Origin of the sequence: Thiosocius teredinicola (assembly GCF_002009425.1) — a bacterium.
GTDB lineage: Bacteria > Pseudomonadota > Gammaproteobacteria > Chromatiales > Chromatiaceae > Thiosocius > Thiosocius teredinicola.
This window is the reverse complement of sequence record NZ_CP019936.1, coordinates 2,205,996-2,261,439: the sequence shown is the minus strand read 5'-3', so window position 1 is coordinate 2,261,439 and position 55,444 is coordinate 2,205,996. Positions and strand designations below refer to the sequence as shown.

The following is a 55,444-nucleotide window of genomic DNA, read 5'->3' as shown; positions in this document are numbered from 1 at the left end:
GATCGGTCATTTCTTGAAAATCACGTATATCGCGTGAATGATGCCCGGCACGTAACCCAGCAGGGTCAACAGCAGGTTCAACCAAAAGTGCCCTTTTAATCCGACTTCGAAGAACACGCCGAGCGGTGGCAGCAGAATGGCAACAATGATCTTGATCGGGTCGCTAGCTGTAAAAGCCATTTCGTTTACTCCTGAACAACTCAAAACAGAAAGACATCAAAAATTCGTTCATCTCGGACGCAGCCGAAGCCGTCAACGCGTGCGCCAATGGCGCAGCAGGAACGCAGCGACGCCCACGGCATTCCACCCCAGCAGATGGCGCAGCCGGTTCAATGGGCGAAACACCCTCGCAGCCCTGGGCGTATGCAGGCGCTGGCCGACGAACCCCGCGGCAAACGCGCCAAAGATGTTTTTTTTGCTACGTGCCGCCTCAGTCGCAGCGACGGCGACGTCCTCGCGGTGCAGCGCGTGCAGTGCCTTGAGTCGGCGTGCGCGGCTTGCACAGAACAGACGCTGCTGGCGGATCGAAGCCATACGCCTACTCTCCCCGCTCCACGCTGTCCGGCCCGCGCGATGCGGAACGCTGCGCGGGATCGTCGCAAGGCGTCGGTTCGGCGAACAACACGTCGCGCGTGGCGCGGAATTCCAGGTTGCGACTGGCGACGCGAATCAGCATCCAGCAGAGACCACCGCCCGCGATACTGACGACACCGACACCAAGTGCGGCGGCCGGCAGATAGGCAGGGGCATCGAACAACCAAAGAAATGCCGCGGAAGCAAAGGCAATCCATGCGGACATACCGACCAACGCGAGGGCCAGCGCCAACCCGACGATCGAGGCCAGGCTCAGACCGGCGAGTCGCGCTTCGACGGCCGCCAGGTCGACAATCCCCGAAGCCAGATCGATGCCCGAGCTACCCCACTGTCGAATCGACTCCGCGACCGACGGGGTTGGCCCGAGTCGGTCTTGCTCGGCGTCTGCTACTGAACCGGCTCTCATCGACGCATCAGGCTCGACAGCAGCACGCCGGCGCCAAAGGCGATAGCCAACGTCGCAAAGGGATGTTCGTGCGCGTACGACCGCGCCGTCTCAACGGCTTCTTGCCCCATCTCCTGTGCCCGGTCGCGACCATCGGTCGACTTGCGCCGCACCTCACCAGCCTTGTCTTTGAGACGGCGTTCCATATCGGCGGCCTGTTCGCCGACGCGATCGATGGTCTCGTGAGCCGCCTGGGTGAGGCGTTCTGAATAAGTGGAGCCGTTGCTGCCTGCTGTGTTAGCCATGACATTCACCTCGCTTCAGTCTGTGTCCAAAACATTCAGTGACTGTTGAGCAAGGCGCATGCCACGGCGAATGGCAGAGCACGAAGCACGACACGGTCAGGCAGACAGCGGCGTGCGATGCGGGTAGCGGGCTACGGGCCCGCCAAAGATTGGCTGATTTACACCGATTCGGGTGGATTTGAATCCGCCATGCGTAACGGCAAAGCCGAAACGCATGGACTAGCTACAACAGCTGTCGAGATAAACGTGAGATCCGGTCGGACACCATGCGGTTCTTGGCCGACGCCCGCAGCCGCTCGATTGCTAGCGTTTGCTTTTGTGCACGCGGTCGACGATTACATTTCTTTGGGATTGCTCGCATCGAGCAGGTTTTCTTCGCCGCGCATGGCCTCTTCCTCCTCGACCTTTTCTTCGATCGTGCGGTCTGCGGATACGTCCTGCACTTCGGCAACATTCTGACGATCCGGGGCGACCGGTTCCGGTGCCTGGTGCGTAGTTTCGGACAGGGTTGCGTTGGCACTACTGCCGGCGGCGGTTGGTAAGCCGTCGGTGAACCGTAACTTATAGATAGGCTCGGGCATCACGATGCCGGCGTCGTCGAACGCCGTTTTGACAGCGCGTATGGCCTCGCTGCGCACCTTCGCGAAACTGAACTTACGTTGATCGACCCAGGCAAAGATGCGCAGCAACACGTTCGAATCGCCGAGCGCCTCGACGATGGCCATCGGCTTGGGATCGGCCTCGACACCGGTGATGGTCGACAGCGTCTTGAGCGCCAGTGCCTGGGCTACCAATAGATCCTGATCGGTATCCACGCCGACATCGAACGAGAAACGCCGCTCCGGGTGACGGGTGAAGTTGGTGATCACCGCTTTGAACACTGCGGCATTCGGAATGCGAATGTGGTTGCCGTCCGGCGAAAGCAGGATGGTCGCACGTGACGTCAGCCGTACCACGTTGCCCTCGTGTCCGTCGATGTTGACGAAATCGTTGACCTCGAACGGATTGCGCAGGCTGAGCAGGATACTGGCGATGTAGTTCTCGACGGTATCGCGAACAGCAAAGCCAACCGCCAGGCCGATGATCCCTGCCGCGCCGAGGATCGTGCCGATCAGCGCCGTCGCATCGAGCAGCACCAGGGCGACCACCAGGCCCAGCAGGAAGAAGAGCATCTGGGTGAACTGGCCAAGCAGGTGTGCAATGAAAAGGTTCGGACTGATGCGTCGGTAAAGGCTCTGTCGACGCGACAGCCAACCGCCCGCCCACGAGAACAGTACGACGATGAAGATTGCAAACAATAGCAATGGCGCGCTGACAGCGATCGATTCCCCGAATGCAACGATCTTTTGCCAGGTGTTGCGCAAGCGGGTAGCGAGATCACGACTGACGGTGAGCTGGTTCTTCACCTCGACAACGCCTTCGACTTGGCGTGCAAACGCGATCGCGCGCTCCTCGACCGCCGCCGAACCAATTTCTCCGGTCAAGGTAACGACCCCGCCATTCACTTTGATCCCGACGTCTTTCAACGTATCCAGTTCGGCGAAGATCTCTCCCAGGCGCTGGCGGATCTTGCGGTCTTGTTGTGCCGACGCGCCAGTGGAGATGACGCGGTCGATTGGCGGCTGAGATTCGGACACCTTGCCGGTAAGCAGGTCGGTAATCTCATCGGCGGCCGCAGACCCGCATACCGCTAACCAACAGAAAAGCACCATCAATGCTCGACCTGAATGCCGCACGGGCAGTGATGTATCGCTTGTCACGCTGACGTATTGCTCCTGTGTTGTCGATAACTCGTGAATCGAAACGCTATGCTAGCGTCTCCGCAGCATCCGCGGCACCTCGCCGCACCGAACCAATCAGCGTGCGGTGAAAAATGCGACTAACTTAATCCAAATCAAATTGCGAATCATTCTCACGAGGATATACTGACCGTGTCTTCGTTGTAGCCGGGTCGCCTGACAGCGACCGAACTGAAGCGAGCGATTTCATTCGTTGGATGACGCAAGCCTGTTTGCCCCGCCCGACATCTTGACCGCTCTCAACATTTCGGCAGAACACACTTGACCGAGGTTCTGCAGAAGACTGCAATGAAACGGTAATTTTCGAACCAAGTTACGACGCCAGCCAAGTCGGCAACAGCCTGTTCGCGTTGTTGTCCACCCGCCAGCCAAAGCCGTAATCGTTCCCACGCATTAACGGGACAACGGACATGCTGGCTCTGCCACTGCATCAACCCAACACGATACACGACCCGCTTGTGCTCATCGCACAGTCGGTCGGCGTACTGATCGGTCGGACTGCCCATGTCTGACGCAAGCAATCAAGACAAGGCCCCATTCCCCCTGGCAATGGCCGGCGAAGGCGACCGCGTGTCGATCTTTCTGCTGCGCGGCGGCAAAGGCCTGGAGATGCGCCTGACCTCGCTCGGCCTGAACGTCGGCAGCGAACTGCTGGTATCGCAGCGCCAGGGCGGCAGCCTCGTGGTGATCCGCGGCGAGACGCGTATCGCGCTGGGCGCCGGCATGGCACACAAGATCATGGTCGTCAGGTGTTGATGCCCAAGCGCATCGAGGAGAAGCAATGATGACGAACAGTTTGAAAGACCTTTCAGTGGGTGACTCGGGTCGCGTCGTCGGATTCGGCGAAGGCAGCAAGGCCTACCGCAAGAAGCTGCTGTCGATGGGATTGACGCCCGGCGTCTCGTTCAGCGTGACCCGCTACGCGCCCATGGGGGACCCGGTGGAGATCCGGGTTCGCGGTTTCAGCCTGAGCCTGCGCAAAGACGAAGCGGCCAGCCTGATTGTCGAGAGGCATGCATCGTGAAGAAGAAAATCATCGTCGGGGTCGTCGGCAACCCCAATTGCGGCAAAACCACCCTGTTCAATGCGCTCACCGGCTCGAAACAACGCGTCGGCAATTGGCCCGGCGTTACCGTCGAGCGCAAGATCGGCCGTTTTCGCTTTCACGACATCGAATTCGAACTGGTCGACCTGCCCGGTACCTATTCGCTCGACGTCACCGAGGATCACGTCTCGCTCGATGAGAAGATCGCGCGTGACTTCGTCGCCTCGCGCGAAGCCGATGTGATCGTCAATATCGTCGATGCCGCCAATCTCGAACGCAACCTGTACCTGACTTCGCAGATCCTCGAGATGCAGGTACCGATGGTGGTTGCCGTCAACATGATGGACGTCGCCGCCGAGAGCGGTCTGGAGATCGACGTCCCGGCTTTGGCCAAGGGCCTGGGCTGCAAGGTGATCCCGTTGACCGCCTCGACCGGGCGCGGTGTGACCGAGCTCAAGTCGGCGATCCTCGACACCGCCGAGAAAGGCAACATCCCGAGCGCAAGCTACGCGTATGCCGCGCCGATCGAACAGGCCATCGGCGCACTGCTCGACAAGATCGGCGAGACGGCCACGCGGCGCAACGTCGATGCCCGCTGGCTGGCGGTGCGCCTGCTCGAAAACGATTCGCTGGCACGCAAGCTGGTCGACGCTCCCCTGCGCAGCGAGATCGAAGCACTGCAACGCACCACCGAAGAGGCACTCGGCGACGACATCGACATCAACCTCGCCGATGCACGCTACGGTTTCGTCAGCCAGGTCACGGCAACCGCGGTCAATCGCAAACACCAGGTCAGGCGCAGTGCGTCCGACAAGATCGACCGCGTGGTGCTCAATCGTGCCCTCGGCATCCCGATCTTTCTGTTGGTGATGTACCTGATGTTCATGTTCACCATCAACATCGGCGGATCGTTCATTGATTTCTTCGACATCTTCACCGGCACCCTGCTGGTCGACGGCATGGCCCATTGGTTGGAAGGTATCGGTACACCGGCCTGGCTGACCTTGCTGCTGGCCAACGGTATCGGCGGCGGTATCCAGGTGGTGGCGACCTTCATCCCGATCATCGCGTTTCTCTACCTGTTTCTTTCTGCGCTGGAAGACTCGGGCTACATGGCGCGTGCGGCGTTCGTGATGGACCGCGCGATGCGCGCCATCGGCCTGCCGGGCAAGGCATTCGTTCCGTTGATCGTCGGCTTCGGTTGCAACGTGCCGGCCATCATGGCGACGCGCACCATGGAGCATCATCGCGACCGGATCATGACGATCGTCATGACGCCGTTCATGTCGTGCGGTGCGCGCCTGCCGGTGTATGCATTGTTCGCCGCGGCGTTCTTCCCGATCGGCGGACAGAACGTGGTGTTCGGCCTGTACCTGATCGGCATCGCGGTCGCCGTGATCACCGGCCTGGTGCTGAAGAACACAATCCTCAAGGGGCATACGGCGCCGTTCGTCATGGAACTGCCGCCGTACCATATCCCGACCGCCAAGGGCGTGTTGCTGCGTACCTGGGACCGCACCAAGAGCTTCATCTTCCGCGCCGGCAAGATCATCGTACCGATGGTGCTGGTACTCAACGTGCTCAATGCCATCGGCACCGACGGCTCCTACGGCAACGAAGACAGCGACCGTTCGGTACTCAGCGAGATCGGTCGCAGTATCACCCCGGTGTTCGAACCGATGGGCATGCATGAAGACAACTGGCCGGCCGCAGTCGGCATCTTCACCGGTGTGCTCGCCAAAGAGGCGGTCGTCGGCACGCTCGATTCACTGTACGGCGAGTTGGCGCGCAGCGATGCCGCCGACGCGGGTGAAGCAACGCAGGAAGCACCGTTCGATCTTGCCGCCGGGCTGAACGAGGCGTTTGCCAGTATCCCGGTCAATCTCGGCGACGCCATGGGTATGTGGGGCGATCCGCTCGGCACCGACGTCGGCGACCTCAGCAGTATCGACTCGGCCGCCGCGGAACAAGGCGTGTCCACCGGCACCTTCGGTGCAATGGCCGCGCGCTTCGACGGCGCAGCCGGCGCGTTCGCCTACCTGCTGCTGATCCTGCTGTACTTCCCGTGCACTGCCGCGCTGGCCGCGGTCTATCGCGAGACCAATATGGGCTGGACCATGTTCGTCGCCGGTTGGACGACCGGCATCGCCTACATCGCGGCGACCATCTACTACCAGGCCGCCATCTTTGCCCAGCAACCGCTGGTGTCGGCCGGCTGGATCGGGGCGATGCTGGCGGTGTTCTTCGGTTGCGTGCTGTTCCTCGGCCAGTGGGGCAAGACCCACCTCACCCGGCTGCAGGGCCAGGCGCCGCAGGGTGCCTGAGCGCCATCCGCAACGGGGAGACACGCCATGATCCTGTCAGAGCTACGCGATTACCTGCAGATGCATCGGCGTGTCGCCCTCAAGGACATGGCCTACAGATTCGACACCGACCAGGATGCACTGCGCGGCATGCTGCAGAAATGGATCAGCAAAGGTCGTGTGAAGAAGCTGCCGACCGGCACGGCCTGCAGCAGCGGCTGCTGCAAATGCGACAGCGCATCACTCGAAATGTACGAGTGGGTGGATTGATACAGCCAGCCATGCTTTAACCTCATCAGGAAGCCTAGCGAGCAATGCACGAGATCAGCGATTGGCAACACGAACACGACTTTCGCAGTCGTGATCAACGACACTACGAACAGCGCACCCATTGGGTGATCGCGCTGACCAGCGTCACCATGCTCGTCGAACTGGTCGGCGGCAGCCTGACCGGCTCGATGGCACTGCTCGCCGACGGCTGGCATATGGCCACCCATGTGGGTGCGCTGGGGATCGCCGCCTACGCCTACCGCGTGTCTCGACGGCATGCCGCCAACCCGGCCTTCACCTTCGGCACCGGCAAGGTCGCGACACTCGGCGGCTTCACCAGCGCCATCGTGCTGGGGGTCGTCGCACTGCTGATGGCGGTCGAGTCGGTACGCCTGTTGTTCGAGCCACGCAGCGTGCATTTCGAAGAGGCAATGGCCGTCGCGCTGATCGGGCTGGTCGTCAATCTGCTCAGTGCCTGGCTGCTGCGTGATGCGCCGCACGAACACCACCACCATCATGGCCACCACGAGCACGATGCACATCACGCGCATCACCACGACCACAATGTACGTGCCGCCTACCTGCACGTGATAGCCGACGCCATGACTTCGGTACTGGCGATCTTTGCGCTATGGAGCGGTGCGCGATTCGGCTGGGTGTGGATGGACCCCTTGATGGGCATCGTCGGTGCCGTCGTGATCAGCCGCTGGGCGCTCGGCCTGGCGAAAGACAGTGGCAGCATCCTGCTCGACGCTGAAGACCACGGTCCGACGGGCGATGCGATCCGCCAGGTGATCGAGGCCGACAGCGATACCCGGGTTGCCGATCTGCATGTCTGGCGCGTCGGCCCACAGAGCCTGGCCTGCATCGTATCGCTGGTCACCCATCAGCCGGCACCGACCGAAACCTACAAGCGACGCCTGGCCGGTATTGCAAACCTCGCCCATGTGACCGTGGAGATCAATCACTGCACCGCGGAGAGCTGCCCTGCCCGGCAAGGCGGGGGGTGAATGGCCATGTCTACCACTCTTCTCGTTACCGGCATCCACCGCGAAGAACTCGGCTTCGGCGACCGGGTGGCCGACCTGCTCGACCATGAACGGGTCGACGTGTTGCGCATTCCCGAAGGCATCTCGCATGCACGCCCCAAGGCAAACGAACTCTTCTATTACCGGACACGCCATCGCGAAATCTATCTGCAGGTCAAACAGCAGATCGGACGCGGCTACCGCCTGCTGATCGACCTGCACAGCGGATGCAGCGCGACCTCGCCATGCGCCGACATCTATTGCCATGACAACGCCATGCTGGCGTGCCTTTTGCCCGAACAGGCGGCGTTCGATCAGGCACACACGGTGCGCCTGGTGAAGATCGTCGAACAGCAGGCCGGTGCATCGCTCAGCGAGGCCAGTATGCCGATTGCGCACACCTGGGTGCCGCGCGAGCTGTGGGACAACCCGGCATTCACCTACGTCGGTCTCGAGGTGTACCTGCACGACAACGACGCGGGTGCGCCGCGCGAATGGCGCTTCGCCCGCGAATTGATCGACCACATAGAGGCATGCGCGGCGTGAACGATGAACAGCTGTCTTCCGATGAGTACCAACCTGCCATGAACCTGCAACCCTTTCTGGAACTGCGTCGTTACCTGCAGATCGTGCACCACGTGCCGGGGCGGATCCGTCTGCGCATCAAGCTGGCGCTGGTGAAAGAACTCAAGCGCGTGAACACCGGTGTGCTCGACGATGTCATGCAGGCCATCGACGGCATCAGCGACGTGCGCGTCAATGCTGCCGCAGGCTCCGTCGTCGTCAACTACCGCGCCAAGAGCATCGCGCCGGACTGGTGGACGACCCTGATCGAAGGCGACGAAAACCAGGCCCTGTCGCTGTTGCAGCGTCTGATCGCGGCCAACCCGGCAGCGGTGTCGGCAGCGCAACAGACCTGAACCGATATGAATCACGAGGAATCGACATGGACATGAAACACCCCCATCCGCAAGGTGCGCCTGCGCAACCCGATGCGCAACAGGCTCCGCCGAACGACCCGGGTTACGCGGCCAACCCGTGGCAACAGCACCACGCGCCGTACCACCCCGGCTGGGCAATGCCCTACTACGGCTACCCGTCTGCCTACATGCCGCCGTCGCCGGGTATGGCCGGCCCGATGCCGTATCAGCTTCCCCCGCAGATGCCGGGCATCGATCCGTCAGCGGCGCAAGCGGCAAATGCAGGTTCGGCCAACGCCGATGGATTCGCCGCAGCACTCGGCAACATGGCCGACAGCAGCGGCCTGGGCATGCTCAAGAACCTGTTCAATCTCGACGACAGCGATTTCTGGAAAGGCGCATTGGTCGGTGCCGCGGCGATGCTGCTGATTTCCAACGAGGGGCTGCGCGATTCGTTGATCGGCGGCGTGGCGAAAACGGCCGAGGCGATGAAAAGCGGCTTGGGCGGCCTGGGCGATGACGACACCGACAATGAGCAAACAACCGGCGAGCACACAACTGACGAAGAGGAGCAGCCCGCATGAACTATCCCGTACCGATGTCCCAGCCGGTGGCTAATGATCCCTGGCAACAACAACGCGAACTCAACCAACTGCTGCAGGCCGCCAAGACCGGTGCCATCGTCGGCGCAACCGGCGCCGCGGCGGTCAATCTGCACAAACTGCGTGCCGATCAGACGGATTGGCCGTCAGCATTGAAGCAAACCGCCAAGGCCGGGCTGGCTGCCGGCGCGGCAACCGCAGCCGCCACCGCGGTCGGCCGCCTGTTCGTGCGTAATCCCGCGCTGTCGCTGCTGGCTAGCGTCGCCACCGGCACTGCCGTGATGTATGCAATCACCGCGAAATCCAAGGAGTCGCACGATGAATAACGGCTACTACCATCCCTACTACGCGGCCTACCCTTATGCTCCGCCTGGTACGCCACCCGCCAATCCCTACGCCTCGCCCACCCCGCCCAACTATGCACCGGGCTACGGCATGGCGTACGCCTATCCCCCGGTTGCCAATGCGCCGGCAGTGCGCAGCACCAACCTGCTGACCAACCCGCGCTTCATCAAAGGCGCCCTGATCGGCGCAGCGGTCGCCTATCTGCTGACCAACGAGAAGGTTCAGCACGCAACGATCAAAACGGCGGTCAAGGCCTGGTCACTGGTGCAGGGCGGTGTCGAGGAGATGAAGGAACGCTTCAGAGATGCCGAGGCCGAATTGCACGCGGCCGACCAGCAGGAGTAAACCGTGGCCCTGTCGCCGACCACAATCGCTGCCTTGCACACCGCGCTGGACGACGAATACCGCGCACGTGCCACTTATCGAAGCGTGTTGCACACCTACGGTCAGGTCGCGCCTTTCACCGTGATCGCACAGGCCGAGCAACGTCACATCGATGCGCTGTTGGCGCTGTACACAGCGCACGCTGTGCCCGCAATTGCGGACCGATGGCAGGCGCAACGTTTCGTGTTCGCCGATCTCGTCGATGCCTGCGAATCCGGCGTCAGCGGCGAGATCGGCAACTACCGGATGTACGACGAGCTGCTGACGCAGGTCACCGAACCCGACGTGCGCGACGTGTTCCTGAACCTGCGCAATGCCTCGGCGTTCAATCACCTGCCGGCGTTTCAACACTGTGCCGCAGCGCGACGTCAGTACCCTGTGCGCGCACCTGCCGCTCGGCCAGGCATCTTGGCGGACAGTACACTGGCGCTGTTGGGCGGCACACTGCTCGGCGCAGGCCTCACCTGGTGGCTGCACAAACGCAGGCTGACTGCGCTCGGCCGCGGGTAACGTATGGATATGCGCGTCGACAGCGGTGACAACGGGCTGAGCGTGGTTCACGAAACCGCGCATCGGCTGCGGCTGCGACTGCCGATGCTGGCCGATCCCCTGATCGATTTCTCCTGGCTGCAAACCTGGCTGGAATCGATCGCCGGTGTGACCAAGGCACGTGTCAACCACAAGGCACGATCGTTGGTGCTCGAATACGATGGCTCGCCCGACTCGCGCGACGCCATCGTGCAGCTGTTGCGCGGCCTGCGCCGTGAACGCATCCCGAGCGGCGAAACGCAGCCCGACCAGGTCGCCGAGTTGGCGCCGATGCTGACCAGCGCCGGTTTGATGCTCGCCCTGCCCTTCATGTCGCCGCCGGTACGCCGCATCGCCACCTTTCTGAACATCAGCAAGATTCTGCTGACCGGTCTGGACACCTTCATCAACCGCGGCATCAAGGTCGAGGTACTGGATGCGGTCGCCATCGGTCTGTCGGCCAGCAAGGGCGAATACCTGACCGCCAACATCACCGACTTCCTGATGGAACTGGGCACCTACCTCGAGCGCAAGACGGAACGTCAGTCGAACCGCATGCTGCGCCAATTGCTGCGCCCCGAGCCGACGCTCGCGTGGGTCGAGCGCAACGGCGTACTGGTCCAGGTGCCCGACGATGCGATCAGCGCCGGCGAACGCATCGAGGTCGGCCCCGGCGAAAAGATCGCGGTTGATGGCCTCGTGCTCGACGGCACCGCCCTGGTCAACCAGGCGGCGATTACCGGCGAGTCGGTGCCGGTGCGCAAAGAGGTCATGGATCGGGTGATCGCCGGCAGCGTGATCGAGGACGGTCGCCTGCGCATCGAGGCACGCCATGTCGGCGACGACACGACCACCGCGCGCATCGCGCGTTTCATCGACGATTCGCTCGACAAGACCTCGCACACCCAACGTCTCGCCGAACGGCTTGCCGACAAGCGGGTCTACCTGACCTTGGGGACCGGCGGCCTGGTCTACCTGCTGACCGGCGAAGAACGCCGACTCGAATCGGTGTTTCTGGTCGACTATTCCTGCGCGCTCAAACTCGGCACACCGCTGGCGTTCAAGTCCGGGCTGTTCCATGCGGCGAGCAACGGCATCCTGTTCAAAGGTGCCGACGTGGTCGAATCGCTGGCGGCGATCGATACCGTAGTGTTCGACAAGACCGGCACACTGACGCGCAGCGAACTGCAGGTGACCGACGTGGTCGTGCTCGACGAACAACGCTGGCCACGTGACCGCTTGCTCGCGGTTACCGCGTCGATCGAGGAACACGCCAGCCATCCCATCGCCCAGGCGATCGTGCGCAAGGCGCATGCCGAAAAACTCAACCATATCGACCATGGCGAGGTCGACTACCTGGTAGCACATGGCATGTCGTGCCCGGTCAACGGTGACCGCCTGCTGATCGGCAGTCGCCACTATCTCGAAGAACACGAACAGATCCGTTTCGACGAGTTTGGCGCACAGATCGCCGAACTCGAAGCTGCCGGCAAAACCATCCTGTATGTCGGCACCAGCAGCGAGGCGATCGGCCTGATTGGCCTGCGCGATACCGTGCGCCCCGAGGCGGCCGAGGTGTTGCGCCAACTGCGGCGCCTGGGCGTGCGTCACCTGGTGATGTTGACCGGTGACCATCGTACCCGCGCACAGGCATTGGCCGACGAGATCGGTATCGACGAGGTGTTTGCCGAACAGGTGCCCGAAGACAAGGCCAAGGTGATCGGCGATCTGCGCGCTGCAGGCCGCAAGGTCGCGTTCGTCGGCGACGGCGTCAACGACGGCCCGGCACTGATCGCCGCCGATGTCGGCATCGCCATGTCACGCGGTGCCGAACTCGCCCGCGCCACGGCCGACGTGGTGTTGCTCGAAGACCAGCTCGTGCTGCTGCCCAATGCGCTGCATATCGCCAAAAAGACCATGCAACTGGTCGCGGTGAATTATCGTGCGGCCATTACGGTCAATACCGGCGTGATGCTCGGCGCTGCACTGGGCTGGCTCAGTCCGATCAGTACGGCGGTCTTGCATAACGGCACGACGGTCGCATTGTTATTGAAAGCGCTGCGCGGGCTCGGTGCGCCCGGCAGCTTGCAACTCCCGGACGGGAGTACACTGAAAACCACGGTCAACGACCGTTAACGGAGGACATCATGCCACTTCCACTCATCCCCCTGGTAGCCGGCGCCGTGCTGGGCGGCCTGGCAGCTTACCTGTACAAAGACGAGAAGCTCAGACGCGACATCAAGCGTGCGGCCGGCAATGTCAGTGACAAGGTCAGCGACGGCTTTGACGAACTGCGCGACAAGGTTTCCGGTAAGCCAGGCAAAGCGGCCGACGACGAGGTCGTGGAGGCGAAACCCAAGGCCAGGAAAAAAGTCGTCAGAAAAAAGGCAGCCGCAAAGAAGGCGACTGCCAAGAAGTCGGTACGCCGCAAGGCGCCGGCACGCAAGAAGGCTGCGACATCGGCCGAACCCGAGCCCACCGGTGAGGCACCCAGCGACGAGGCATGACGCCTTGAGCCCGTCGGCGCGGTAACGCTATCGCAGCAGCTGCCGTGCGTGCTTCGCCATATGCAGTCCGGCAAAGGCCACGAAGGCGATGCCGAATTGCGCATGCGGCTTTTTCTTGCCGAGCGCGATATAGACCAACGACGTAGCCAGGGTCGACATCATGCCGACCTTGGTGGCCCGGTTGAACTGTTTCGACAGCCGCGAACCGTTCCTGGGCTTGGCCTGCGGTTGCGGGCGGCAGATGGCCTCGATCTGGTCTTCGAGCCATTCGATGTCGGCCGCACGCTGATCGAAGTGCACCACCATGCTGGCGGCCGCGCCGTTGATGCGGACCTCATTGACTCCGGCCAGCTGCTTGACCCTGGCCTCGACGGACTGCGCAATCTTTGCGGATTTCAAACGGTTGGAACGCACCCGGATGCGGCCGGCAACGGTACTGACGATCATAGGAACTGCTTGAGCACTTCGGTGAGAATTCTGTTGTTGCAAATCATAACGATTCGCAATAACGTGTCAAACAGATAAAGCGCAAGGTAATCGCCGATCCCCAGTCGGCGCTCGACATATTGACGCCCGACCATGACTGTTTGATTTCGGAGTCACGCCAATGAATGAGTATGTTCACCATATCCCCGGCCGTCTTCGTGTCCGTTCGAAGGCCTTGCGAGGCGCGCACGGTAACCACACATCGGTTTTGCAACGACTACGCGATATTCATGGCGTGCAATCGGTGCGCCTCAACCACAAGGCAGCATGCGTTACCGTCTGCTACGACCCGCAACAGACCTGCGCCAACTGTATCTTCGAAACCCTGGGGCACGCCGACAAACCCCGCGCGGCAGCGAAGCCGAAGCGCAAGCCGTCTGGCAACCGCGGGCAGTTCGACATCGCCAGCCAGGTCGGCAAGATGGCGCTGAACGTGCTGGTGAGCAAAGGCGTCAATTACTCGTTGTCGGCGTTGCTCAGCAAGGGCGTCTGAAGCCGACGGACGATCGACGATGACCGAGTTCGGGATTGCGCGCATCCTGCATGTGCTGGGTGTCGTGCTGTGGATAGGCGGCGTTGCGATGGTCACCACGGTAATCATCCCCGCCGTGCGTCGCTTCAAATCGCCGCAGGAACAGGTCGCGTTCTTCGAACTGATCGAACACCGCTTTGCCTGGCAGGCGCGTGTCACCACACTGCTCACCGGTCTCTCCGGCTTTTACCTGGTCCATCACCTCAATGCCTGGTCACGCTTTGCCGATCCATCGTACTGGTGGATGCACGCCATGGTCGCGATCTGGGTGTTGTTCACCCTGATGCTGTTCGTACTCGAACCGCTGGTCCTCAAACGTTGGTTCGCTGAATCTGCACGTCGTAACCCGACACAGGTATTCAAACGCATCCATCGCCTGCATTGGGTCTTGATGAGCTTGAGCCTGCTGACGGTCGCGGGTGCGGCTGCCGGCAGTCACGGCTGGCTTTGGTGGTGACGATCAGGCGCCGGTGTCGGCCATCGCCGGCATCGTGGCGTCTCCCATCGCCACCAGCTTCTTGCCGTGCAGCGCCGGATGCGGCACCACGTGCAACGGCAGTCCGTACACGCTCTGCAGCAACGGTGCATCGATGATCGTGTCGGTCACGCCCTGTGCCAGCATACGCCCCTGCTTCAGACAGACAACGCGATCGGCATGACAGGCCGTCAGGTTGAGGTCGTGCAACACGGCGACCACGCCGATGCCGCGTTCATGTGCCAACCGTTGGGCAATCTGCAAGGTGCGTTGCTGATGCGCCAGATCGAGCGCCGAGGTCGGCTCGTCGAGCAGCAGATAGCGCGCCACGCCAAGCGGGTCGTCCCATATCTGCGCCAACACGCGCGCCAGGTGAACCCGTTGGCGCTCGCCGCCGGACAGGGTTGAAAAACGTCGTGTCGCCAGGTGCATCACATCGGCCTCGTGCATCACCTGTTCGATAATCGTCCGGTCGTGACCGCGCCCCACCCGCTGATGTGGCGACCTGCCCATCGACACCACTTCAATCGCGGAGAAAGGGAAATTCAGGTGATTGTGCTGTGGCAACACCGCGCGCTGTTGCGCCAGTTGCAGGCGGCTCCAGTTTCGCAAGCGTCGACCATTGAGCGCGACGCCACCATATGTGGGAACAAGATCGCCGCTCAGCAGTTTCAACAAGGTGCTCTTGCCTGCCCCATTCGGACCGACAACGGCTACGACCTCACCGGGGGATACCTCGAGATCCACCTGTTCGAGCAGGCAGCGCCCGCCAACTGCGAACCCCAGATCATGGGCATGCAGCGTCATACGCCGATCTCCTGGCGACGCCTGACGAGCAGCCAGATGAAGAAAGGCCCGCCCAACAGCGCCGTGATGATGCCGATCGGCAACTCGGCCGGCACGACCAGGGTACGCGCCAGCAGATCGGCAGACAGCATTAGCGCCGCACCCAACAAGGCCGACCCTGGCAGCAACCAGCGGTGATCCGGTCCGACGATCAAGCGCAACAGGTGCGGCACGACCAGGCCGACGAAACCGATGATGCCGCTGACGGCAACGGCGGCACCCACTGCGCCGCTGACCAGCAACACGAGCACGCGCTTCAGGCGTTGCGTATCGAAGCCCAGGTGGCCTGCCTCGGCCTCGCCCAACAACATCGCATTGAGCGCCGCAGCCTTGACCGGAATGATCAGGATCGCCGCCAGCATCAACGGCGCGGCGAACAACAGCGATGACCACCCGGCACCGCCCAGGCTACCCAGGGTCCAGAACGACAGCGTGCGCAGCTGGGCATCGTCGGCGAGATAAGTCAGCAGGCCGACACCGGCCATCGCGACGGCCTGCACCGCAACGCCGGCGAGCAACAGCGTCGCCACATCGGTGCGCCCCTCGCTGGTCGCCAGCCTTTTCACCACCGCGGTTGCCAGCAGACTGCCGACGAAAGCGGCCAGCGGTACAGCCGAGGCGCCCAACCACGCAATGCTGAACAGGGAGCCGCCCAACACGATCACACTCACCGCGCCCAATGCCGCGCCCGCCGACACACCGATCAAGGTCGGGTCAGCCAATGGATTGCGAAACAACCCTTGCATGGCCGCCCCGGCGATGGCCAATGAAGCGCCGACCAGCACCGCCAGCAGCGTGCGCGGCAGGCGAATCTGCAACAGCACGAACGCCTGCGCATCGTCCGAGCGCGTCGCATCGCCCCATGCACCGGCGATGATGTCGACAATCGATGCCGGCGGTATCTTGACCGCACCGACCGACAGCGAAGCGACCACCGCAATCAACAGCAGTGCTGCCGACACGGCAATGCCGAGCACGGCGCGTGACGGCATGGCCCAGTCAAAGCGCACGCGCTGTGCGATGGTCGCGGTGTTCATGGTGTGTCGACCCGGCTGTCGGCCACGCGGTGCGCGTGCAGCCTGTCGGTCAGTTCGGCCAGGGCCTGCGGTGTGCGCGGCCCGAACCCGAGCAGGTAAAGCCCGTCGAGCGCGATGATGCGTCTGGATCTGCCGGCGGGTGTCGCCGCGACACCGGGCAGCGCCAGCAGGCCGTCGACACCACCCACCTGTTCGAGTGAGTCGGCGGTCGTCAGCAGTACCTCGGGGGCTGCTTCGATCATCGCCTCGGCATTCACCGGCTTGTAACCACTGTATCCGCCAAGCGCGTTGACGCCGCCGGCCAGGCGGATGAAGGCATCGGCGGTCGTGTCGGTGCCCGTCGCCAGATGGTTGCCCTTACCGACGCTCAGCAGAAACGCCGCCCTCGGCCTGCTGCTGAACGTCGCAACGCGTTCCGCCTGAAGATCCATCAGGCGCGCCAGTTCACCCGCCAGCTGTGCGCCGCGTTGCGGCACCCCGAGCACCCGGCTGACATGCAGCACCTTGCGCACCAAGCCATCTTCGGTGTCTTTGTAGGCAACCGTTTCGATACGCATGCCGCTTTCGCGCAGCCGCTGCAGTACACCCGGCGGACCGGCATCGTCACTGACCAGCATCAACGACGGCGTCAGCGAGGCCACGCCTTCTGCCGATAGGGCACGCTGATAGCCAACATTGGGCAATGCTTTGGTCGCGGATGGCCACTGGCTGGTGGTATCGACACCGACGACGTCGGCCTGTTCACCCAGGGCGTAAACGATCTCGGTCAATGCGCCACCAACCACGACGATCCGCCGCTCCTGCTGCTGGGCAACGGCGCGAACGTTTGACAGCAGCAACGCCAGGAGCACACCGACGACCAAGGTACTGTAGCCGAGTCTGAACATCGCACGTTCCTCGTAGAGTTCGTTTTTGGTCAGTTCGCGCCCGTATCGTCAGCGACGCGTTGGTGACCGCGATCGCGCAGGTGGCGCAAGCGACCGAGATCGTCGGCATCCATCGCGTAGGCCTTGGCGAAGCCCGCCACGTAAAGGCCTCTTACCGGGGTCAATCGGAACAGGTGGAAATCGCGCAATCCGCGCAAGGTGTCGATCAGGTTGCCGAACCTGAACGCGAACTGCTCCAACACCTGATCGAACTCGTCCCGATTGCGTTCGACACGCTCGGCCGCGCACTGATAGCTGAGCCGCTTGCGTGCCAGCAGGTGATCCGCCTCGGCTTCGTTCTCGATGAACAACACGCTGGCGCGCCGATTGTGCAGCAGGTTGCAGGTATGCGAGGCCAGTTCGCTGATGAAGACATAGTAGTTGCCGTCGTGTTCGACATACGCGGCATAGCTGGCATCGGGTTCGCCGAGCGGGTTGACCGTCGCCAGTTGCAGGGTCGAAAAGCTGCGACGCAGCGCAGTGAGCTCTATCTGCACGTTTTCGAGTTCGTCGATCTGGGCGTTCATGGGTGAGATCTCCTTGGCTAAGCGGGTTGCTCGGCACTGTCGGCGACAGCGTCGGTTGTCGGTGCGCGCAGCGAGTTCAGCGCCAACTGCAGGGCATGCTGCGAAAAGCGGTCTTTCGCGGTGCGGATCGACAAACCACAGATGCTTGCGCCGCGGCTGTCGTAGGCGCGCACTGCAATCGCACGGGTGTCGTCGCCGCTTGCCGTCAACGCAACACGCGCAATGCCGTCCTCGCGCAGGTGCAGGCTGAATGCTTTGTCCAGCACGTTGAACCAGGGGCCGGTGACGCAGGTGTTGCTGATTCTGCCGGCGTAGCGTTGCAGTGCGCCTGCGTTGGCCACATCGACCAGCACGTCGAGCCCGCGCTCGGCGGCAATCGCGAGCAATGTCGACACAGCGTTGGTCGACAGCGAGCGTTGTTGGTGGTCGCCGGCGACACCATCGCTCGCCGCCGCCAAGCCGGAGGACAGATCGCCGGCCGTGGTCAACGCGACAGGCTCACTGCCGGGGCGCTGATCCTGGGCGCGAAAACGCGATACAAAGGCCGCGTATTCCGCACGATCGCTACGATCGGTCAGATACACCTTGTGTACGGCGTCGCCGACATGATCGAAGAACTGAATGCTGTAGCGGTTCGACGCTGCGGTGGGTTCGCACACGGCAAACGCGAACGCCCATTGCTCCAGATCGAGGCGGCGCTCGCTGCCGCCAAGTTCGTTCAGCTCACCGGCCTTGCCGAAACCCGCCACATAGTGGCCGGTCAACTCGTGCACGGCCAGATCGTTTCGCGTCAGCGCCATCACATCACCGAAATCGGCGAACTGGGCGACCATCGCCAGCCAGTGGTCGGACAATCGCGTCGCGCTCTCGCCGCAGCCGAGCGATACCAGGTGCATCTCGCTGACGTCCAACAAGCGTGCGGCATCGCGGATGCGCAGCTTGGGATTGTCGTGTCGTAACCGGTACCAACGATCACGCAAAGCTTCGTGGACATCGGTGTCGCAATCCAGTGCGCCTCTCATAACCTCATCTCCTGCTGTTGTTCGCGATACATGCATGTCACCCATCAGAAGCGCATCGCGATCGACGCCTTGACGTTGCGACCCGGTCCCTTCAGCACCGACAAGTGCGGGCGATAGTCCTCGTCGAACAGGTTGTCGACGCCAAGGTCGATGCGTACCCGGTCTTTGCCGTTCCAACGCGGACGCCAGGTCAGCCCGACACCGTGCAGTTGATAGCTGTCGGTCGCCTCGATGCCTTCGGGTACGCGATCCTGATCGGACACGAACCGGCTTTTCCACTGCAGCGACAAGGCATGTGCCGGCCAGGTGTAACCCACCCCCAGCGTGAGTTCGTCCGCAGGGATGCTGGCAAGCGGTTCATCGGTGGTGAGGTTGTCTCCGCGGGTCTGGCCATGGCCGACGTCGAGACGCCAGTTGGCCACCTCGTAGCCGAGCTCGGCCTCGAAACCCTGTAGACGTGCTTCGGTGACGTTCTCGAAATAGCTGACGCCGCCTGCCCCCGGATTACCCGGCACCGGGACGAAGGTGAAATTGACGATCTGATCGATGAAGTCGTCGACATCGTTGCGGAACACATTGAGCTTCGCCGACGCCCGGTCACCGTCCGCCCACAGACCGGACTTGTGCAGGCGAATGCCGATTTCCTTGTTGTGCGCCTTCTCCGGCTCGAGATCGGTGTTGGGAACGAACAGGTTGGCGCATCCCGGCCCGCAGGTGAAATGGGTGCCCGATACGAACAACTCGCTGATCGCCGGTGCACGGAATGCCTCGGCGTACGAGGCATGCACCGACAACCAGCTGTTCACCTCGTAGCTCAGCGTCAGCTTCTTCGACAGCTCACTTGCCTCCTGCGATTCACCGCCAAGACCGTCCGCCTCGCTGCGGTATCGGTCCCAACGCAAGGCGGGGGTCAGGGTCCAGCGATCGGCGAACACCATCTCGTCCTGCACGTAGGCGCCCAGCACGGACTGTTCCGCGTCGGGAAAGGAATCGCGCGGTGCGCCGTTGCGACTGGCTTCGGCCTCGTCGTTGAAATAGTCGGCGCCTGCGATCAAGGCGTGCCGCACCGGCCCTGTTGCAAAATACATGCGGTTGCGTGCATCGATGCCATGCGTGACCACCTCGGTGTCGTCCTGGCGATCGTCGACCAGGCGCCGCTCGGTGACGTCGGTGGCGTTGCGGTAGAACAGCAACGATGGATGCCACAGGCCTGTATCGCCTTCGGCGTCGAAGGCGTAGCGCAGCGAGGCGTTGCGTTGGCGCGTCTCGCTGTCGACCAGATCATCCGGTGTGCCGGCGGTCTGCGGATTGGACGGCACCTCGCCCTGTTCTTCGTAACCCTGCAATGCCAGGCCCAGCGTGTGGCCGGTAGCGTGATTCCAGGTGACCTTGCCGAGATAAGACTGCATATCGAATGCCGAATGCGCCAAGGTGGTGTCGTCACCCAGTTCGACATCGTCGGCTTCGCGTCCGCTGACATCGACCAACACATCGAGCGACTCGCCGAACACCCCGTAAGCGCTGCCGCCGACGATCGTCTGATCGGTGACACTCTGATAGCCGAGGCGCAGCATCGCTCCGGCGCGCTCGCCGGGATCGAGCAGGTCGATGGCGTCCTTGGTCGTCAGCGCAACCACGCCGCCAACCGCACCGCTACCCCACAACGCCGAGGCCGGACCGCGCAATACGTCGACCTGCTTCAACAGCTGTGCATCGACGAACACGCGACCGCTATGCGCACGTGAATAGTTCTGCCGCGCACCGTCGACCAGGAACACCACGCGTTCATCGCCGACGCCGCGGATCACCACCTGCTGTGCGATGCCGCGAGGACCGCCCGCGATACTGACGTTGGGCAGATCGTCGAGCAGGTCGCCGAGGTACACCGCCTGTTGCGCCTCGATCTGTTGACGATCGACCACGCTGATCGATTCTGGAGAGCTGAACGGATCACGCTCACTCTTGGTCGCCGTGACCTTGAGCGGTTGCAATACCGCCGTACCGGCAAGCTGATCGCCATTGGCCGGCGATGCGGATACGCACAGCGCGGTCAGGCCGATGGCCGCACCGCGCAATGGCAGAGAAAAATTTTTTATTGTTGAAGCAGAGCGAAACAAGCCTCGGCACCTCGCTGACGTTTCATGAATCGGGTCAGGAGCTGGCTACCGCGGCCTACGGCGAGGTTGCTGGCGTTTGCGTGGCCGGTGACGAGCGATACTCGTCACCAGCCTCTATTTACGAACGATAATGATTCGCATTTATAGTGTCAAGCCCGCGAAGTACAGAATGTCGTAACGCGTCAGGGATGGGCATCGGTGGCGGTGTAGTTCCCAGCTGGCGCCGCACGGCGGCACTGGGCCGAGGTTTGCGCGGAGACTTCCGCGCATAGCGCCGTCCCTGCCGGCTGGCGGCGAACACGGCTCAAGAAAGCGGCAGCCTCAACGCGTCGCGGACGGTTCAGGCTCCCTGGCTGCTTCTCTCATCATGTTTTCGAGCTGGATGTAAGCTGGCGGTGCATTGCCGTCCTTGTCGACGCCGAAGTACAGCGTGCGATGCGGGAAAGGTATCTCGATACCGGCCTCGTCGAAACGCTGCTTGATCAGGCGATTGAATGCACGACCGACCTGCCACTGCTTGATCGGTCGGGTCTTGATACGGCCCTTGATAACGATCGCCGAATCGCCGAAGGCGTCCAGGCCGAACACCTCAAGGTCTTCGAGGATCAACGGTTTCAGTGTTTCATCTTCGCGCATCTCGGCACCGATCGACTTGATCAGTTCGATAACCTCATCGACGTCTTCGCGGTAAGCGATACCGAGATCGAATACGTGGAACGAGAACTCGCGAGTCAGGTTGCTGACGCCTTCGATCGAACTGAACGGCACGGTGTGGACGACGCCGGCCAGGTCGCGCAAGCGCACGGTGCGGATCGACAGGGCCTCGACGACACCTGAATAGTCGCCGAGTTTGACGATGTCACCCACCGACATCAGGTCCTGAAACAGGATGAACACACCGTTGATCACATCCTGCACCAGACGTTGCGCACCGAAGCCGATCGCCAGACCGACCACCCCTGCCCCAGCCAGCAACGGCGCGATGTTGATGCCCAGTTCGGACAACACCATCAGGGTTGCAACCACCGTGACCAAAACCAGCAAGGCGTTACGACCTACCGTCAGCAGGGTGCGGGTGCGCGGCGATCGATAGCGGCCCATCACCTGTTCATCGGCTCTCGCCAGATAACGTTCGATAACCCCACTGGCCAGTTCCCAAACGAAGATCGATACGACCAGTATCATGACCACATTGAGTGTCGAGCCGAGCAACCCCCGCCCTGCACCATCGACCAACCAACCCAAGGCATCGATGCCCCACGCATCCGCCACAAGCAGCCCGGCAAACACGGCAACAATGAGCTTGCTTGTCTTGCGCAACACGGGAAAGTAGCGATTCAAACGTCGCTCGAGGCCAGGGAAACGCTCACGCAGGTCGTTGGAGAGCCGCAGGCCACGATCGAACAGGCGATCGACCGCGCGCACGATCAACAAGGCCACGGCGATGACCAGCAAGGAGATCGCCGTCGCTTTGACGACGAACTCGGAGCCATCGCGCATCTCGATTGCCCAGATGCCGAACACGAGAATGAGGTAGATGCCGGCGACCAGATGCCAGACGCTCGCCAATCCGCGGCGCAGCGACGACATCGGAGAGATAGGCTCTTCCCCGTCCTGACGCTTACCGGCAATCGCCGACGCAACGGCTTCGCGGTTCTGTGCGATCAGCACCAACAGCAGGCCCAGCACCGCTAGCCCCAACAGTCGCAGAAGGATGTGGTAGATCTCGCCCTGCAGCCCCATCAACAGGCCGATCTGCAGACCAAAGAACCCGTACACCGCAATGAACGTGAGGCGTTGAACCCATTGGTGCAGATAGTGCGTTGTTTCGTCGCCGATGCGCCACAAGCGAAGATGCGGCGCATTCGGTGCGAACAGAAACGACGACACGGCCAATACCAGGCGGGAGACGATCGACGCGTTGATCAATGCAATCGCGATCAGACGCAGGTCGCGACCGACGTCGAAGACCGTCAGCAAGGTGTAGGTTAACCCGGCAAACACGACGACCGGCAGCATGTCGACGATGAAGCGACCCAGAAGATACAGGACACGCAGCGTCAGCGAGCGTTGCCGCGGCTGCTCGCCGCGTCGTCCGCGCAGGCGCCGAATGATCCAGCCGACAATGAACGCTGCAACGAAGCCACTGCCGAGCACGACGAGCAGGTGCAGGCCTTTGGTCTTCCGCTTCTGGCGTACCGCCGGATCAGCGAATGAATCGACCCATTTCGCAGCCGTAGCGGGCAAACGTTCAATCGCGACAAGCAGCGTGTCGCCCGCGGCCGCAATTGCCGACATCCGGTCCGATAGCGTCTCCACCAACTGTGTCGCGGCCGTCTGAAATCCCGATTCTTCCGTTGAATCGGCGCTGTCGTTGTTGTCGGCCTTGGAAAGACTCCGCAGAGACTCGATCAGCTTTTTGCGCTGCGTAGGGTCTTCCAGCGTTTTGATCAAGGCATCGACCTGCTCCTGGCCGGACCCTGAATTTTCCTTCTCCGCATTCAGCACGTTGCCGGGCACCTGCGCTTCGGCAATGCCAACAAAAAGTGTCACAAGAATGAAAACGGAAAGGAACAAGCGCGTCGAGCGCAGCGGGACCGACATCTATCACCTGCCTGGCGGGTAAACCAACGATCGTTGACAGAGTCGCAAAAACCAGGGGACGGTTGCAAGGCAAAGGGCCTATTCCAGCGTAGTTTCGGCGGAAATAGGCGACTGAAAAGGAGGCGATTGAGGCTACTGCTCAGTTGTCGTCAAGCGCATGGAGGAATCGGCCGATCTGTTCTACGCAGACTTTTGGCGCGACCTGCAACACGCAGTGCGGACCATCGATAAACACGGTGTGCGCGGATGGCACGAGCATCTGTACCTCGGTTGCCGTACCTGGCGCGACAAGATTGTCGTTCGTGCCTTCGATGCACATTACCGGTGCAGTCAATTTCGCCAGCAGCGCTGAGACATCGAGACGAGTGACGGCCTTCAGCCGACGCGCCAGGACCCGACTGCGCACGCTCGCCGTAGCGCGCTGTATCGACCGGATAAGTGCGCTGTCATTCAGACCGCTCAGCAGAACATGGTTCACGGCAAAACCAGGGAGACGGTTCAACGGAAACATCGCTGCCACCTTCATCAAGGGCGCCCAGCGCGGCGTGGGATTGCGCAGAAAGGTGCAGCACAGAATCAGCGCTGCCACTCGCGCGCCAAGCCGGTCTGCCACTCGGACAGCCAGCGGACCGCCGAATGACTCACCCAAGATAACAAGTTGATCATCGTTGGGAACCCGCTGCAGCACGAACTCGGTCAACTGATCGTAGTCCATCGGTTCGTCACGCGGATAGTCGATGACCCGTGCCACCACGTCTTGACCGAGAATTTCCAGGAATGGGGCAAACAGTTCGCCCGTACCGTCCATGCCCGGCAGCAGCACCATCGTGAGGCGAGGTTCTTCTGACTGTGCGGTCATTGCCACTACGATCGTCGGCGGTCTGCAAATGCCGCTGCGGCGATTTGCTGTAAGTCGCTTTTGGCCGGATGGAGCGTAATGCCGAGTCTGCCGGCGACATAAACGCCGAGACCTCGGTGTTCACGACGACGACGCGCCTCGCTGATCACCCAGCCCTCATCGAACCCGTTCCACACGCCGGCGGCTGCGAATCCGTTGCGGCATAAGAAGGGCCCCAACTCATAGCGGCATATGTCCCAGTACTCCGCTTCGCTGACACCGGTTTCTCGCACGGAGTCGGCGATGCGAAGAATATCGTCATCACCCAATTCGTTGTCGAGCCAGCAGTCGGAAAGCACCGTCCACAGTTGTTCTCGCATCGTATCGTTCATCGGGTCCATCAATTGTCATCGAGTTCGAGAAACGCCGCGGTCGTCGAACTGATGTCGATTCGACCGGCATGGCCCATCAAGCGAACTTACATTGATAGCCGAAGATCCGCTAAAGCGCTATGTCGATGCTGATATGCAGCTCGGCGGGCCTTGGATCGCGCCTCACAAGCGTGACCTCAACGCATTCGTAACCGGGTATCGATTCGATGGGCTCTTTGCCATCCCAGCTTTCGGTCTCGGCAACCCGGCGCACGGCCTCCATCGCGCTGCCAAGCCCGGCATTGGCGACTTCCCCCAATAACTCGGTCAACGCCAACGCGCTTACCAGCCGAGCCGTGGGCGTGGACGGCGGCTCGTTCATTTCGAACACATAGTCGAAGCCATAATGGGCGCAACCGCCGTGCACGATTCGAACAGCCTGCTCTTTGTCGAGCACGAAAGTTTCTTCAAGTGTGCGTGCATCGGTATGTACGGCACGATAGTCCGACACGCGCACCGATGCGGCATTCGTTATCGGCGTCGGTCTGGCGGCTGTGCACTCATCATCGGCAGCCGTGGCGATGGCGCTCCCGGTGCAAACCGGCAGCAAAACCAATGCGAGCGTTATCACTTTCCGGCGTGTCGATCGGTTCATGCGCCGTAGATTGCGGAGAATTGAGTACCGATACGCCCTGCTCGAACGCATCACAGCTCCCATCCATCACCGCACTCTCGCGTTTGGACAACGGCTCGCGCGGCCGAGATATCGATGCTGAGCAGCTGATCGGCCTGCTCTTCGCCACGAAGACACAACCAGAGACGTTGAGGCGTTTCCCAGCGTGCACGAATATTGGATGGGTTCAGGCTCGCCCCGTCATTCGCCAGTTGGGTTTCCAGCACTGACACCGGCACCGACGACTCTGCATCCCCTTTGCGGCTCAGCGACACGTATATCGTGTGCGGAGCGAATGCGGCACCGGGTTCTTCGACCTCGACAACGACTTCCGACTCACCTTGCGGTGCTCGATACGACGCAAAAACGCTGCGCTCAGATTCGAACAGGTCGCAGGAACTGAGAGTTACCGCGAAAAACCCTGCCGCGATGGCTACCGCTATACCGCGTCGAAAAGGCATGCCGATCAAACGTCCTGTTGGCGCATGGTTGTGTATCTAGGTATTCATCTTTGACAGGATGTAACGCGGGCTGCCGACACGCCCCGGCCAGCGGGATGGCCGATCGGGGTCGTCGTCTTGCCGCACCTGAACGCTCCACCAGCGGCGGGCGTACCCGAGACCGGTGAACATCTTCGTTATTTATCAGAAGCTTGCCAAGGTTTTTGAATGTTATCTGTCAATACTCAGCAAATAAGAGATGCAACGCGAGGCGAACCGAAAACTCGCCCTGCGCTACTTTTCCAGCGTCTCCGGTGCAAACACCTGCTGAATCACCAGCATTTGATCGGCAGGCAGCTCGGCAGGCTCCTGTTCGCCCGCCTGGGACAGTGCGCCACCCTCTTCCACCCGTAGATTGGCCTGAGGAGGCGGCCCGCTGTGCTGGCGTTCGCCATCGACCATCACGATGCGGAGATAAAGACCAATAGCCAACGCCAGTAATAACACCACGACGATCTTTGAAAACCAGCCGCCTGACGCGCCCTGTTGTGCTGTGGCCATACTTTCCTCTCAGTGGATCGAAATACACATTGAGCCACCATTATGGCTCATATTTCCGGCCGCGCCCGCGATGATCGTCGACCGATCCGCGCAAATACTGCGATCGATCAAACGGCGGCGACCGCAGCAAGGATCTTGCGGGCCTTTCCCATGCCCTGCTCGAGATTGTGTTCGATCTCTGCCATGGTGATCGGACCATCGCCTTTGCCGGCGGCCCAGTTGACGTTCAAGGCAAGGCAGGCGTAGCACAAGCCCAGTTCAGCGGCCAACGCCGCTTCCGGCATGCCGGTCATCCCGACGACATCGCAACCATCTCTTTCCAGACGCTTGATCTCAGCCGCTGTCTCGAGTCGCGGTCCTTGTGTCGCCGCATAGGTGCCGCCATTGTAGATGGGCACACCGACCTGACTGGCCGATTCGAGCAGCGCCTCGCGCAGCTCGGCACAATACGGTTCGGTAAAGTCGATATGGGTGACGTTCTCGAGATCGCCCTCGTACAAGGTGTGCTCACGCCCCCAGGTGTAATCGATGATCTGATCCGGTACGCACAACACGCCGGGCGCCATGACCGAGGTTATTCCACCAACGGCGGCCATGCCGATTGCCCTTTCGACACCGACGTGACGCAGCGCCCACAGGTTGGCCCGATAGTTCACACCATGCGGCGGCAAGGTGTGCCCGGCGCCGTGCCGCGGCAGAAACACCACCGGGTTGCCGTCGAATCGGCCGAAGGTCAAAGGCGCCGACGGTTCACCATACGGTGTGCTGATGACCTCCTGGCGTTCGACTTTGAGCGCATGCAGCCGTGTCAGTCCGGAACCACCGATGATGCCGACCGGCGTGTGTTCACCCTGTGCTTGTTTTGCCATGATCAGTCCGCTACCGCAAAAACACCCGGCGCATTGCGCCAGTACCCTTTGTAATCCATCCCGTAGCCGAACACGTAGCGGTCCGGTACCGTCAGCCCGATGTATTCCACCGGCGGCCTCACACCCCGGTCGTGTTCCTTTTTGAACGCGACCGCTGAGCGGATACTGGCCGGCGACTGTGAATGCAGAAAGTCGATAATCGCCGCCAGCGTGTATCCCTCATCCAGGATGTCATCGATCAGCAATAAGTCTTTACCCGCCATCGGTTGCGATGGATTCACCTTCCAGTGCAGTTCGTCGCCCGACGTTTTCTCGCGATAACGGCTGGCGTGCATGTAATCAACGCGCAACGGAAAGTCGAGTTGCGGGATCAGCATGCCGGAGACAACCAGGCCGCCATTCATTACACATATCGCGACGACGTCGCGGCCCGCCATATCCCGGTTGATCTCGCTCGCCATCCGGGTGAAAGCCTGTTCGACCTCCTGTGGCGCGTACAGACGGTCGGCAGTGTGCATAACGCGTGCAACTTCTTCGCGCAGTTCATCCATCAGGTTCACCCAGATTCAAAGCCAAATTGTTTTCAGTCGAGAGGCTCGCCGCCAACATGGTTGCATCACGCCAGCGCGCATCTTCGTGCAGACGCTCGAGATCGCGTGCAGGCCGACCGTGAAGCCGTACCATACGCGAATGCGCCACCGGATCGTGGTAATCGGTGAGCGCGTCGAGCACTTCCACCGCGCCTTCGGGATTGTTGCACACCAGCACCATGTCGCAACCCGCCTGCAGTGCGGCATGGGCACGATCGGCATAGCAGCCGGCGTGTTCGGCCGCCGCCATGCTGAGATCGTCACTGAACACCACGCCCTGGAAACGCAACTGCTTGCGCAGCACGTCTTGCAACCAGAAACGCGAGAACCCGGCAGGCTCGGCATCGCATGCCGAAAAGATGACATGCGCCGGCATGATGCCCTCGAGGCCATTGTCGATAAGCCGCACGAACGGTTGTATATCTTCGGCGAGAATCGCAGACAAAGGGCGATCGTCGACCGGCAACGCGAGGTGAGAATCGGCCTGCACCGCGCCGTGGCCAGGGAAATGTTTGCCCACGCTGACCATGCCTGCCTCGCGCGCCCCCAGCATCCAGGCGCCGGCCAATTGACCGACCGCCTCGGCCGTGCTGCCGAACGAACGGTCGCCGATCACGCTGCTGATGCCGCGGTCGATATCCAACACGGGTGCAAAACTGAAATCAATGCCGAGGGCGCGCAGCTCGGCCGCCATCAGCCATCCCAGTTCGCGCGCGGTCTGTTTGGCGCGCCGCATATCGCCCTCGGCGGCCTGAATGGCGGCGACCGCGGGCAGACGGGTGAAGCCTTCGCGAAAGCGCTGCACACGCCCGCCCTCCTGATCGACAGCGATCAGCAGATGCGGCGAGCGCAGTTCATGAATCTCGCGAATCAGCCGATATAGCTGCTGCGTCGATGAATAGTTCCGGCTGAACAGGATGACCCCGCCGGTCGCTGGGTGCAGCAGGCGCTCGCGGTCTTCGGGCGTCATTTCGGTGCCCAACAGGTCGATCATGACCGGGCCATGCAGCATCAGACTGTTCCTCTGCGCCTAGAGAGATGATTTATCAGCATAACGAATGCAACCTATAGGATTAACGGCTATGCGCCTAGCTCTGCGAACCCTGCTTCTGTTCATCTGCACGCTGTTTGCCGGTGGCGCCGCGATCGCTGCCGACGAAGAGGGAGCCGCAACTGTCGCATACCACGCCATCGAACCGTCAATCATCGCCAACCTGACCGGCGGCCCGCGTTACATCCGTTGCGATGTTCAGCTCAAGACCGACGATTCGACCTCGTTGCCGGAGATCGAACTGCACACGCCGGCGATTCGTCACGCCATTCTACTGCTGATGGCCGGGCAGAACGGCAAACAATTGCAGACACGCGACGGTAAAGAGGCACTGCGCAAGTCGACCCTGGAATCGGTAAAAACGACACTCAAGGATCTGACCGGCAAGGAGCTGATATCCGATCTGTATTTCACGTCGTATTACGTCCAGTGACATCCAGCCGATCGCGCAGCGCGTCGCCAAACAGATTGGCTGCGAGAACGACCAGAAACAACGCTACCCCCGGCACGATCACCATGTGCGGTGCCACCAACAGGTAACGCACCCCGTCGCGAATCATGCCGCCCCACGAAGCCGCGGGCGGCTGGATACCGAGGCCGAGAAACGACAGCCCGGCCTCGGCAACAACCGCACCCGCCACGCCGAAGCTGACTTCGATCCACACAGGCGCCATGACCAGCGGCAGCAGGTGGCGTCGCATGATCGCGACATCCGTCCTCCCAAGCGCCGTCGCTGCCTGCACATGCTCACGATGGCGCAATGCAGCAACTTGCACGCGGACCAAGCGTGCATAACCCACCCAGCCCATGGTCGCCAATGCGATGATCACGTTGTCGATGCCCGGTCCGATCATCGCGGCCATCGCGATCGCCAGCAGCATGCCGGGAAAGGCCAGGAAAACATCGATCAGTCGACTGATCACCCTATCGACCGCACCACCCAAGTAACCCGCGATCAAACCGACGCTGATGCCGATCAATGCCGACAGGCTGACCGTCACGATCGCGACCAGCAACGAAACCCCGGCACCGGACACCAGTCGATCGCCCATCGATCGCCCCAGGTCATCGGTTCCCAACCAATGCTCACTCGACGGTGGCTCGAACAACTCCGGCAGAGAAATCCTGTTGGGTTCGAGCCCCGGCAGCAACGCCGCCAGGCCCATCAGCACCCAGGCAGCCAGGATCAGCGCCGACCACCGCATCAGCGGGATTCTCGCAGACGCGGGTCGACCCAGGCCGCAACCAGGTCGCTGAGCCGGTTGGCCAGCACGTAGCCGAGGGCAATCACCAGCACCACGCCCTGCACCACCGGGTAGTCACGCTGCTTGATCGCGTCGACCAGTAGCGAACCGATGCCGGGCCAGCTGAACACCACCTCGGTGATCACTGCGCCGGCCAGCAGGCTACCCAGTTGCAGGCCGAGCACGGTGATCACCGGCAACATCGCATTGGGGAATGCATGGTGCAGCATCACTGCCGGCTCACTCAGCCCCTTGCAGCGCGCTGTTCGCAGAAATGCCTGGTTTTCGACCTCGAGCAGGCTGGCGCGCACCATACGCGTGGTGATCGCAGCCATCGATAGGCCCAACGTAACCGCCGGCAGAATCAGGCTGCCAGGCTCTTTATTGCCGCTGACGGGCGTCCATCCGAGGTACACGGAAAACAGCAACACCAGCAGCGGGCCGAGCCAGAAGTTCGGAATCGACAAGCCGAACAACGCGAAACTCTGCGCCGAGCGATCCATCCACTGCCCTTTGTGTCTTGCCGCCAGCGAACCCAACGGCAGCGCGACCAGCACGACGATCACAAACGCGGCCGCCGCCATCTGCAAGGTCGCCGGCAGGCGCTCGAGGATCATGTCGCTGACCGGCTGACGTTTGATCAGCGACTCACCGAGATCGCCCTGCACCAGGTCGATGTAGAACCCTGCCCATCGCTGCGGCAGTGGCTGGTCGAGACCGAGTGCCTGGCGCATGGCCTCGCGATCGGCCGCGCGTGCCGACTCGCCGAGCGCCACGTCGACCGGGTCGCCCGGGATCAATGTCAGCAATAGGAAAACCAGGGTGCTGACGCCGAACAACACCAGCAAGGTATCCATCACGGAGCTGAACAGGGCGCGCATCAGAAGGGACTGTTCCCCTGTACGATCTCGACTCGCGTGCCGGCCTCGACCATATCGAACAGCTCGACGATGTCGTGATTCCACATGCGGATGCAACCGTGCGACAGCGGGATACCCATGGGTTCGGTGTCGGGACAGCCATGGATGTAGATGTAGCGCCGTAAGGTGTCGCAATCTCCGCCACGGTTGATGCCTGGCTGGCGCCCGCTGAGCCACAGGATGCGTGTCAGTATCCAATCGCGGTCGGGGTGGCCGGCCGCAAGCTGCGCGTCGTAGCGCTCGCCGGTCGGCCGACGTGCGACGAACACCGTGTTGAGCGGGCAACCGGCGCCGACCTTGATCCGGATGCGATGCTCTCCCCTCGGTGTACATCCCGAGTCGCGTTTCTCACCCGCGCCATTCAGGGCCGTCGATACCTGCCACTCTTTGACCGGGTGTGCTCCGTCGAACACCGTCAATGTCTGGGCGGCGATATCCACGCGAAGCCATCGACTCTTACTCTGCGACATGGTCTTTCCTGACGCCGTTCAATGACAGGTAACTGCCGTCGTAATGCGGCAGGTACCCGGAGAGGTTGCGACTGACCGCTACATTCGACTCGTACCACAAGGGGACATAAACCAGATCGGCATGCACGCGTTGCTGTATCTGCGCATACAGCGGCGCAGCGGCATCCGCGTCCAACCGTTCTGCGCGATCGATCAACGCATCCACGTCGGTCGACAAATAGCCACCACGATTCGCACCGGCAGGCGGTGATGACTCACTGTGAAAGGCATAGCGCAGGATATCCGGTGAGTTGACACCAACCCAGGCCAATCCATACATCTGAAACCGCCCGGCCTTGATATCGCCAAAGAAGGTGCCCCAGTCGTAGCTGGCAATCGTCAGCTCGATACCGACATCCGCGAGTTGGCTTTGCAGGACGTGCGCAATCCGCACCCGCAGGGCGTCGGTCGATGTCTTGTAGGTCAGCTTGAGTGGATGGGCCGTGTCATAGCCGGCGCGCTTTAACAGCTCGCGCGCCTTCTCCGGATCGAAGGCATAGGCTTGCAGCTCGCCTCCAGCTGCCCAATGCGTCGGGTTCAACACCGATTCTGCCAGCTCAGCCCGACCACCAAACATGTAACGCACGATCGAAGCACGGTCGATCGCATGGGCAATCGCGGCACGCACATCGTGATTGGCCAGCGCCGGATCACGCAGGTTGAAACCGATATAGGCAAACGTGATGCCCCGGGTTTCCTGCAATGCAAGCCCGGGTTTCTCGCCAAGCACGTCCAGGAGCTCGTGCGGCATATCGTTTTGCAGCAGGTCGGCCTCGCCACGCATCAGTTTGAGCGCGCGCATCGTGGCGTCGGCCACCGGCTCGAACGCGACCACCTGCTGATCTTCGCGTCGTTCGACAAGCAACCCGCCGTCATCGCGCCAGCGCTTGAATCTGAAGCTGCCGCTACCGACCGGGTCGCGCGCGAGATTGCGCTGGCCGATCACCTCAGCCGGAATGATGCCGATGGTCAGGCGGGACGGAAACAATGGGGCCTCGCGGGTCAGCACGAAATCCAGCGTGCTGTCATCGATCACGTCGATACGATCGATGTGCGACAACGTGCTTGCATGCGGCGAACCGGTCGACGGATCGAGCACGCTGCGATAGGTCGCGGCGACATCGGTCGCATCAGGCTGCGCGCCATCCCAGAACGTCGCCCTGTCCGGGCGGAGGCGCAGGCGGTAATGTGTCGGTGAGCGTCGTTCCCATTCCGCCATAGCGGGTTGCGGCTGCCCGTGGTCATCGAGCGTGACCAGCCGGTCGTACAAAAGCTCATTGACCCGCTCGGAGGCGGCATCGCTGGCGATGCGCGGGTCGAGCACACTTGGCGCGGTGGCCACGGCGAAGCGAATGACGGCATCATCGGCGCTGCGACAACCACCCAGCACGAAGACCAGGCAGATCAGCGCCCATCTCACCATGTCCGTCTCACCATGTGGTGTACGGACGCGCGCTGAGGCTGCTGTTGAAATAGCGTTGATCGGTCGACACTTCCTCGCCGAGCCAGTCCGGCCGCTCGAAGGCTTCATCCGCATCGTCGAGTTCGATTTCGGCGACGATCAGGCCCGCATTCTCACCGTGAAACTCGTCGATCTCCCACAGGTGCCGGCCTATGGACACATGGTGCCGTGTCTTGTCGATCAAAGGTCGCAAGGCAACCCGGTCAAGGATCTCCTGCGCGTCGTCGAGTGGAATCTCGTATTCGTATTCCAGGCGGTGGATGCCGTCGACCGTTTGTTTGATGTTGAGTTCGGCCTTGTCGCCTTTGATCCGTACGCGGATCGCAGACTGTTCGCCGCGCGCGAGGTAACCCTGGATCAAGCGTGTACTTTCGCCGACCTGTGCGCGCCACGCATCCGATTTGATCAGGAACTTGCGTTCAATCTCCTGTCCCACAGTTACCCCTTCTCAAACAAGGCGATCGATTCGACGTGCGCCGTGTGCGGAAACATATCCATGACACCGGCACTGACGAGACGGTAACCATACTTGCCCACCAACTCACCCGCATCGCGCGCCAAGGTGCCCGGATAACAGGACACGTACACAATGCGCTGCACGCCCATAACCGAGAGATACGGTAGCACCTGCAGTGCACCGCTGCGCGGCGGATCCAGCAGCACCTTGTTGAAACGCTGTTTCATCCACGGTTCGGCCTGCAGTTCGCCGTATAGGTCTGCCGTGTAGAAGGTGGCGTTGTGCAATCCATTACGTTCGGCGTTGGCCCGCGCGCGCTCCACCAAACCCGCATCGCCTTCGACGCCGACCACCGCGTTCGCGCTACGCGCGATCGGCAGCGTGAAATTGCCGATACCGCAGAATAAGTCCAGCACCTGGTCATCCGGCTGCGGATCCAGTAGATCCAAGGCGCGCGCCACCATCTTGCGGTTGATCTCGGTATTGACCTGGGTGAAGTCGCCGGGAAGGAATGACAGCGTGACATCGTAATCGGGCAAGGCGTAACGCAGGTCGACCTCAGCCGACAGCGGCACCACTGAATCCGGCCCACCCGGCTGCAGATAGAACACCACGTCGTTGGTCTGCTGAAAGCGGTTCAACGCCTGCTCGTCTTCGCCGCTGAGCGGTTCCAGAAGCCGCAGGATCAACACGCAACGATCGTCATCCATGGCCATTTCAATCTGCGGCACACGGTTGTTGATACTCAGTGATTCGATCAGTGCACTCAGCGCCGGCAGCAGCGTGCCGACGCGCGGATGCAACACCTCGCAGCGCGCCAGATCGGCAACATAGCTGGAGCCTCGCTCGCGAAAGCCGACCAGCACTTTTTCCTTGCGCGTGACGTTCTTGACGCCGAGCCGCGCCTTGCGCCGATACCCCCATGGCTCGTCGTTGACCAGTGGCGGCAGAATGCTGTCGGGCGCGACGCGGCCGATCTGTCGAAAGTTATCCAGCAATACACCTTGTTTGGCTGACACCTGGGCCGCCGAATCAAGATGCTGCAGACTGCATCCACCGCACACGCCGTAGTGTGCACAGCGCGGCTCGACCCGATCCGGCGATGCGCTGATGACCGAGACGACCTGGCCTTCGTCATGGTTGCGCCGCCGCTGCAGATAACGGAACTTGACCTGCTCTCCGGGCAGTGCGCCGTGGATGAACGTGGCCTTGCCGTCGACCCTGGCTACCCCGCGGCCGTCGTGACCCACGCTATCGATGACTGCATCGAACTCGCCTTCCGGCGGCCGTGCTCGTCTGCGCCTTCCACCCATTCAGGCCTCGCCCCAGGCAGCCAGAAACTCCGCCATATGTGTCTGCTCGCTCTTTGCCAGGGCGTCGCGCAACTTGACGATCACCCGGGCGCTGTCGTGCCGACTCATATCACCGGTTACCGTGAACAGCCGCAATGCCAGCAGATAGGTGTTGAGCGCGACGATGTCGCTGTGGGCCTGTACGTTGTCGTAGTTACCCTTCATCCAGCCGGCAATCACGCTGTCTTCATCATGGCTGAGCAGACCCGGAAAACCGAGCTTGCGCGACGTCTCATCGAGCGCCGGCAGATCAGTGGTGGTCGGCGACAACCAGCGCTGGATATCGAGATGAATGTCGGTGCCTTCGCGCAATGCCTGCCAGTAGGCGGGAAAGCTGAGCGTATGTTTGAGCGTGCGGAAATGGATCAACGGAATGGTGAGCCTGCTGCCGTCCCACGAAACCACCCGACCGTCGCGCAGCGTTGCCTTGTAGAACGCCTGCAGCATGTCCTCTTCGCTGTTCTGCCCGGCGTGCATCGATGTCAGATGCACGTTGTCGACCGAGTGCTGGATCAGGGTCATGCCGGCGATCGCGCGTTGATCCCAGCGCAGGTCCTCGTTCGAACCCGTCTGTTGCTTGCGGCGGTGAAACAGGACCTTGGATACCGACTTGTCGTCGAGGTCGTGCAGATTGAAAAGATCGCGCGTGGTTGCGGTATCCGGAACCGACGAGATGGCGAGCACCGAGAAACGCATGACTATTCCGAGGGAAAGATGCCGGTCGACAGATAGCGGTCACCCCGATCACAGACGATCGCGACGATCACCGCGTTCTCGACCTCTTCCGACAGACGCAGCGCGGCAGCCACGGCACCGCCGGACGATACGCCGCAAAAGATACCCTCTTCGGCCGCAAGTCGCCGCGTGGTCTCCTCGGCCTCTGGCTGGGATACGTCCATCTCGCGATCAACCAGCGAGGCATCAAAGATATCGGGGATGTATTCCACCGGCCAGCGACGGATACCCGGAATCGAGGCCCCTTCGGCCGGCTGCACACCGATAATCTGCGGACGTGGCGTCTGTTCCCGAAGGTAACGCGCGGTGCCGGTAATGGTCCCGGTGGTGCCCATGGCGCTGACGAAATGGGTCACCGTCCCGCCGGTATCCCGCCAGATCTCCGGACCGGTGGTTTCGTAGTGCGCCAGCGGATTGTCCGGATTGGCGAACTGGTTCAGCACCTTGCCTTTTCCCTCGCGTTCCATCTGCAGCGCGAGGTCGCGCGCCCCTTCCATGCCTTGCTCACGCGTCACCAGGATCAGCTCGGCGCCGTAAGCGCGCATCGAGGCCCGCCTTTCCACGCTGAGATTCTCCGGCATGATAAGGATCATGCGATAGCCGCGAATCGCGCAGACCATTGCCAGCGCGATGCCGGTGTTACCGCTGGTCGCCTCGATCAGCGTGTCACCCGGTTTGATGTCGCCACGTTCCTCGGCGTGCTTGATCATCGACAGGGCCGGACGATCTTTGACCGATCCCGCCGGGTTGTCGCCTTCCAATTTGACCAGCAAGGTATTGCTGGTATCGCCGGGTAGCCGTTGCAACCGCACCAGGGGCGTATTGCCGACACAGGATTCAATCGTGGGGTACTTCATCGGCTCAGTTTAAACAATCGATTACGCCAAAACGAGGTAGTATCTGCCAAACTTGTGCGTTTGAGGCCAGATTCGATTCGCCGGGGCTCCGATTTGCTGAAAATTCCAAAAGTCTTCCGCTCGGACAGCATCTATTATCGCACCTATTTCATTACCCTGGCGCCGTCGCTGGCCGCGCTGGGCGGTTTCGGCGTCTATGCCTGGCTCGGCGCCGACCAGCCCAATCTCGCGGTCGCCGGCCTGTTGGTCGTCCTCGGCGGACTCGCCGTCAGCCTGATCGTTGCCGCCGATCGCCTGCGCCACATGCTGCGCCCGATCGCGGTCGTCATCCGCGCCATGCAGCGGGTACGTGCAGGCGAACTCAACGTACAGATCCCCAACGCTGCCCGCGGTGAGATGGGTGAACTCGAGGCAGGCTTCAACGCCATGGCCCAGGAGATCGCCGCCGGCCAGGAACTGCTCCAGGAACGCATCGAGCAGGCCACGCGCGAGGCCCAGGAGAGCATGGAGGTGATCGAGATCCGCAACGCCGAGCTCGATCTGGCGCGCCGCCGGGCGATCGAGGCAAGCCGTGCCAAATCCGAGTTCCTGGCCAATATGAGTCACGAGATCCGCACGCCGATGAACGGCATCATCGGCTTCACCCGCCTGCTGGCCAAGACGGAGATGAACGACAAGCAGCGCGATTTCGTGCTGACCATTCAGAAATCCGCCAGCTCGTTGCTGCGTATCGTCGACGATATCCTGGATTTCTCCCAGCTCGAGTCGGGCAAACTTGTGCTCAGCCACGAGCCGTTCAGTCTGCGCGAATGCGTCGAGAGCGCCGTGACCCTGTGGGCGCCGCAGGCGCATGCCAAGCACCTGGAACTGGTGTCCATGGTTTACAACGATGTGCCCGACCACCTGGTCGGCGATGAGACCCGCATCATCCAGATCATCAACAACCTGGTCAGCAATGCCGTCAAGTACACCGACCGTGGCGAGATCGTCGTGCGGGTGATGCTCGACGAGGAGGAGGCGCACAAGATCGGGGTCACGTTCGCTGTCAGCGACACCGGCATCGGCATACCCCTCGGCGAGCAGCAACGCCTGTTTCTGGCGTTCGACCAGGGTAGCTCGACTACCAACCGGCTGTTCGGCGGCACCGGGCTGGGGCTGAGCATCTGTCATTCGCTGGCCGAAGCGATGGACGGCCATGTCAACGTCACCAGCCGACTCGGTGAGGGCTCAGTGTTTCGGGTAACCATCAAGCTCGACCTCGACCCTGATGCACCACCGGTTCGTCACTCGCCGCCCCTGAACCGTCGCGGTCTGTTGATCGAAAAACACGATCTGTCGCGCATCGCTTTGCGCAACTCGCTCAACGACATGGGACTTGCAGTCGACGACTACCCGCAATATTCGGTAATACCCACCCTCGAGCTCGATCGCTACGCCCTGGTCGCACTCGGCTGCAACGATGACGAAGACAATATCCGCGAGTGCCTCGAGCAGATTCGAGGGCTGAGCGGCGAGCAGGCGTTGCCGGTCATCGCCCTGGTATCGAGTTCGGATGAAGAGGTGCTGAACCGGTTCGTTGCCGCGGGCGCCCGCTTCTGTTTGAGTAAGCCACCGCAACTGCATCACTTGCAGGAGAGCCTCCGCGGTTGTCTGCGGGCCGGCAAAGTGGCGCCGCAGAATGTATCCGCAAATCACACCCAACCATCGGACAACGCGCCCGTCGACCACCAGCATGTGCTGCAGGGAAAGCTGTGCCTGGCCGCCGATGACCACCCGATCAACCTGCAACTGATCGTTCACCTGCTGACCGATATGGGTGCCGAAGTACTCAAGGCGACCGACGGCGACGAAGCGGTGGAACTGGCCCGGCAACATCCGATCGATATGGCATTTCTCGACGTTCACATGCCGCGCATGAACGGTCTGGAGGCGGCACGCCGCATCCAATCGCTCTACCCGGGCAAACCGGTACCGATCATCGCGCTCACCGCGGATGTCGCGGAACGCAATCAGCGCGAGATCGCGCGCGCCGGCATCCAGCGTTTTCTGATCAAGCCGGTCAGCGATGAAGACCTGCGCAAGACCGTTGTCGAATTGGTCGACGGCAGCAGCGGACAGGCCGGCTTCATCAATGCCAGCGCGCAGACCCTGCCCGAGAACGATTGGCCGGTGCGCGACCAAGCGCAGGCGCTGCGGATTGCGGGTGGCTCGGAAAGCATTGCGCGCAAGCTGTTCGAAGAGCTGCGTCGTGAACTGCCGACAACCATCGATGCGCTGCGTCAGAACCTCACCGAAAAGAACTGGTCGGAGCTTTGGCAGTTATCGCACCGCTTGCACGGCGCCTCGGCAGTCTGTGGCGTGCCGGCGTTGTACCACGCCTTGGGAGAGCTGCAGCCGGCGATTACGCTGGAAGACGATTCTGCCGTCAGCATGCTGCTTGAACGCGTGATCCACGAAGCCCAACGTATTATCGAACTCGAGTCCTACGAAGCCGACAACCCTTGATTTGGGATCAGCCCTCAGGCGGTTGCAACAGGGCTTTCATATCCGCGACCGCGGCATGCAGGCCACTGAAAACCGCACGACTGACGATCGCGTGACCGATATTGAATTCCAGGATGCCATCGATGGCGGCGACGTCCTTGATGTTGTGATAGTCGAGCCCGTGTCCGGCGTTGACCTGCAGACCCAGTTGCAGACCCTGCGAGACGGCATTCGCGATGCGCGCCAGATTGTCGTGCCGCGCGACCGAATTGGCGGCCTCCGCGTAGTGGCCGGTATGGATCTCGACAACCGGCGCACCGATCTCAGTCGCTGCTTCGAGCTGGCGCGAATCGGCATCGATGAACAATGAGACACGCACGCCGGCATCGGCAAGCGCGGCACAATAGTCTTTAAGATACGACACGCTCGACGCAGCATCGAGACCGCCTTCTGTGGTCAACTCTTCGCGGCGTTCCGGTACCAGGCAGCAGTCCGCGGGCCGCACGCGTTTGGCGATCTCCAACATCTCTGACGTCGCGGCCATCTCCAGGTTCATACGCGTCTGCAAAATGTCGGCGAGCATGTCGACGTCGCGATCCTGGATATGGCGGCGGTCTTCGCGCAGGTGCAAGGTAATCGAATCGGCACCTGCCTGTTCGGCGACCAATGCCGCCTGGACCGGTTCCGGATAGCGTGTGCCGCGAGCCTGTCGCAAGGTGGCCACGTGATCGATGTTCACGCCCAGCAGTCTTTCGTATCGTTTCATCTGAAGTTCATTGGTTCAAACGGCGTACGTGCCTGATATCAACGGAACAGTTCCCGACTGCGCAATGGTCGCCCATCGAGATGATGATGCAGCACGCGCCGCATCAGCTGACGCGACTCACGCAGGCCGGAATCATCAAACACAAGATCGTCGCGCAGCGCCAACAGTGTCGCGCCCGACACTGCGTTATCACCGGTAGAAACCGGAGCCGCTCCATGATGGATATCGTAAGTGTAACGTCGGTCCGAAACAATCGATTGACCATTGACGTCTCTGTCGAGTATCAGGCCCAGCCCCAGGTGGCGCAACAGGCGCACCTCGAAGCGTCGCAATGTCGGTTCGATTGCCGCGTCCTTGTGCAACGATCCCAGCGCCGCGGCGTAGTCATCGAACAGGCCGTCACAGGGATCTTGTCGGGCAGTGAGCTTCAACAGCAGCTCGTTGAGATACAGGCCGCAGAACAGCTTACGCCCCTGCAAGGTAAGCGGTGAGTCGCTGGCCTCAACACCGGTCAGCGTCAGCACTTCACCACGACCGCTGACCGCGATGGCGTACGCCTGAAAAGGCTGGACACGTTCGCCCTTGGCTTTCAGCGCCCCTTTGGCAACCGCCGCCAAGCGCCCCTGCTCGCGGCTGTACAGATCGGCAATGAGACTGCTGTCGCCGTAGCGCCGCGTGTGCAACACATAGGCGTTCAGCGCATTCGACGCGGCCACCGCATCAATCCGTGTACCCGAGCTTGACCAGGCTGGCCGCATCGCTCGACCAACTCTTTTTGACCTTGATCCAGACTTCGAGATGTACACGCGTCTGAAAGAACTCATTCATCGCCTTGCGTGCGGCGGTCGCCGTTTCCTTCATCGCCTGCCCACCTTTGCCGAGCAGGATCTTGCGCTGGTTTTCACGTTCCACCCAGATCACCGCGCCGATGTTGTAGCGTCCGTCTTCGCTTTCTTCGAAACGCTCGATCTCGACGGTGACCGCATAGGGAAGCTCGCGGTGATAGCGTCTGATGATCTGTTCGCGCAACAACTCCGCGGCGAAGAACCGTTCGGACCTGTCGGTCAGTTGATCTTCCGGAAAGATCGGTTCGCCTTCCGGCAGTCGCTGAAGGACGGCGTTCGCCAGACTTTCAACATTGTCTCCGTTGCGCGCCGAAACGGGTATCACGTCGACAAAGTCGTAACGCTTCGCCAGGGATTCGATGACCGGCAACAGCTGCTCTTTCGGCGTTACCGTATCGACCTTGTTGATCACGGCCAGGGTCGGCAACTTGGATTGCTTGATCGCATTGAGCACCTGTTCGTCTTCTTCGGTCCAGACCTGAGCCTGTACGACGAACACAATCAAATCCACATCCAGCAGGGCCGTATGCGCCGCCCGGTTGAGGTAGTGGCTCATCGCCTTGCCACCCCGGTCGTGGATCCCGGGCGTATCCACAAAGACAATCTGGCCCTCATCGTCGCTGCGGATGCCGACAATGCGGTGACGCGTCGTTTGCGGCTTGTGCGAGGTAATCGCCAGCTTTTGACCCAGCAGGCGGTTGAGCAAAGTGGATTTGCCCACGTTGGGGCGGCCAACCAACACCGCGTAACCACTGCGGTAGTTCATACGTTCTGTTCCTCAAGACGGCTCAGCATCCGGCGCGCGGCCGCCTGCTCAGCCTTGCGACGGCTGCCGCCCTCTCCGGTGGTTTCGCCACCAAGATCAATAGTACATGTCACGCGAAAGGTCTGGTCATGCTGGTCGCCACTGATGTCCACGACCTCGTAGACAGGTAGCGCTCGCCCAAGCCCTTGCAGGTGCTCTTGAAGACGCGTCTTCGGATCTTTGCGGCGGGTTTCGAGCGTCGGATCGGTCAAGCGCTTGCCCAGCAAGCGCTGAACCAGCAGTCTCGCCGCATCGATGCCCCCGTCGAGATAGACCGCCGCGATGATGGCCTCGACCGCATCGGCCAGAATGGAGTCACGGGTCTGGCCGCCACTACGAAGTTCGCCCGGGCCCAGACGCAGAATCTCGCCGAGTTGCAGTTCACGGGCGATCTCGGCCAGCGTTTCGCGCTTCACCAGGTGCGCACGCATTCTGCTGAGCTGGCCCTCGTCCGCATCCGTCAGGCGACGGTAGAGGCTGTCGGCGACCTCGAAGCCAAGGATCGCGTCACCGAGAAATTCGAGTCTTTCGTTGTTCTGAGCGCCGAGGCTGCGGTGTGACAGCGCACGTTCCAGCAGCCCGACGTCGTTGAATTGATAGTCGATGCGTCTTTGCAATCGCTTCATGGTGGAGGGAACAGCGTGGAATTGGAGAACGTCATGACGATGAAGACGTTTCCTCCCACCGGTTTACGCACCTCGTAGTCGACCGAAAAGCGGGTTCCGAATTTCTCTTTCTTGATCGTGATCGCCTTCGTGTCGAATTCGTAGACGCTGTTGATCTTAAGTCGCTTGATGAAGTTCTTTTTCATCTCGGCCGGCGACATCTGACGAACCTTTATATCGTTGGTCATCGCCGTCAGCACCTGTTGCAATGCGTGGTTTTCCATATAGGTCGGAATCATTTTGATGCCGATCAAAATGAAAAAGACGGCTATCCCGAGTACGACCATCCAGGAAAGCATGGTCATTCCGCGCTGTTTTTTGATCATCGATGTCGATTTCATCGGTTAATTCCTGCAATCAAGGGTACCGAATGTAACGGCAGAACCATTGCCGACCTTGAAAACTTCTTACTTATCAATCGCCAATCGAGCCAATTCGGCCGAAATCCACGAACCCGCTGCGCTTCCAGTCCCAACTCAGCCAGACGAAAAACGCCTTGCCGACCAGGTTTTCCTCCGGCACCAGCCCCCAACACCGCCCGTCGTTACTATCGTCGCGGTTGTCGCCGACCATCAGGTAGTGGCCTTCAGGGATGGTTTTTTCCTGGTGACCCAGGTAGTTGCAGTGCATCGGATCAAAATCCGGCTTCATCGGATTGATCAAGACCGCATGCTCGACATCACCCAGCTGTTCGCTGCCGATATTGGACCCCATCGCGCGCATGCCGGAGCCTTCCGCCTGGTATTGACCGTTCAACTCGATCGGCATCTGCTCGCCGTTGATGAAAAGATGCTTGTCGCGGTATCGCACCGTGTCGCCTGGAAGCCCCACTACCCGCTTGATGTAGTCCAGGCGCGGATTCTGTGGAAAGCGGAACACCACGATATCGCCGCGCTCCGGCTCACCGACCTCAATCAGCTTGGTTTTGGTCACCGGCATGCGAATGCCGTAGGTGAACTTGTTGACCAGAATAAAATCGCCCACAAGAAGGGTCGGCATCATCGAACCCGAGGGGATGCGAAACGGCTCGACCAGGAATGCCCTAAGCAACAGCACGATCAGGAAGATCGGAAAGAACGACCGCGCGTATTCGACGGTCAGCGGCAGTTTGCCTTCGGCCTTGCCTTTGGCAATGCGATGGACCAACCAGACGATACCGGTAATCAACGAGCCGAGCGCCAGCGCGGGCTCGATGCCATACACGAAGACGACCCATACCAGCAGGCCAAAAAATCCGATTACTAAGGTCGCTTGCATGTCATTTCCTGGATGCGGACCCGGTCGGCTACAGAAGACCGGTTTTGAATCCGCTCAATTGTCCTTACCCACTTGCAGCACAGCAAGAAACGCTTCTTGCGGGATCTCGACTTTACCCACCTGTTTCATGCGCTTCTTACCCGCCTTCTGTTTTTCCAACAGCTTGCGCTTACGCGTCACATCGCCACCATAGCACTTGGCGGTGACGTTCTTGCGCAGTGCCTTGACCGTGGAGCGTGCGATGATCTTGCTGCCGATGGCCGCCTGTATGGCGACTTCGAACATCTGTCGCGGGATGATTTCCTTCATCCGTTCAGTCAGTTCGCGGCCGCGCGATTCCGAATTGTCACGATGCACGATCAACGACAGGGCGTCGACACGTTCACCGTTGATCAGGATATCGAGTTTGACCAAGGGCGCCGCCTGGAAACGTTTGAACTCATATTCGAACGAAGCGTATCCGCGGCTCACCGATTTAAGACGATCGAAGAAGTCCAGCACCACCTCGTTCATCGGCAATTCGTAAACCAGTTGTACCTGGCCACCGAGATACTGCAGGTTCTTCTGGATACCGCGTTTTTCCACGCACAGCGTGATTACGTTACCCAGGTGATCCTGCGGCACCAGGATGTGCGCCTCGATGATCGGCTCGCGTACCTCACGCGTCTTGCCGGGATCGGGCAACGCGGCCGGGTTGTCGATCTGAAACACGCTGTTGTCGTTCATCTCGACTTCGTAGATAACCGTCGGCGCCGTCGTGATCAGATCGAGATCGTACTCGCGCTCCAGGCGCTCCTGGACGATCTCCATGTGAAGCATGCCGAGAAAGCCGCAGCGAAATCCGAAGCCGAGGGCCTGCGACGTCTCCGGTTCATAGTGCAAGGCTGCATCATTCAACTTCAGTTTCTGCAGCGCATCGCGGAAAGCGTCATAGTCGTCGGAACTGACAGGATAGAGACCGGCGAAGACCCGCGGTCGCACCTCCCGGAAACCCGGTAGCGGTCCGGTAGCCTTTCGGTTGTCGATGGTCAGCGTATCGCCAACCGGCGCACCGTCGACCTCTTTGATCCCGGCGATGACGAAACCGACCTCGCCGGTGGTCAGCTCTTTCTTGTCGAAACGCTTCGGCGTAAACACCCCGACCTTTTCGACTTGGTAGATTCTGCCGGTCGACATGACCAGCATCTTGTCCTTGGGCCGGATCTCACCGTTGACAACCCGGATCAACGAGATGACACCGACATACGAGTCAAACCAGGAATCGATGATCAAGGCCTGCAACGGCGCCTGTGTGTCACCTTTCGGCGGCGGAATCTGTTCGACCAGTGCTTCGAGCAGCTCGGGGATACCCAAACCGGTTTTTGCACTGACGTGCAGCGCATTGGTCGCTTCGATGCCGATGATCTCTTCGATCTCGTTGACTACGCGCTCAGGTTCGGCCGAAGGCAGATCGATCTTGTTCAGCACGGGCACCACTTCGAGCCCCTGCTCGATCGCGGTATAGCAGTTGGCGACGCTCTGCGCCTCGACACCCTGGGCCGCATCGACCACCAGCAAAGCCCCTTCGCAGGCCGCCAGCGAGCGCGAGACCTCATAGGAGAAATCCACGTGCCCCGGGGTGTCGATGAAATTGAGTTGGTAGGTCTCGCCGTTGTTGGCTTTGTAGTGCAGGGTGACCGATTGCGCCTTGATCGTGATGCCGCGCTCGCGTTCCAGGTCCATGGAATCGAGTACCTGGGCCGCCATCTCGCGCTCGGTCAGACCACCGCAAACCTGGATAAACCGGTCCGCGATCGTCGACTTGCCGTGATCGATATGCGCGATGATCGAAAAGTTTCTGATGTGACTGAGATCGGTCATTCAGGCCCGCCAAGCTCGCCTACTGTCGAAAAGCACTGAGCAAAAAAACGGAACTTCCCACCGGAAAGTTCCGTTCTGGTCTCTACCGCAGTAAAGTCGCCGGATTATAGCGGATTCGCCATCTCACCGAAATACTGGCTGATTCGTTCCAGGTCGGGTTGCAGATCGCAGACGACGGCCTCACCCTGACACAGGACCGGCACACGATTGCCATACAACCGCTGCCACTGCGCATCGGTATCTACGTCTCGCCATTCCATCGCGGACGCCTGCGCCGGCCAGCCGCGAAACAACACGGCCGCCAGCTCTTCGCAGAGATGGCAGCCGTTGCGATAGTAGAAAACCGGGTTTTCCGTCACCGACGCTCAGTTTTTCAGGCGCAGCGCCATGAACAGCGGACTGTCGCCACGCCGCACCAGAATGGCCACGGTGCGTTTGTCTCCGGCAGCCTCGATCAGTTCGCGCAGGTGCTTGGCGTTTTCGACGTCCACCCCATCAAACATCAGTACGATATCGCCACGTCGAATGCCGGCATCCTCGGCCGGTCCCGAACCGACCTTGCCGACCAGGGCCCCGCCCTTGTCTTCCAGGCCAAGCTCTTCGCGAACGCCGGCATCGATGTCGATCACCGACAGCCCCAGCTGTTCGATCTCGTCCGGGCGCGGTTCGGCGGGTTTATTGCTCGCACTCTGCTCATCGTCGGGCAGACGACCAACGGTAATCTGCATATCGAGCGTCTCACCGCTGCGCAGCACCTTAAGGGTCGCCTCTTCGTTCACGCCGGTGATGCCGACCAGGGGCGGCAGCTGGCTCGAGTTGAGCAACCGCTTGCTGTTGAACTCCAGAATCACGTCGCCGACTTTGACCCCGGCTTTTTCCGCCGGCGAGTCCGGCATCACGCGCGATACCAGGGCGCCACGCGGCTGCTCGAGACCGAAGGACTCAGCCAGATTGTAATCGACGTCCTGGATGAGTACGCCCAGATAACCGCGCGATACCTTACCGTGTTCGCGCAGCTGATCGGCCACGCCGATCGCCAGCTCGATCGGGATCGCGAACGACAGCCCCATGAACCCGCCGGTGCGGCTGTAGATCTGCGAATTAATCCCGACGACTTCACCGTCCAGATTGAACAAGGGACCGCCGGAGTTGCCGGGGTTGATCGCCACATCGGTCTGGATGAACGGCACATAGTTCTCGCTCGGCAGGCTACGTCCCTTCGCGCTGACGATACCCGCTGTCACCGTATGATCGAAGCCGAATGGCGAGCCGATGGCCAACACCCATTCACCCACTTTCAGATCGGTGCTGCTGCCGAGTTTCACGGTCGGCAGACCTTCCGCGTCGATTTTCAGCAGTGCAACGTCGCTGGCGCGATCAGAGCCGATCACCTTGGCATCGTAAAACCGCCGATCGCTGAACCTGACCTGCACTTCGTCGGCACCGTCAACGACATGGTAATTGGTCAGAATGTAACCGTCGGACGAGATGACGAAACCCGACCCCAGGGAACGACTCTCACGATCGGCGAACTCATCCAGCTCATCGCCGAAGAAACGTTTGAATAGCTCATTGAACGGGCTGTCTTCAGGCACATCCGGCATCGAGAAATCGTGCGGCAACCGCTGCTTGCCCTGCGACTTCTGATGGGTGCTGATGTTGACGACCGATACGCTGTTGGTTTCTGCCAGCTCGGTGAACTCCGGCAGGTCGCGCGCGACCGCTGCGTTCACCAGACCGAGAACCAGCGCAGCGCCGGCCAACCAAGATTGCATTCGAAACATCACGTTCTTACTCATTCGTAATCCCTAACCCTCGCGTTGCTTACGCCTTTGGTCTGGCGATGTCGCCGGGACTGATACCAATCGACCTGCGCAGCACGCGCACAAGCCTAAGACCATTGTCGCCCTGCGACGCCAGACCGGATGTCACGCGACGTACCTGCAGGAGCGCCGCACTCAGGCCCAGTAGACCGAATACGACCGCGCCGAGTTCCGATGGGTGACCGCTGCGCTGTGCCAGGTATTCGCCTAACACCGCGCCCAGTATCAGGCCGGCCAGCGGCAAGGCATAAAGCAGCAGCGAACCACGCCGCAGCTTGCTCTCATCGAGGCCGACGACAACCGTATCGCCGACATGTGCGCCGATATCGTTCTTAAGACGGAAACGTGAAACACGTTGCGGAAACCACGCCTCGATCAACGACGTGCCGCAACCGCTCTTGGCCGAGCAACTGCCGCAACTTGACTGGCGGCGGGTAGTGACCTCAGCGGTGTCGCCATCAATGCGGACCACTGTGGCCTCCTGTTCGATCATTGCTTGGCGATCCGGATATCGTCCAGAAACCAGCGCAAGGTCTTGATCGGCACTTCACCCACGACGATCACTTCATGCCCGTCGACCTTGCGACCGACCGCGCGCGACGACCCGAGTCGCGAGACGCGCGACAGATCCCGATCGCCCCACTCCGGCAACACATACACCGAAACGGAGGCCAGGCCATCGGAGAAAACGAAGTGCTCTCGCTGCTGCCCCGGCTCGGCTGCCGGCCGGCGACGATGCAGGTTCATCTGGAAGCCCGGCGGCAATTCAGCGAACGTCCATGCCGGCGGCACCAGTCTGTCCTGGTCGACGTCTTCGGCCGGATTCTCCACCTGCGCCAACTGCATCGCCGAGATATCTTGTTCGATGGGGGTGATACCGTCGTTGACCTTGAGCTCAACGAACATCATCTGCGAGACCACATGCTGTTTGTCGTCGATCATCATCGATCGCAGCGGCAGCGCGGTCTCCGCGTCGACGAACAGGCGGTACCCGAAGCGCAGGTCGTCGAGCGGCTCGATCATAATTTGATGCGCATCCCGACCCGCGACGCGCGCACCTTCGCGCATTTCCATGCGGTAGAACTTCTGTAGCTGTTCGCTGCTGACGCCCTGCAAAGGCGAGAAAGATCGGCCACCGTCGCGGCGTCCCACGTTACCGTGTTGTTTACGGCCGGCAACGAAACAGGCGACGGCCTTGTCGCTGCGGATAATTTCCCGCGGCTTGCCGGTCAGTGTGACCACACGCTCCTTCTCGGCACCCCCGTCGACGCGGTGCACGATATACATCGCGTCCATGCGGTCGGCGGACTCGATAACGAAGCGCCCCTCGTAATCGAGCTGGCGTACCGCATCGTTCATGCGATCGAGCAGCACATGCGGCTGCAACTCGCCGGCGATACCTGTCGCCGTCAGCAGCAGGCCGCCGGCATAAACCAGCCAGCGACTAGCGTGCCTCATAACCTGCCAAACCGATGTGCGGCACCGGACCGTTGATTCCCGTCCGTCCGCCGTACTCCTGGTGCTCGATCACCAGTCGATTCAGCCGGTCTTCCAACTGTTCGTCCAACGCCTCCCAGCGAGTGGCGCCGTCGCGATTGACATCGACCGCAGCGACCGGCAACGCCGCTTGCTGGGGTGTTGATGCAACCAGTGTCGGTGCAAGCGTCGGCTGGGTTGTGCCGGCAGCCACCTGTGCGCCGCCGATGGCGGGTTCGGTCTGCGAAATCATCTGCGGTGCGATCAGCACGGCTGCGGTAGCCACCGATGCCGCAACCGCCAATCCGGCCACAGGACGTAGCCAGTTGGGTTTGCTCGCCGGCGGCGCCAGCACGACCGGTTCGTCCTGCAAGGCGGCGCGTACACGCGCTGAAATCTCAGTCGCAGCCACCGCCGATTCGCCACGCATCACGTCGCCGATCAAGCGGTAGCGGCCGAATCTTTCCAGATCTTCGCTGCCATCGGCCAGCATGGCAGACACGGTACGCTGCTGACTCTCGACCGAGAGTTCGCCGTCAAGCAACGCCGAGACCAGTTCACTTTGTTTTTCGTTCATCACCCAAACTCGCTTTAATCAGGGTGTCATCAATGGCTTGAGCTTGGCATCGATAGCCTCTCGAGCCCTGAATATACGCGAACGCACGGTGCCGATCGGGCAATCCATGGCTTGCGCAATCTCTTCGTAAGTCAATCCCTCGAGTTCGCGTAGCGTAATCGCGGTTCGCAGATCGTCCGGCAGGTCGTCCAGCGCCTGTTGGATGGTCTTCGCGATCTCCCGCTGCAACGCCAGTCGCTCAGGCGTGTCCATTTCCTTCAGTGGCGCGCCCATATCCATCTGTTCGGCCGTATCGGCCTCGATATCGTCACCCGGCGGCCGGCGTGCCTGAGCCGCAAGGTGGTTCTTCGCGGTATTGATCGCCACCCGGTACAGCCAGGTGTAGAACGCACTGTCTCCACGAAATTTCGGCAGTGCGCGATAAGCCTTTATGAAAGCTTCCTGGGTGACGTCCAGCACCTCGGCCTGGTCACGGATGTACCGCGAGATCAAATTCGCGACCTTGTGCTGGTACTTCAGCACCAGAACGTCGAAGGCCTTCTTGTCACCCCGCTGAACCCGCTCCACCAGGGCTTGGTCAGCTTCACGCTCAGACGTCACGCCGATGCTTCTCCCCACAACGCGGAGCGGCACGGCGCCACCATGTCGCTATTGACCACGGCGGCCGGGCAAAGTTCTGAACGCACTGTAAATTGCAGCAATACGGGCATGGATTGTTCTGTTTTTCGCCCAGACGGCAGATTTTGCCACGCCTCGCGTGACGCAACCTACCGGTAGCGATTAACCTTCGTAGGAATTAAGTTGCGGGGCGGACGGCCCCTGCAAACCATAAACGCTGATTATGGCGGCTCACAGCGGGACCATCAATGCTATGTCTCATCCTTCTAACCTGAGTTTCGACGTTCTCATCATCGGCAGTGGCGCTGCGGGACTCAGCCTGGCCCTGCGCCTGCCGAGCAACGTCAAGACCGGACTGGTGGCCAAGCGCGAACTGGAGGAAGGCAACACGCTGTATGCCCAGGGAGGGATCTCGGCGGTTCTCGACGCCAGAGACTCGGTCGATTCGCACGTGCAGGACACCCTGGACGCCGGCGCCGGGCTATGTGACGAAGAGATCGTGCGGCTGGTAGTCGAACACGGCCCGGACAACATCCGCTGGCTGTTCGATGAAGGCGTGGAGTTCACACGCACGCCGGCGACCGGCAACTCGGGCTACCACCTGACCCGCGAGGGCGGACACAGCCACCGCCGCGTGGTGCACGCGGCCGACGCGACCGGCCACGCCGTCGAATCCACCCTCGTCCGTCAGCTCGACTCACATCCGAATGTCGGTGTGTTCGAACACCATATCGCGGTCGATCTGGTCGCCGCCGAGCACCGCGACGGCCGCCGGGTGCAAAGACGCTGTCACGGTGCCTACCTGTTGAATATCAAGACCGACGAGGTGGTCGCGGTCTCTGCCCGCTGCGTCGTGCTGGCGACCGGCGGGGCCAGCAAGGTGTATCTCTACACCAGCAATCCGGACGTAGCGACCGGCGACGGCATCGCCATGGCGTGGCGCGCCGGCTGTCGCGTCGCCAACATGGAGTTCATCCAGTTCCACCCCACCTGCCTGTATCACCCGGCCGCCAAGTCGTTCCTGATCAGCGAGGCGGTGCGCGGCGAAGGCGGTCGGCTGCTGCTGCCCGATGGCACCCGCTTCATGGAACGGTTCGACGAGCGCGCCGAACTGGCACCGCGCGACATTGTCGCCCGCGCGATCGACCACGAGATGAAGCGGCTTGGTATCGATTGCGTCTACCTCGACATCAGCCACAAGCCGGCCGACGAGATCGAACGCCTGTTCCCAACCATCCATCATCGTTGTCTGGAACTCGGTTTCGACATGCGCAAGGAACCGTTGCCGGTCGTACCGGCAGCCCATTACACCTGCGGCGGCGTCAAAACCGACAAACTGGCGCGCACCGATCTCAATGGACTCTACGCCATCGGTGAGACCGCCTATACCGGCCTGCATGGGGCCAACCGCATGGCCAGCAACTCGTTGCTCGAATGCCTGGTGTTCAGCGAGGTGGCGCTGGCGGATATCTTGAAGGAACTGGACCGCAGCGACGTGCCATCGCATGTGCTGGCGCCCTGGGATGAAAGCCGGGTAACCGATTCGGACGAAGAGGTGGTGGTATCGCACAACTGGGACGAGCTGCGCCGCTTCATGTGGGACTACGTCGGCATCGTGCGCAGCAACAAACGCCTGGAGCGCGCGCGCCGCCGGGTCAACCTGCTGCGCCACGAGATCAACGAATACTACGGCAACTTCCGCGTCAGCAACGACCTGCTCGAGCTGCGCAACCTGGTGGACGTCGCCGACCTGATTATCAAGTCCGCCCAGCGCCGCCGCGAGAGCCGCGGGCTGCACTACAACATCGACTTCCCCGACCGCGACGACAACCAGGCTTCGCCGACCGTACTGATTCCCGACAACTACACGCCGCGCCGGCCTGGCGACTAGGCGGATCCCCGAACGGGCGCTTCGGGCGCGGCGCTGAGGGGTCGCGCAGCGATCAACATCCGGCGTAGCTCCCAATGGTGAGTCTCACCCAGTGCCCGGCCCGGCACGAACAGCGGCCAACGGCCTCCCCGCTCGTCAACCAGGATCGCCGTGACCAGCCAGGGCCGGACAATGCCCAGTTGCAGGCCGACGACACCCAGCCGTTCGGCGCCCTCCCTCGACACCTGCAGATGTCTGTCGGCATCGAGCCACAGCACCGAAGGCGTCCGCCGACGGTAGTGCCGCCAACTGATCACGCCGATCGCCAACACCGCGATAGCCGCCGCAAAGCGCGGGCCCCACGCAATCGGCATGAACACGACGAACAGGGCGATCAGCACGATGATCGCGTACACCAAACGGTACCAGCGGGGATGAGTCGGCAGATGAACCACGGACATGCGACCTCCTTGTCGCACAGCACGCCTCAGGCGTACATCAAGCGTGTTGTTTCGGTGCCTGCTGCGCGGCGCTGAACAGGCGGAAGAAATTGTCACCGGACAGATCTGCGAGCGCTTTGACATCCATGCCACGCAGTTCGGCGATCTTGTGCGCCACGTTCTCGACAAAACGCGGTTCATTGGGTTTTCCGCGATGCGGCACCGGCGCAAGATAAGGCGAATCGGTCTCGATCAACAGGCGGTCCAGCGGCACCTGGGCTGCAACTTCTCGCAGTTCCTCGGCATTCTTGAAGGTTACAATGCCGGAAAAAGAGATATAGAAGTTCAGATCCAGCGCGGCCTTTGCCATTTCCCAGGTCTCGGTGAAACAGTGCATGACGCCGCCGACGTCCTGGGCCTGCTCCTCGCGCAGGATCGCAATCGTATCCTCGCGCGCGTCGCGGGTGTGGATGATCAGCGGCTTGCGTGCCTCACGCGCCGCGCGAATGTGCGTGCGGAAGCGCTCGCGCTGCCAGTCCAGATCACCTTCGGTACGGAAATAGTCGAGACCGGTCTCGCCGATCGCGACGTTCTTCGGATGCCTGGCCAATGCGACCAGTTCGTCGACATCCGGTTCGCGCCGGTCAAAATCGTTCGGGTGAACGCCGACCGAGACCGAGACATCGTCGTATTTCTCGACCAGCGACAGCATCGCCGGATACGACTCGAGATCGATCGATACGCACAACATATGCGAAACACCCGCGTCGCGGGTGCATTGAATCAGTTTGGAGAAATCGCCGTCATACGGCGCAAGATCCACCCGGTCGAGGTGGCAGTGTGAGTCAACCAGCATTGCAAGGCGTTACATCGTGTGCGTGGGCTTATCCGATTGTAACGCACCTGCGAGATAACCTTCGATCTTGTTGCGGGCCATGCCGCCGTCCTGGTCACTGAACTGCACACCGATGCCGGCCGCACGGTTGCCTTCTGCACCCACCGGGGTGATCCAGATAATCCGGCCTGCCACCGGCAGGCGCTCGGCCTCTTCCATCAGGCTCAGCAGCATGAACACCTCGTCACCAATGTTGTACTTCTTGGTGGTCGGGATGAACAATCCGCCGTTCTTGACGAACTGCATGTAAGCCGCATACAGCGCATTCTTATCTTTGATCGTCAGTGACAATATTCCCTGACGTGCGCGCGGTAGATTCGGCACCGACATGTCATTGGCCTCCAGGACGCGTTATCTGCAGCCAGCGGTTTACCAAGTGTTCCAGCTGCATCTGCTCATTCAAATTGTTCGACGCGGCGCGTTCGAGCGCCAGCAGGTCGTCGTTAAACCCGAACAATAATCCTAAGTCGATGCCCTGACAAAGGCTATGCAGTTGACGGTGCAGTGTCGGATGGAACAAACGGATGCCTTCCGACCCCATGCCCAGGCGAATCAGATCGCTGATACAACGCTTAAGACTATCGATCAACAGGGTTAGCGGCCGTTTTTGCCAATCTTCAACGATTTGCAGGGGATGGCTTTTGCGCGCCCGCAGTGCCGCGAGTTCGCCGCACAGCTGCTCGCCCTGCCCCAGCCAGTCTTCTTCGGCGGCCTGCAGGGCCCGGACGGGCGCACCGCCGCTGATGGCGAGCAAGCCATCGACCGCGCCGGCATCGAGCCGCTCACCAAGCCACGCCGTCGCCATGGCGGCATCCGGGGTACGAAACGCCAGGGTCTGGCAACGACTGCGGATCGTCGCCGGCAGGCGGTGCGGCGACGAGCTGACCAGGATCAGCAGCGAGCGCGACACCGGCTCTTCCAGCGTTTTTAGCAGCGCATTGGCCGCGGCGCGGTTCATCGCCTCGGCCGGATCGATCGTGAACACCCGATAGCCGCCGTCCTGGGCCGCCAAAACGCTCTTCGAAGACAATTCGCGGATCGCACCAATCTTGATCATTTTGCCCGCCTCTTCCGGGGCAATCAGGTGCTGATCGGGATGACTGCTCGCGCTCGCCTGGCGACACGCCGAACACCGTCCACAGGCGTCGCCGGCGTCATCAGGATGCGTACATACCAGGGCATTGCTCAGACGCCTGGCGAATGCCGCTTTGCCCAGCCCGGCGGCACCGGACAGCAAAATGGCGTGCGGCAGGCGCCCGTTGCGGCGAGCCGCTGCCAGCTGCTGCCATTGGACATCGTGCCAGGGAAAGACTTGCGCACTCGTCATGAGGCCGAATCTGCGAAGAACGCGTCGATAACCGACGCGATCTGAGCGGTCACGTCCGCCAACGGTTTCGCGGCGTCGATAACCCGGAAACGCTGCGGCTGGTCTGCCGCCATCGCCAGGTAGCCTTGCCGGACGCGTTCAAAAAAAGCCAATGCCTGGCTCTCGAACCGATCCGGCGCCGAGCGTTTGCCCGCCCTTTCCAGCCCCACCTCAACCGGCAGGTCCATCAGGATCGTCAGGTCCGGCCGCCGCTCGCCCTGCACCCAGTTTTCCAGCGCCGCGATTCGCTGCAGATCGATACCGCGCCCATACCCCTGGTAGGCATAGGTCGCATCCGTGAATCGATCGCACAGCACCCAGCTACCCGACGTCAGCGCCGGCTCGATCTTGGCATGCAGATGTTCCGCGCGCGCCGCGAACATCAGCAGCAATTCGGTATCGTCGGCCATCCCGTCGTGGCGGTGACCCAGCAACAACGTACGCAGGTCTTCACCGAGCGGCGTTCCGCCCGGCTCTCGCGTTACCAGCAGATCACGGCCCCTGTCACGGATCTTCTGCTCGATCAGTCCGAGACAGGTCGTCTTGCCGGCGCCCTCGACGCCCTCGACGGTGATGAACACGGCATCGTCACTCATCGTTTCAACTGGTATCTGCGGACCGCCGCGTTGTGCGCCCGCAGCGTCGCCGAGAACACATGGCTGCCGTCGCCCTTGGAGACGAAATACAAGTCTTTGCCATCGGCGGGATTGACCGCTGCTCGCAGTGCACCGCGGCCCGGCATGCAGATCGGCGTCGGCGGCAAACCGGCACGCACATAGGTGTTGTACGGCGTATCCTGCTTCAGATCGCGGCGACGCAGATTGCCATCGAAACTCTCGCCAATGCCATAGATCACGGTCGGATCCGTCTGCAACAGCATCCCCTTGTGCAGCCGTCGCGTGAATACCCCGGCGATCTGCGCTCGCTCACCGGCCTGGCCGGTTTCCTTCTCGACGATCGAGGCCAGAATTAACGCGTCATACGGTTTCTGCAGTGGGATGCCCTCGGCCCGTTCGGCCCAAGCCGCCTCGAGTTCCTGATCCATCTTGCGCTGGGCACGTTGCAGGAACTCCAAGTCGGTCATTCCGCGGTTGAAGTGATAGGTGTCTGGAAAGAACCGGCCTTCGGGATGCTCACCCGGCAGCCCGAGCTTTTCCATCAGGGCCGCATCATCGACCCCA

General features: G+C 61.3%; 66 protein-coding genes (1 of these 66 running past the window's edge). 18 read left to right on the top strand and 48 right to left on the bottom strand.

What is annotated here, in order from left to right; all coding sequences use genetic code 11:
- Positions 1–6: 6 nt before the first annotated feature.
- From B1781_RS10940 to B1781_RS10920, 5 genes are all read right to left on the bottom strand, one after another.
- On the bottom strand, positions 7–180 hold the full coding sequence (locus tag B1781_RS10940; RefSeq protein ID WP_078119704.1) for a YqaE/Pmp3 family membrane protein: 174 nt from the start codon (positions 178–180) through the stop codon (positions 7–9).
- A gap of 72 nt (positions 181–252) precedes the next feature.
- Positions 253–534: a hypothetical protein gene (locus B1781_RS10935; protein WP_078119703.1), complete on the bottom strand. Its 282-nt coding sequence runs from the start codon at positions 532–534 to the stop codon at positions 253–255.
- Between the two features lie 4 nt (positions 535–538).
- Positions 539–1,000, bottom strand: coding sequence for a hypothetical protein (locus tag B1781_RS10930; protein ID WP_078119702.1), 462 nt, complete (start codon positions 998–1,000; stop codon positions 539–541).
- Positions 997–1,284, bottom strand: a complete 288-nt coding sequence (locus B1781_RS10925; RefSeq protein ID WP_078119701.1) for a DUF883 family protein — start codon at positions 1,282–1,284, stop codon at positions 997–999. Before B1781_RS10925 ends, B1781_RS10930 begins: the two co-directional genes overlap by 4 nt.
- A gap of 335 nt (positions 1,285–1,619) precedes the next feature.
- Positions 1,620–2,996: a mechanosensitive ion channel domain-containing protein gene (locus B1781_RS10920; RefSeq protein WP_078119700.1), complete on the bottom strand. Its 1,377-nt coding sequence runs from the start codon at positions 2,994–2,996 to the stop codon at positions 1,620–1,622.
- Between the two features lie 591 nt (positions 2,997–3,587).
- Here B1781_RS10920 and B1781_RS10915 point away from each other — a divergent pair.
- Genes B1781_RS10915 through B1781_RS10855 form a run of 13 tightly spaced genes read left to right on the top strand, consistent with a single transcriptional unit; the run spans position 3,588 to position 13,015 of the window.
- Positions 3,588–3,839 (top strand): FeoA family protein, encoded by a 252-nt coding sequence (locus B1781_RS10915; RefSeq protein WP_078119699.1) that lies wholly within the window; start codon positions 3,588–3,590, stop codon positions 3,837–3,839.
- Between the two features lie 28 nt (positions 3,840–3,867).
- Positions 3,868–4,107, top strand: coding sequence for a FeoA family protein (locus tag B1781_RS10910; protein ID WP_078122012.1), 240 nt, complete (start codon positions 3,868–3,870; stop codon positions 4,105–4,107).
- Positions 4,104–6,452, top strand: a complete 2,349-nt coding sequence (gene feoB / locus B1781_RS10905; protein WP_078119698.1) for a Fe(2+) transporter permease subunit FeoB — start codon at positions 4,104–4,106, stop codon at positions 6,450–6,452. Before B1781_RS10910 ends, feoB begins: the two co-directional genes overlap by 4 nt.
- Before the next feature lie 27 nt (positions 6,453–6,479).
- A complete protein-coding gene (locus B1781_RS10900; protein WP_078119697.1) occupies positions 6,480–6,701 on the top strand; it encodes a FeoC-like transcriptional regulator in 222 nt (73 codons plus the stop codon).
- Positions 6,702–6,745: 44 nt separating this feature from the next.
- Complete coding sequence (dmeF, locus tag B1781_RS10895) at positions 6,746–7,711, top strand: CDF family Co(II)/Ni(II) efflux transporter DmeF (RefSeq protein WP_078119696.1); 966 nt, start codon at positions 6,746–6,748, stop codon at positions 7,709–7,711.
- A gap of 6 nt (positions 7,712–7,717) precedes the next feature.
- Positions 7,718–8,275 carry a hypothetical protein gene (locus B1781_RS10890; protein WP_125932024.1) on the top strand — a complete coding sequence of 186 codons (558 nt, stop codon included), beginning with the start codon at positions 7,718–7,720 and terminating at the stop codon, positions 8,273–8,275.
- A complete protein-coding gene (locus B1781_RS10885) occupies positions 8,272–8,649 on the top strand; it encodes an HMA2 domain-containing protein (protein WP_125932023.1) in 378 nt (125 codons plus the stop codon). Before B1781_RS10890 ends, B1781_RS10885 begins: the two co-directional genes overlap by 4 nt.
- Positions 8,650–8,675: 26 nt before the next feature.
- Positions 8,676–9,233 (top strand): hypothetical protein, encoded by a 558-nt coding sequence (locus B1781_RS10880; RefSeq protein WP_078119693.1) that lies wholly within the window; start codon positions 8,676–8,678, stop codon positions 9,231–9,233.
- On the top strand, positions 9,230–9,577 hold the full coding sequence (locus tag B1781_RS10875) for a hypothetical protein (RefSeq protein WP_078119692.1): 348 nt from the start codon (positions 9,230–9,232) through the stop codon (positions 9,575–9,577). The genes B1781_RS10880 and B1781_RS10875 overlap by 4 nt, the downstream gene beginning before the upstream one ends.
- Positions 9,570–9,941, top strand: coding sequence for a hypothetical protein (locus tag B1781_RS10870; protein WP_078119691.1), 372 nt, complete (start codon positions 9,570–9,572; stop codon positions 9,939–9,941). The genes B1781_RS10875 and B1781_RS10870 overlap by 8 nt, the downstream gene beginning before the upstream one ends.
- A 3-nt stretch (positions 9,942–9,944) precedes the next feature.
- Complete coding sequence (locus tag B1781_RS10865) at positions 9,945–10,490, top strand: ferritin-like domain-containing protein (protein WP_174575407.1); 546 nt, start codon at positions 9,945–9,947, stop codon at positions 10,488–10,490.
- A 3-nt stretch (positions 10,491–10,493) separates the two neighbouring features.
- Positions 10,494–12,644 (top strand): heavy metal translocating P-type ATPase, encoded by a 2,151-nt coding sequence (locus tag B1781_RS10860; protein WP_078119690.1) that lies wholly within the window; start codon positions 10,494–10,496, stop codon positions 12,642–12,644.
- Positions 12,645–12,655: 11 nt separating this feature from the next.
- Positions 12,656–13,015, top strand: a complete 360-nt coding sequence (locus B1781_RS10855; RefSeq protein ID WP_078119689.1) for a YtxH domain-containing protein — start codon at positions 12,656–12,658, stop codon at positions 13,013–13,015.
- Between the two features lie 27 nt (positions 13,016–13,042).
- Here B1781_RS10855 and B1781_RS10850 read toward each other — a convergent pair whose 3' ends face one another.
- The gene (locus B1781_RS10850) at positions 13,043–13,462 is read right to left on the bottom strand and encodes an HMA2 domain-containing protein (RefSeq protein ID WP_078119688.1); all 420 of its coding nucleotides are present in this window, start codon (positions 13,460–13,462) and stop codon (positions 13,043–13,045) included.
- Between the two features lie 160 nt (positions 13,463–13,622).
- Between B1781_RS10850 and B1781_RS10845 the strand changes: the two genes are divergently transcribed.
- Positions 13,623–13,994, top strand: coding sequence for an HMA2 domain-containing protein (locus B1781_RS10845; RefSeq protein ID WP_078119687.1), 372 nt, complete (start codon positions 13,623–13,625; stop codon positions 13,992–13,994).
- 19 nt (positions 13,995–14,013) lie between these two features.
- Complete coding sequence (locus B1781_RS10840) at positions 14,014–14,490, top strand: hypothetical protein (protein WP_078119686.1); 477 nt, start codon at positions 14,014–14,016, stop codon at positions 14,488–14,490.
- Between the two features lie 3 nt (positions 14,491–14,493).
- Here B1781_RS10840 and B1781_RS10835 read toward each other — a convergent pair whose 3' ends face one another.
- From B1781_RS10835 to nagZ, 15 genes are all read right to left on the bottom strand, one after another.
- Positions 14,494–15,315, bottom strand: coding sequence for a heme ABC transporter ATP-binding protein (locus B1781_RS10835; protein ID WP_078119685.1), 822 nt, complete (start codon positions 15,313–15,315; stop codon positions 14,494–14,496).
- Entirely contained in the window at positions 15,312–16,391 is a 1,080-nt protein-coding gene (locus tag B1781_RS10830; RefSeq protein WP_125932022.1) for a FecCD family ABC transporter permease, read from the bottom strand. The genes B1781_RS10835 and B1781_RS10830 overlap by 4 nt, the downstream gene beginning before the upstream one ends.
- Positions 16,388–17,278, bottom strand: coding sequence for a heme/hemin ABC transporter substrate-binding protein (locus B1781_RS10825; protein ID WP_078119684.1), 891 nt, complete (start codon positions 17,276–17,278; stop codon positions 16,388–16,390). Before B1781_RS10825 ends, B1781_RS10830 begins: the two co-directional genes overlap by 4 nt.
- Before the next feature lie 29 nt (positions 17,279–17,307).
- The gene (locus B1781_RS10820) at positions 17,308–17,844 is read right to left on the bottom strand and encodes a HugZ family pyridoxamine 5'-phosphate oxidase (RefSeq protein WP_078119683.1); all 537 of its coding nucleotides are present in this window, start codon (positions 17,842–17,844) and stop codon (positions 17,308–17,310) included.
- Between the two features lie 17 nt (positions 17,845–17,861).
- Positions 17,862–18,866: a ChuX/HutX family heme-like substrate-binding protein gene (locus B1781_RS10815; RefSeq protein WP_164513339.1), complete on the bottom strand. Its 1,005-nt coding sequence runs from the start codon at positions 18,864–18,866 to the stop codon at positions 17,862–17,864.
- A 44-nt stretch (positions 18,867–18,910) separates the two neighbouring features.
- Positions 18,911–20,941: a TonB-dependent hemoglobin/transferrin/lactoferrin family receptor gene (locus B1781_RS10810; RefSeq protein ID WP_164513338.1), complete on the bottom strand. Its 2,031-nt coding sequence runs from the start codon at positions 20,939–20,941 to the stop codon at positions 18,911–18,913.
- 363 nt (positions 20,942–21,304) lie between these two features.
- A complete protein-coding gene (locus B1781_RS10805; protein ID WP_078119680.1) occupies positions 21,305–23,587 on the bottom strand; it encodes a mechanosensitive ion channel domain-containing protein in 2,283 nt (760 codons plus the stop codon).
- A 139-nt stretch (positions 23,588–23,726) separates the two neighbouring features.
- A complete protein-coding gene (locus B1781_RS10800) occupies positions 23,727–24,446 on the bottom strand; it encodes an alpha/beta fold hydrolase (protein WP_078119679.1) in 720 nt (239 codons plus the stop codon).
- Between the two features lie 5 nt (positions 24,447–24,451).
- Positions 24,452–24,826 (bottom strand): DUF7079 family protein, encoded by a 375-nt coding sequence (locus tag B1781_RS10795; RefSeq protein WP_078119678.1) that lies wholly within the window; start codon positions 24,824–24,826, stop codon positions 24,452–24,454.
- A gap of 100 nt (positions 24,827–24,926) precedes the next feature.
- Entirely contained in the window at positions 24,927–25,451 is a 525-nt protein-coding gene (locus B1781_RS10790; RefSeq protein WP_078119677.1) for a hypothetical protein, read from the bottom strand.
- A gap of 50 nt (positions 25,452–25,501) precedes the next feature.
- Complete coding sequence (locus B1781_RS10785; protein WP_078119676.1) at positions 25,502–25,930, bottom strand: hypothetical protein; 429 nt, start codon at positions 25,928–25,930, stop codon at positions 25,502–25,504.
- Positions 25,931–26,203: 273 nt separating this feature from the next.
- Positions 26,204–26,470, bottom strand: a complete 267-nt coding sequence (locus tag B1781_RS10780; protein WP_078119675.1) for a hypothetical protein — start codon at positions 26,468–26,470, stop codon at positions 26,204–26,206.
- A 107-nt stretch (positions 26,471–26,577) separates the two neighbouring features.
- Positions 26,578–27,339, bottom strand: coding sequence for an S-methyl-5'-thioinosine phosphorylase (locus tag B1781_RS10775; protein ID WP_078119674.1), 762 nt, complete (start codon positions 27,337–27,339; stop codon positions 26,578–26,580).
- 2 nt (positions 27,340–27,341) lie between these two features.
- Positions 27,342–27,890: a hypoxanthine-guanine phosphoribosyltransferase gene (locus B1781_RS10770; protein ID WP_078119673.1), complete on the bottom strand. Its 549-nt coding sequence runs from the start codon at positions 27,888–27,890 to the stop codon at positions 27,342–27,344.
- Positions 27,883–28,941, bottom strand: a complete 1,059-nt coding sequence (gene nagZ / locus B1781_RS10765; RefSeq protein ID WP_078119672.1) for a beta-N-acetylhexosaminidase — start codon at positions 28,939–28,941, stop codon at positions 27,883–27,885. The genes B1781_RS10770 and nagZ overlap by 8 nt, the downstream gene beginning before the upstream one ends.
- A 70-nt stretch (positions 28,942–29,011) precedes the next feature.
- On the opposite strand from nagZ, the gene B1781_RS10760 reads away from it, so the two are divergent.
- Entirely contained in the window at positions 29,012–29,413 is a 402-nt protein-coding gene (locus tag B1781_RS10760; protein WP_164513337.1) for a flagellar basal body-associated FliL family protein, read from the top strand.
- On the opposite strand, the gene B1781_RS10755 is transcribed toward B1781_RS10760, so the two are convergent.
- Genes B1781_RS10755 through cysM form a run of 8 tightly spaced genes read right to left on the bottom strand, consistent with a single transcriptional unit; the run spans position 29,391 to position 36,516 of the window.
- The gene (locus B1781_RS10755) at positions 29,391–30,185 is read right to left on the bottom strand and encodes an ABC transporter permease (RefSeq protein ID WP_078119670.1); all 795 of its coding nucleotides are present in this window, start codon (positions 30,183–30,185) and stop codon (positions 29,391–29,393) included. The genes B1781_RS10760 and B1781_RS10755 overlap by 23 nt on opposite strands.
- Positions 30,185–31,105 (bottom strand): nickel ABC transporter permease, encoded by a 921-nt coding sequence (nikB, locus tag B1781_RS10750; RefSeq protein ID WP_078119669.1) that lies wholly within the window; start codon positions 31,103–31,105, stop codon positions 30,185–30,187. Before nikB ends, B1781_RS10755 begins: the two co-directional genes overlap by 1 nt.
- Entirely contained in the window at positions 31,105–31,614 is a 510-nt protein-coding gene (locus B1781_RS10745; protein WP_078119668.1) for a L,D-transpeptidase family protein, read from the bottom strand. The genes nikB and B1781_RS10745 overlap by 1 nt, the downstream gene beginning before the upstream one ends.
- Positions 31,601–33,076, bottom strand: coding sequence for an ABC transporter substrate-binding protein (locus B1781_RS10740; RefSeq protein WP_078119667.1), 1,476 nt, complete (start codon positions 33,074–33,076; stop codon positions 31,601–31,603). The genes B1781_RS10745 and B1781_RS10740 overlap by 14 nt, the downstream gene beginning before the upstream one ends.
- A gap of 7 nt (positions 33,077–33,083) precedes the next feature.
- Positions 33,084–33,551, bottom strand: a complete 468-nt coding sequence (locus tag B1781_RS10735) for a CYTH domain-containing protein (protein WP_078119666.1) — start codon at positions 33,549–33,551, stop codon at positions 33,084–33,086.
- A 2-nt stretch (positions 33,552–33,553) separates the two neighbouring features.
- Positions 33,554–34,885: a 23S rRNA (uracil(1939)-C(5))-methyltransferase RlmD gene (rlmD, locus tag B1781_RS10730; protein ID WP_078119665.1), complete on the bottom strand. Its 1,332-nt coding sequence runs from the start codon at positions 34,883–34,885 to the stop codon at positions 33,554–33,556.
- Positions 34,886–35,620: a hypothetical protein gene (locus B1781_RS10725; protein ID WP_078119664.1), complete on the bottom strand. Its 735-nt coding sequence runs from the start codon at positions 35,618–35,620 to the stop codon at positions 34,886–34,888.
- A 2-nt stretch (positions 35,621–35,622) separates the two neighbouring features.
- Positions 35,623–36,516: a cysteine synthase CysM gene (cysM, locus tag B1781_RS10720; RefSeq protein WP_078119663.1), complete on the bottom strand. Its 894-nt coding sequence runs from the start codon at positions 36,514–36,516 to the stop codon at positions 35,623–35,625.
- Between the two features lie 93 nt (positions 36,517–36,609).
- Here cysM and B1781_RS10715 point away from each other — a divergent pair, with 93 nt between their 5' ends.
- Positions 36,610–39,021, top strand: coding sequence for a response regulator (locus tag B1781_RS10715; protein ID WP_164513336.1), 2,412 nt, complete (start codon positions 36,610–36,612; stop codon positions 39,019–39,021).
- A 7-nt stretch (positions 39,022–39,028) separates the two neighbouring features.
- On the opposite strand, the gene pdxJ is transcribed toward B1781_RS10715, so the two are convergent.
- The 13 genes from pdxJ to rpoE all read right to left on the bottom strand — a co-directional run bounded on the left by pdxJ (position 39,029) and on the right by rpoE (position 49,674).
- Positions 39,029–39,766 carry a pyridoxine 5'-phosphate synthase gene (gene pdxJ, locus B1781_RS10710; protein ID WP_078119661.1) on the bottom strand — a complete coding sequence of 246 codons (738 nt, stop codon included), beginning with the start codon at positions 39,764–39,766 and terminating at the stop codon, positions 39,029–39,031.
- Positions 39,767–39,804: 38 nt separating this feature from the next.
- On the bottom strand, positions 39,805–40,482 hold the full coding sequence (recO, locus tag B1781_RS10705; protein WP_164513335.1) for a DNA repair protein RecO: 678 nt from the start codon (positions 40,480–40,482) through the stop codon (positions 39,805–39,807).
- A 4-nt stretch (positions 40,483–40,486) separates the two neighbouring features.
- Complete coding sequence (gene era / locus B1781_RS10700) at positions 40,487–41,377, bottom strand: GTPase Era (RefSeq protein ID WP_078119659.1); 891 nt, start codon at positions 41,375–41,377, stop codon at positions 40,487–40,489.
- Positions 41,374–42,042, bottom strand: coding sequence for a ribonuclease III (gene rnc / locus B1781_RS10695; RefSeq protein WP_078119658.1), 669 nt, complete (start codon positions 42,040–42,042; stop codon positions 41,374–41,376). Before rnc ends, era begins: the two co-directional genes overlap by 4 nt.
- Complete coding sequence (locus tag B1781_RS10690; RefSeq protein ID WP_078119657.1) at positions 42,039–42,422, bottom strand: DUF4845 domain-containing protein; 384 nt, start codon at positions 42,420–42,422, stop codon at positions 42,039–42,041. Before B1781_RS10690 ends, rnc begins: the two co-directional genes overlap by 4 nt.
- Positions 42,423–42,495: 73 nt before the next feature.
- Entirely contained in the window at positions 42,496–43,284 is a 789-nt protein-coding gene (lepB, locus tag B1781_RS10685) for a signal peptidase I (RefSeq protein ID WP_334223984.1), read from the bottom strand.
- Positions 43,285–43,392: 108 nt separating this feature from the next.
- The gene (lepA, locus tag B1781_RS10680; RefSeq protein WP_078119655.1) at positions 43,393–45,198 is read right to left on the bottom strand and encodes a translation elongation factor 4; all 1,806 of its coding nucleotides are present in this window, start codon (positions 45,196–45,198) and stop codon (positions 43,393–43,395) included.
- Between the two features lie 104 nt (positions 45,199–45,302).
- On the bottom strand, positions 45,303–45,557 hold the full coding sequence (locus B1781_RS10675; RefSeq protein ID WP_078119654.1) for a glutaredoxin family protein: 255 nt from the start codon (positions 45,555–45,557) through the stop codon (positions 45,303–45,305).
- A 6-nt stretch (positions 45,558–45,563) separates the two neighbouring features.
- Positions 45,564–46,985, bottom strand: a complete 1,422-nt coding sequence (locus tag B1781_RS10670) for a DegQ family serine endoprotease (RefSeq protein ID WP_408646372.1) — start codon at positions 46,983–46,985, stop codon at positions 45,564–45,566.
- A 37-nt stretch (positions 46,986–47,022) separates the two neighbouring features.
- Entirely contained in the window at positions 47,023–47,514 is a 492-nt protein-coding gene (locus B1781_RS10665) for a SoxR reducing system RseC family protein (RefSeq protein ID WP_078119653.1), read from the bottom strand.
- Positions 47,511–48,479, bottom strand: a complete 969-nt coding sequence (locus B1781_RS10660; RefSeq protein WP_078119652.1) for a MucB/RseB C-terminal domain-containing protein — start codon at positions 48,477–48,479, stop codon at positions 47,511–47,513. Before B1781_RS10660 ends, B1781_RS10665 begins: the two co-directional genes overlap by 4 nt.
- The gene (locus B1781_RS10655) at positions 48,466–49,074 is read right to left on the bottom strand and encodes a sigma-E factor negative regulatory protein (protein WP_078119651.1); all 609 of its coding nucleotides are present in this window, start codon (positions 49,072–49,074) and stop codon (positions 48,466–48,468) included. Before B1781_RS10655 ends, B1781_RS10660 begins: the two co-directional genes overlap by 14 nt.
- An 18-nt stretch (positions 49,075–49,092) precedes the next feature.
- The gene (gene rpoE, locus B1781_RS10650; protein ID WP_078119650.1) at positions 49,093–49,674 is read right to left on the bottom strand and encodes an RNA polymerase sigma factor RpoE; all 582 of its coding nucleotides are present in this window, start codon (positions 49,672–49,674) and stop codon (positions 49,093–49,095) included.
- A gap of 271 nt (positions 49,675–49,945) precedes the next feature.
- Here rpoE and nadB point away from each other — a divergent pair, with 271 nt between their 5' ends.
- Positions 49,946–51,583 carry an L-aspartate oxidase gene (nadB, locus tag B1781_RS10645; protein ID WP_078119649.1) on the top strand — a complete coding sequence of 546 codons (1,638 nt, stop codon included), beginning with the start codon at positions 49,946–49,948 and terminating at the stop codon, positions 51,581–51,583.
- Here the strand turns inward: nadB and B1781_RS10640 are convergent.
- The 6 genes in view from B1781_RS10640 to mltG are tightly spaced (at most 37 nt apart) and all read right to left on the bottom strand, a layout consistent with a single transcriptional unit that may run on beyond the window.
- Positions 51,580–52,023 (bottom strand): hypothetical protein, encoded by a 444-nt coding sequence (locus B1781_RS10640; protein WP_078119648.1) that lies wholly within the window; start codon positions 52,021–52,023, stop codon positions 51,580–51,582. The two genes, nadB and B1781_RS10640, sit on opposite strands and share 4 nt — an antisense overlap.
- Before the next feature lie 37 nt (positions 52,024–52,060).
- Positions 52,061–52,858, bottom strand: coding sequence for a TatD family hydrolase (locus B1781_RS10635; protein ID WP_078119647.1), 798 nt, complete (start codon positions 52,856–52,858; stop codon positions 52,061–52,063).
- Between the two features lie 9 nt (positions 52,859–52,867).
- Positions 52,868–53,227: a PilZ domain-containing protein gene (locus tag B1781_RS10630; protein ID WP_078119646.1), complete on the bottom strand. Its 360-nt coding sequence runs from the start codon at positions 53,225–53,227 to the stop codon at positions 52,868–52,870.
- 1 nt (position 53,228) lies between these two features.
- Complete coding sequence (locus B1781_RS10625) at positions 53,229–54,224, bottom strand: DNA polymerase III subunit delta' (protein ID WP_078119645.1); 996 nt, start codon at positions 54,222–54,224, stop codon at positions 53,229–53,231.
- On the bottom strand, positions 54,221–54,859 hold the full coding sequence (gene tmk, locus B1781_RS10620) for a dTMP kinase (protein ID WP_078119644.1): 639 nt from the start codon (positions 54,857–54,859) through the stop codon (positions 54,221–54,223). Before tmk ends, B1781_RS10625 begins: the two co-directional genes overlap by 4 nt.
- A protein-coding gene (mltG, locus tag B1781_RS10615; protein WP_334223961.1) for an endolytic transglycosylase MltG crosses the window boundary here: on the bottom strand, positions 54,856–55,444 show its 3' portion. It continues 407 nt past the right edge of the window; 589 of the gene's 996 nt are visible here — the last part of the coding sequence; its start codon lies off the right edge, out of view — the gene reads right to left on this strand; it ends in the stop codon at positions 54,856–54,858. Before mltG ends, tmk begins: the two co-directional genes overlap by 4 nt.

Bases quoted from the DNA above. Each gene is read 5' to 3' on its own strand.
- B1781_RS10940 (WP_078119704.1), bottom strand. From the start codon at position 180: ATGGCTTTTACAGCTAGCGACCCGATCAAGATCATTGTTGCCATTCTG.
- B1781_RS10935 (WP_078119703.1), bottom strand. From the start codon at position 534: ATGGCTTCGATCCGCCAGCAGCGTCTGTTCTGTGCAAGCCGCGCACGC.
- B1781_RS10930 (WP_078119702.1), bottom strand. From the start codon at position 1,000: ATGAGAGCCGGTTCAGTAGCAGACGCCGAGCAAGACCGACTCGGGCCA.
- B1781_RS10925 (WP_078119701.1), bottom strand. From the start codon at position 1,284: ATGGCTAACACAGCAGGCAGCAACGGCTCCACTTATTCAGAACGCCTC.
- B1781_RS10920 (WP_078119700.1), bottom strand. From the start codon at position 2,996: ATGGTGCTTTTCTGTTGGTTAGCGGTATGCGGGTCTGCGGCCGCCGAT.
- B1781_RS10915 (WP_078119699.1), top strand. From the start codon at position 3,588: ATGTCTGACGCAAGCAATCAAGACAAGGCCCCATTCCCCCTGGCAATG.
- B1781_RS10910 (WP_078122012.1), top strand. From the start codon at position 3,868: ATGACGAACAGTTTGAAAGACCTTTCAGTGGGTGACTCGGGTCGCGTC.
- B1781_RS10900 (WP_078119697.1), top strand. From the start codon at position 6,480: ATGATCCTGTCAGAGCTACGCGATTACCTGCAGATGCATCGGCGTGTC.
- dmeF (WP_078119696.1), top strand. From the start codon at position 6,746: ATGCACGAGATCAGCGATTGGCAACACGAACACGACTTTCGCAGTCGT.
- B1781_RS10890 (WP_125932024.1), top strand. From the start codon at position 7,718: ATGTCTACCACTCTTCTCGTTACCGGCATCCACCGCGAAGAACTCGGC.
- B1781_RS10880 (WP_078119693.1), top strand. From the start codon at position 8,676: ATGGACATGAAACACCCCCATCCGCAAGGTGCGCCTGCGCAACCCGAT.
- B1781_RS10875 (WP_078119692.1), top strand. From the start codon at position 9,230: ATGAACTATCCCGTACCGATGTCCCAGCCGGTGGCTAATGATCCCTGG.
- B1781_RS10870 (WP_078119691.1), top strand. From the start codon at position 9,570: ATGAATAACGGCTACTACCATCCCTACTACGCGGCCTACCCTTATGCT.
- B1781_RS10860 (WP_078119690.1), top strand. From the start codon at position 10,494: ATGGATATGCGCGTCGACAGCGGTGACAACGGGCTGAGCGTGGTTCAC.
- B1781_RS10855 (WP_078119689.1), top strand. From the start codon at position 12,656: ATGCCACTTCCACTCATCCCCCTGGTAGCCGGCGCCGTGCTGGGCGGC.
- B1781_RS10850 (WP_078119688.1), bottom strand. From the start codon at position 13,462: ATGATCGTCAGTACCGTTGCCGGCCGCATCCGGGTGCGTTCCAACCGT.
- B1781_RS10845 (WP_078119687.1), top strand. From the start codon at position 13,623: ATGAATGAGTATGTTCACCATATCCCCGGCCGTCTTCGTGTCCGTTCG.
- B1781_RS10840 (WP_078119686.1), top strand. From the start codon at position 14,014: ATGACCGAGTTCGGGATTGCGCGCATCCTGCATGTGCTGGGTGTCGTG.
- B1781_RS10835 (WP_078119685.1), bottom strand. From the start codon at position 15,315: ATGACGCTGCATGCCCATGATCTGGGGTTCGCAGTTGGCGGGCGCTGC.
- B1781_RS10830 (WP_125932022.1), bottom strand. From the start codon at position 16,391: ATGAACACCGCGACCATCGCACAGCGCGTGCGCTTTGACTGGGCCATG.
- B1781_RS10825 (WP_078119684.1), bottom strand. From the start codon at position 17,278: ATGTTCAGACTCGGCTACAGTACCTTGGTCGTCGGTGTGCTCCTGGCG.
- B1781_RS10820 (WP_078119683.1), bottom strand. From the start codon at position 17,844: ATGAACGCCCAGATCGACGAACTCGAAAACGTGCAGATAGAGCTCACT.
- B1781_RS10815 (WP_164513339.1), bottom strand. From the start codon at position 18,866: ATGAGAGGCGCACTGGATTGCGACACCGATGTCCACGAAGCTTTGCGT.
- B1781_RS10805 (WP_078119680.1), bottom strand. From the start codon at position 23,587: ATGTCGGTCCCGCTGCGCTCGACGCGCTTGTTCCTTTCCGTTTTCATT.
- B1781_RS10800 (WP_078119679.1), bottom strand. From the start codon at position 24,446: ATGACCGCACAGTCAGAAGAACCTCGCCTCACGATGGTGCTGCTGCCG.
- B1781_RS10795 (WP_078119678.1), bottom strand. From the start codon at position 24,826: ATGGACCCGATGAACGATACGATGCGAGAACAACTGTGGACGGTGCTT.
- B1781_RS10790 (WP_078119677.1), bottom strand. From the start codon at position 25,451: ATGAACCGATCGACACGCCGGAAAGTGATAACGCTCGCATTGGTTTTG.
- B1781_RS10785 (WP_078119676.1), bottom strand. From the start codon at position 25,930: ATGCCTTTTCGACGCGGTATAGCGGTAGCCATCGCGGCAGGGTTTTTC.
- B1781_RS10780 (WP_078119675.1), bottom strand. From the start codon at position 26,470: ATGGCCACAGCACAACAGGGCGCGTCAGGCGGCTGGTTTTCAAAGATC.
- B1781_RS10775 (WP_078119674.1), bottom strand. From the start codon at position 27,339: ATGGCAAAACAAGCACAGGGTGAACACACGCCGGTCGGCATCATCGGT.
- B1781_RS10770 (WP_078119673.1), bottom strand. From the start codon at position 27,890: ATGGATGAACTGCGCGAAGAAGTTGCACGCGTTATGCACACTGCCGAC.
- nagZ (WP_078119672.1), bottom strand. From the start codon at position 28,941: ATGCTGCATGGCCCGGTCATGATCGACCTGTTGGGCACCGAAATGACG.
- B1781_RS10760 (WP_164513337.1), top strand. From the start codon at position 29,012: ATGCGCCTAGCTCTGCGAACCCTGCTTCTGTTCATCTGCACGCTGTTT.
- B1781_RS10755 (WP_078119670.1), bottom strand. From the start codon at position 30,185: ATGCGGTGGTCGGCGCTGATCCTGGCTGCCTGGGTGCTGATGGGCCTG.
- nikB (WP_078119669.1), bottom strand. From the start codon at position 31,105: ATGCGCGCCCTGTTCAGCTCCGTGATGGATACCTTGCTGGTGTTGTTC.
- B1781_RS10745 (WP_078119668.1), bottom strand. From the start codon at position 31,614: ATGTCGCAGAGTAAGAGTCGATGGCTTCGCGTGGATATCGCCGCCCAG.
- B1781_RS10740 (WP_078119667.1), bottom strand. From the start codon at position 33,076: ATGGTGAGATGGGCGCTGATCTGCCTGGTCTTCGTGCTGGGTGGTTGT.
- rlmD (WP_078119665.1), bottom strand. From the start codon at position 34,885: ATGGGTGGAAGGCGCAGACGAGCACGGCCGCCGGAAGGCGAGTTCGAT.
- B1781_RS10725 (WP_078119664.1), bottom strand. From the start codon at position 35,620: ATGCGTTTCTCGGTGCTCGCCATCTCGTCGGTTCCGGATACCGCAACC.
- cysM (WP_078119663.1), bottom strand. From the start codon at position 36,516: ATGAAGTACCCCACGATTGAATCCTGTGTCGGCAATACGCCCCTGGTG.
- pdxJ (WP_078119661.1), bottom strand. From the start codon at position 39,766: ATGAAACGATACGAAAGACTGCTGGGCGTGAACATCGATCACGTGGCC.
- era (WP_078119659.1), bottom strand. From the start codon at position 41,377: ATGAACTACCGCAGTGGTTACGCGGTGTTGGTTGGCCGCCCCAACGTG.
- rnc (WP_078119658.1), bottom strand. From the start codon at position 42,042: ATGAAGCGATTGCAAAGACGCATCGACTATCAATTCAACGACGTCGGG.
- B1781_RS10690 (WP_078119657.1), bottom strand. From the start codon at position 42,422: ATGAAATCGACATCGATGATCAAAAAACAGCGCGGAATGACCATGCTT.
- lepA (WP_078119655.1), bottom strand. From the start codon at position 45,198: ATGACCGATCTCAGTCACATCAGAAACTTTTCGATCATCGCGCATATC.
- B1781_RS10665 (WP_078119653.1), bottom strand. From the start codon at position 47,514: ATGATCGAACAGGAGGCCACAGTGGTCCGCATTGATGGCGACACCGCT.
- B1781_RS10660 (WP_078119652.1), bottom strand. From the start codon at position 48,479: ATGAGGCACGCTAGTCGCTGGCTGGTTTATGCCGGCGGCCTGCTGCTG.
- B1781_RS10655 (WP_078119651.1), bottom strand. From the start codon at position 49,074: ATGAACGAAAAACAAAGTGAACTGGTCTCGGCGTTGCTTGACGGCGAA.
- nadB (WP_078119649.1), top strand. From the start codon at position 49,946: ATGTCTCATCCTTCTAACCTGAGTTTCGACGTTCTCATCATCGGCAGT.
- B1781_RS10640 (WP_078119648.1), bottom strand. From the start codon at position 52,023: ATGTCCGTGGTTCATCTGCCGACTCATCCCCGCTGGTACCGTTTGGTG.
- B1781_RS10635 (WP_078119647.1), bottom strand. From the start codon at position 52,858: ATGCTGGTTGACTCACACTGCCACCTCGACCGGGTGGATCTTGCGCCG.
- B1781_RS10630 (WP_078119646.1), bottom strand. From the start codon at position 53,227: ATGTCGGTGCCGAATCTACCGCGCGCACGTCAGGGAATATTGTCACTG.
- B1781_RS10625 (WP_078119645.1), bottom strand. From the start codon at position 54,224: ATGACGAGTGCGCAAGTCTTTCCCTGGCACGATGTCCAATGGCAGCAG.
- tmk (WP_078119644.1), bottom strand. From the start codon at position 54,859: ATGAGTGACGATGCCGTGTTCATCACCGTCGAGGGCGTCGAGGGCGCC.